At 70.7% G+C, this 56728-nt stretch carries 49 protein-coding genes and 1 pseudogene (2 of these 50 cut by a window edge); 31 read left to right on the top strand and 19 right to left on the bottom strand.

Annotated features, from left to right (window positions below):
* Together PKE85_RS15385 and lpxK are read left to right on the top strand one after the other, a co-directional pair.
* Positions 1-811: the 3' portion of a 3-deoxy-D-manno-octulosonic acid transferase gene (locus PKE85_RS15385; RefSeq protein ID WP_271205646.1), read on the top strand. It extends 494 nt beyond the left edge of the window; only the last 811 of its 1305 coding nucleotides appear in the window; its start codon lies off the left edge, out of view; the stop codon is at positions 809-811.
* A complete protein-coding gene (gene lpxK / locus PKE85_RS15380; protein WP_271205645.1) occupies positions 808-1806 on the top strand; it encodes a tetraacyldisaccharide 4'-kinase in 999 nt (332 codons plus the stop codon). Before PKE85_RS15385 ends, lpxK begins: the two co-directional genes overlap by 4 nt.
* Before the next feature lie 35 nt (positions 1807-1841).
* Here the strand turns inward: lpxK and PKE85_RS15375 are convergent, their stop codons facing one another.
* Positions 1842-2054, bottom strand: coding sequence for a DUF2093 domain-containing protein (locus PKE85_RS15375; protein ID WP_271205644.1), 213 nt, complete (start codon positions 2052-2054; stop codon positions 1842-1844).
* Between the two features lie 143 nt (positions 2055-2197).
* Between PKE85_RS15375 and PKE85_RS15370 the strand changes: the two genes are divergently transcribed.
* Positions 2198-3172 carry a bifunctional riboflavin kinase/FAD synthetase gene (locus PKE85_RS15370; protein WP_271205643.1) on the top strand — a complete coding sequence of 325 codons (975 nt, stop codon included), beginning with the start codon at positions 2198-2200 and terminating at the stop codon, positions 3170-3172.
* A gap of 120 nt (positions 3173-3292) precedes the next feature.
* On the opposite strand, the gene PKE85_RS15365 is transcribed toward PKE85_RS15370, so the two are convergent.
* Positions 3293-4336 (bottom strand): glycosyltransferase, encoded by a 1044-nt coding sequence (locus PKE85_RS15365; protein WP_271205642.1) that lies wholly within the window; start codon positions 4334-4336, stop codon positions 3293-3295.
* 564 nt (positions 4337-4900) lie between these two features.
* Between PKE85_RS15365 and ileS the strand changes: the two genes are divergently transcribed.
* The 8 genes from ileS to glyS all read left to right on the top strand — a co-directional run bounded on the left by ileS (position 4901) and on the right by glyS (position 15880).
* Positions 4901-7822, top strand: coding sequence for an isoleucine--tRNA ligase (gene ileS, locus PKE85_RS15360; protein WP_271205641.1), 2922 nt, complete (start codon positions 4901-4903; stop codon positions 7820-7822).
* Between the two features lie 4 nt (positions 7823-7826).
* A complete protein-coding gene (lspA, locus tag PKE85_RS15355; protein ID WP_271205640.1) occupies positions 7827-8324 on the top strand; it encodes a signal peptidase II in 498 nt (165 codons plus the stop codon).
* Between the two features lie 56 nt (positions 8325-8380).
* Positions 8381-9031, top strand: coding sequence for a hypothetical protein (locus PKE85_RS15350; protein WP_271205639.1), 651 nt, complete (start codon positions 8381-8383; stop codon positions 9029-9031).
* A 286-nt stretch (positions 9032-9317) separates the two neighbouring features.
* Positions 9318-10853 (top strand): flagellin N-terminal helical domain-containing protein, encoded by a 1536-nt coding sequence (locus PKE85_RS15345; RefSeq protein ID WP_271205638.1) that lies wholly within the window; start codon positions 9318-9320, stop codon positions 10851-10853.
* A gap of 176 nt (positions 10854-11029) precedes the next feature.
* The gene (locus tag PKE85_RS15340; protein WP_271205637.1) at positions 11030-12565 is read left to right on the top strand and encodes a flagellin N-terminal helical domain-containing protein; all 1536 of its coding nucleotides are present in this window, start codon (positions 11030-11032) and stop codon (positions 12563-12565) included.
* A 102-nt stretch (positions 12566-12667) separates the two neighbouring features.
* Positions 12668-13102: a flagellar biosynthesis repressor FlbT gene (locus PKE85_RS15335; RefSeq protein ID WP_271205636.1), complete on the top strand. Its 435-nt coding sequence runs from the start codon at positions 12668-12670 to the stop codon at positions 13100-13102.
* Positions 13074-13406 (top strand): flagellar biosynthesis regulator FlaF, encoded by a 333-nt coding sequence (locus PKE85_RS15330; RefSeq protein ID WP_271205635.1) that lies wholly within the window; start codon positions 13074-13076, stop codon positions 13404-13406. The genes PKE85_RS15335 and PKE85_RS15330 overlap by 29 nt, the downstream gene beginning before the upstream one ends.
* Positions 13407-13591: 185 nt before the next feature.
* The gene (gene glyS, locus PKE85_RS15325) at positions 13592-15880 is read left to right on the top strand and encodes a glycine--tRNA ligase subunit beta (RefSeq protein ID WP_271205634.1); all 2289 of its coding nucleotides are present in this window, start codon (positions 13592-13594) and stop codon (positions 15878-15880) included.
* 122 nt (positions 15881-16002) lie between these two features.
* Here the strand turns inward: glyS and PKE85_RS15320 are convergent, their stop codons facing one another.
* Positions 16003-16722, bottom strand: a complete 720-nt coding sequence (locus PKE85_RS15320) for an adenosylcobinamide amidohydrolase (protein WP_271205633.1) — start codon at positions 16720-16722, stop codon at positions 16003-16005.
* Positions 16723-16795: 73 nt separating this feature from the next.
* On the opposite strand from PKE85_RS15320, the gene PKE85_RS15315 reads away from it, so the two are divergent.
* The 7 genes from PKE85_RS15315 (at position 16796) to PKE85_RS15285 (ending at position 23180) form a co-directional block, all read left to right on the top strand.
* Positions 16796-17557 (top strand): DeoR/GlpR family DNA-binding transcription regulator, encoded by a 762-nt coding sequence (locus tag PKE85_RS15315; RefSeq protein WP_271205632.1) that lies wholly within the window; start codon positions 16796-16798, stop codon positions 17555-17557.
* A gap of 88 nt (positions 17558-17645) precedes the next feature.
* A complete protein-coding gene (locus tag PKE85_RS15310; RefSeq protein WP_271205631.1) occupies positions 17646-18632 on the top strand; it encodes a phosphotransferase enzyme family protein in 987 nt (328 codons plus the stop codon).
* Entirely contained in the window at positions 18629-19960 is a 1332-nt protein-coding gene (locus PKE85_RS15305; protein WP_271205630.1) for an aspartate aminotransferase family protein, read from the top strand. Before PKE85_RS15310 ends, PKE85_RS15305 begins: the two co-directional genes overlap by 4 nt.
* A gap of 58 nt (positions 19961-20018) precedes the next feature.
* Complete coding sequence (locus PKE85_RS15300; protein ID WP_271205629.1) at positions 20019-20378, top strand: hypothetical protein; 360 nt, start codon at positions 20019-20021, stop codon at positions 20376-20378.
* 96 nt (positions 20379-20474) lie between these two features.
* Entirely contained in the window at positions 20475-21926 is a 1452-nt protein-coding gene (locus PKE85_RS15295; protein ID WP_271205628.1) for an NAD-dependent succinate-semialdehyde dehydrogenase, read from the top strand.
* Positions 21927-21942: 16 nt separating this feature from the next.
* Positions 21943-22677 (top strand): ribose-5-phosphate isomerase RpiA, encoded by a 735-nt coding sequence (gene rpiA, locus PKE85_RS15290; RefSeq protein WP_271205627.1) that lies wholly within the window; start codon positions 21943-21945, stop codon positions 22675-22677.
* Entirely contained in the window at positions 22674-23180 is a 507-nt protein-coding gene (locus PKE85_RS15285) for a DUF2059 domain-containing protein (protein ID WP_271205626.1), read from the top strand. Before rpiA ends, PKE85_RS15285 begins: the two co-directional genes overlap by 4 nt.
* A 211-nt stretch (positions 23181-23391) precedes the next feature.
* Here PKE85_RS15285 and fabG read toward each other — a convergent pair whose 3' ends face one another.
* A complete protein-coding gene (gene fabG / locus PKE85_RS15280; RefSeq protein ID WP_428981364.1) occupies positions 23392-24165 on the bottom strand; it encodes a 3-oxoacyl-ACP reductase FabG in 774 nt (257 codons plus the stop codon).
* A 182-nt stretch (positions 24166-24347) separates the two neighbouring features.
* Between fabG and PKE85_RS15275 the strand changes: the two genes are divergently transcribed.
* The 4 genes from PKE85_RS15275 (at position 24348) to PKE85_RS15260 (ending at position 28433) form a co-directional block, all read left to right on the top strand.
* Positions 24348-25487 carry an ABC transporter substrate-binding protein gene (locus PKE85_RS15275; protein ID WP_271205625.1) on the top strand — a complete coding sequence of 380 codons (1140 nt, stop codon included), beginning with the start codon at positions 24348-24350 and terminating at the stop codon, positions 25485-25487.
* Positions 25488-25570: 83 nt separating this feature from the next.
* A complete protein-coding gene (locus PKE85_RS15270) occupies positions 25571-26695 on the top strand; it encodes an ABC transporter ATP-binding protein (protein ID WP_271205624.1) in 1125 nt (374 codons plus the stop codon).
* On the top strand, positions 26692-27609 hold the full coding sequence (locus PKE85_RS15265) for an ABC transporter permease (protein WP_271205622.1): 918 nt from the start codon (positions 26692-26694) through the stop codon (positions 27607-27609). The genes PKE85_RS15270 and PKE85_RS15265 overlap by 4 nt, the downstream gene beginning before the upstream one ends.
* A gap of 2 nt (positions 27610-27611) precedes the next feature.
* A complete protein-coding gene (locus PKE85_RS15260) occupies positions 27612-28433 on the top strand; it encodes an ABC transporter permease (RefSeq protein WP_271205621.1) in 822 nt (273 codons plus the stop codon).
* Positions 28434-28620: 187 nt separating this feature from the next.
* On the opposite strand, the gene PKE85_RS15255 is transcribed toward PKE85_RS15260, so the two are convergent.
* The 11 genes from PKE85_RS15255 to PKE85_RS15205 form a co-directional block, all read right to left on the bottom strand.
* Positions 28621-29058 (bottom strand): DUF4174 domain-containing protein, encoded by a 438-nt coding sequence (locus PKE85_RS15255; RefSeq protein WP_271205620.1) that lies wholly within the window; start codon positions 29056-29058, stop codon positions 28621-28623.
* Positions 29059-29099: 41 nt separating this feature from the next.
* The gene (leuB, locus tag PKE85_RS15250) at positions 29100-30215 is read right to left on the bottom strand and encodes a 3-isopropylmalate dehydrogenase (protein WP_271205619.1); all 1116 of its coding nucleotides are present in this window, start codon (positions 30213-30215) and stop codon (positions 29100-29102) included.
* An 82-nt stretch (positions 30216-30297) separates the two neighbouring features.
* Positions 30298-30777 carry a hypothetical protein gene (locus tag PKE85_RS15245; protein WP_271205618.1) on the bottom strand — a complete coding sequence of 160 codons (480 nt, stop codon included), beginning with the start codon at positions 30775-30777 and terminating at the stop codon, positions 30298-30300.
* Complete coding sequence (locus PKE85_RS15240) at positions 30774-33980, bottom strand: efflux RND transporter permease subunit (RefSeq protein ID WP_271206077.1); 3207 nt, start codon at positions 33978-33980, stop codon at positions 30774-30776. Before PKE85_RS15240 ends, PKE85_RS15245 begins: the two co-directional genes overlap by 4 nt.
* 25 nt (positions 33981-34005) lie before the next feature.
* Positions 34006-35244 (bottom strand): divalent metal ion exporter adaptor subunit IhpB, encoded by a 1239-nt coding sequence (ihpB, locus tag PKE85_RS15235; protein ID WP_271205617.1) that lies wholly within the window; start codon positions 35242-35244, stop codon positions 34006-34008.
* A complete protein-coding gene (locus PKE85_RS15230; RefSeq protein WP_271205616.1) occupies positions 35241-35519 on the bottom strand; it encodes a hypothetical protein in 279 nt (92 codons plus the stop codon). The genes ihpB and PKE85_RS15230 overlap by 4 nt, the downstream gene beginning before the upstream one ends.
* Positions 35516-36802 carry a TolC family protein gene (locus PKE85_RS15225; RefSeq protein ID WP_271205615.1) on the bottom strand — a complete coding sequence of 429 codons (1287 nt, stop codon included), beginning with the start codon at positions 36800-36802 and terminating at the stop codon, positions 35516-35518. The genes PKE85_RS15230 and PKE85_RS15225 overlap by 4 nt, the downstream gene beginning before the upstream one ends.
* A gap of 72 nt (positions 36803-36874) precedes the next feature.
* On the bottom strand, positions 36875-37273 hold the full coding sequence (locus tag PKE85_RS15220; protein ID WP_271205614.1) for a hypothetical protein: 399 nt from the start codon (positions 37271-37273) through the stop codon (positions 36875-36877).
* A gap of 189 nt (positions 37274-37462) precedes the next feature.
* Positions 37463-40669, bottom strand: a complete 3207-nt coding sequence (locus tag PKE85_RS15215) for an efflux RND transporter permease subunit (protein WP_271205613.1) — start codon at positions 40667-40669, stop codon at positions 37463-37465.
* Between the two features lie 12 nt (positions 40670-40681).
* Positions 40682-41836: an efflux RND transporter periplasmic adaptor subunit gene (locus tag PKE85_RS15210; protein WP_271205612.1), complete on the bottom strand. Its 1155-nt coding sequence runs from the start codon at positions 41834-41836 to the stop codon at positions 40682-40684.
* Positions 41837-42034: 198 nt separating this feature from the next.
* Positions 42035-43072 carry a LacI family DNA-binding transcriptional regulator gene (locus PKE85_RS15205; protein WP_271205611.1) on the bottom strand — a complete coding sequence of 346 codons (1038 nt, stop codon included), beginning with the start codon at positions 43070-43072 and terminating at the stop codon, positions 42035-42037.
* 411 nt (positions 43073-43483) lie between these two features.
* Here PKE85_RS15205 and cysG point away from each other — a divergent pair, with 411 nt between their 5' ends.
* The 6 genes and pseudogenes from cysG to PKE85_RS15175 form a co-directional block, all read left to right on the top strand.
* Entirely contained in the window at positions 43484-44902 is a 1419-nt protein-coding gene (cysG, locus tag PKE85_RS15200) for a siroheme synthase CysG (RefSeq protein WP_271205610.1), read from the top strand.
* An 18-nt stretch (positions 44903-44920) separates the two neighbouring features.
* The gene (locus PKE85_RS15195) at positions 44921-45256 is read left to right on the top strand and encodes a DUF2849 domain-containing protein (protein ID WP_271205609.1); all 336 of its coding nucleotides are present in this window, start codon (positions 44921-44923) and stop codon (positions 45254-45256) included.
* A gap of 13 nt (positions 45257-45269) precedes the next feature.
* Positions 45270-46931, top strand: coding sequence for a nitrite/sulfite reductase (locus tag PKE85_RS15190; RefSeq protein ID WP_271205608.1), 1662 nt, complete (start codon positions 45270-45272; stop codon positions 46929-46931).
* Positions 46918-47691, top strand: a complete 774-nt coding sequence (locus PKE85_RS15185) for a phosphoadenylyl-sulfate reductase (RefSeq protein ID WP_271205607.1) — start codon at positions 46918-46920, stop codon at positions 47689-47691. The genes PKE85_RS15190 and PKE85_RS15185 overlap by 14 nt, the downstream gene beginning before the upstream one ends.
* A 104-nt stretch (positions 47692-47795) precedes the next feature.
* On the top strand, positions 47796-48332 hold the full coding sequence (locus PKE85_RS15180) for a DUF934 domain-containing protein (RefSeq protein ID WP_271205606.1): 537 nt from the start codon (positions 47796-47798) through the stop codon (positions 48330-48332).
* Between the two features lie 133 nt (positions 48333-48465).
* Positions 48466-49857: pseudogene (locus PKE85_RS15175) on the top strand (MFS transporter); the annotation flags it as partial.
* A 9-nt stretch (positions 49858-49866) separates the two neighbouring features.
* Here PKE85_RS15175 and PKE85_RS15170 read toward each other — a convergent pair.
* The 4 genes from PKE85_RS15170 to PKE85_RS15155 all read right to left on the bottom strand — a co-directional run bounded on the left by PKE85_RS15170 (position 49867) and on the right by PKE85_RS15155 (position 53561).
* A complete protein-coding gene (locus PKE85_RS15170) occupies positions 49867-50187 on the bottom strand; it encodes a heavy metal-binding domain-containing protein (RefSeq protein WP_271205604.1) in 321 nt (106 codons plus the stop codon).
* Between the two features lie 83 nt (positions 50188-50270).
* A complete protein-coding gene (locus PKE85_RS15165) occupies positions 50271-51044 on the bottom strand; it encodes an SGNH/GDSL hydrolase family protein (protein WP_271205603.1) in 774 nt (257 codons plus the stop codon).
* Between the two features lie 150 nt (positions 51045-51194).
* On the bottom strand, positions 51195-52781 hold the full coding sequence (gene purH, locus PKE85_RS15160) for a bifunctional phosphoribosylaminoimidazolecarboxamide formyltransferase/IMP cyclohydrolase (RefSeq protein WP_271205601.1): 1587 nt from the start codon (positions 52779-52781) through the stop codon (positions 51195-51197).
* A 93-nt stretch (positions 52782-52874) separates the two neighbouring features.
* The gene (locus PKE85_RS15155) at positions 52875-53561 is read right to left on the bottom strand and encodes a GntR family transcriptional regulator (RefSeq protein ID WP_271205600.1); all 687 of its coding nucleotides are present in this window, start codon (positions 53559-53561) and stop codon (positions 52875-52877) included.
* Positions 53562-53778: 217 nt separating this feature from the next.
* Between PKE85_RS15155 and PKE85_RS15150 the strand changes: the two genes are divergently transcribed.
* The 3 genes from PKE85_RS15150 to PKE85_RS15140 form a co-directional block, all read left to right on the top strand.
* Positions 53779-55287, top strand: a complete 1509-nt coding sequence (locus PKE85_RS15150; RefSeq protein ID WP_271205598.1) for a tripartite tricarboxylate transporter permease — start codon at positions 53779-53781, stop codon at positions 55285-55287.
* 94 nt (positions 55288-55381) lie between these two features.
* Positions 55382-56401, top strand: a complete 1020-nt coding sequence (locus PKE85_RS15145) for a Bug family tripartite tricarboxylate transporter substrate binding protein (protein ID WP_428981363.1) — start codon at positions 55382-55384, stop codon at positions 56399-56401.
* A gap of 112 nt (positions 56402-56513) precedes the next feature.
* Positions 56514-56728, top strand: partial view of a tripartite tricarboxylate transporter TctB family protein gene (locus tag PKE85_RS15140; RefSeq protein ID WP_271205597.1) — the start only. The gene runs 319 nt beyond the window's last position; only the first 215 of its 534 coding nucleotides appear in the window; it begins with the start codon at positions 56514-56516; the stop codon falls past the right edge of the window.

Here is a 56728-nt window from a genome sequence, read left to right as displayed (position 1 = left end):
GGAGCGCTCCTTCGCGCGCTGGCGGCGGGCGCGGCGCACCATCGGCGCGCTGCTCGACCATTTCGACCTCTGCCTCGCCCAGTCGGACAGGGACGCCGCCCGCTTCGCCGATCTGGGCGCCGCGCGGGTGGAGTGCGTCGGCAACCTGAAGTTCGACGCCGAGCCGCCGCCCGCCGATCCGGCGGCGCTCGCGCGCATGACGCTCACGGTGAAGGGCCGCCCCGTGCTGGTGGCGGCGAGCACGCACCCCGGCGAGGAGGCCGGCGTCGCCCGCGCCCATGCGGTGGCCCGCGCCCATGCGCCGAACCTGCTCACCATCCTCGCGCCGCGCCATCCCGAGGCCGGCGCCGCCGCCATGGACGCGGCCGCGCTGCACGGCCTGTCGGCCGCCCGGCGCTCCGAGGGCGCGGAACTCGCCCGCGACACGGAATTCTATGTGGCCGACACCATCGGCGAGCTGGGCCTGTTCTACCGGCTGGCGGACGTGGCCTTCATCGGCGGCTCGCTCGCCCGTCACGGCGGCCAGAACCCCATCGAGCCGGCGCGGCTCGGCGCGCCGATCCTGCACGGGCCGCATGTGCACAACTTCGCCGACATCTACGCCGCGCTCGACCGGGCGGAGGGCGCGGCCACGGTGCGCGACGCCGACGCGCTGGGCGCGACCGCCGCCCGCATCCTGCTCGACGGCAAGGCGCGCGCGGCCATGGCGAAGGCGGCGACGGAAACCTGCGCGAGGCTCGGCGGCGCCGCCGACCGCACCATGGCGGCGATCGAGCCCTATCTGGTTCAGATGCGCCTCGGCGTGGCGTGAAGCGGACCCCGGCCTTCTGGACCCGCGACCGCAGCCTGCCGGGCTGGCTGCTCGGCCCGGTCGGGGCGCGGGTCGGCGCCATCACCGCCGCCCGCATGGGCCGGGAGGGCGAGCGCCTCGCCGTTCCCGTGCTCTGCGTCGGCAATTTCACCGCAGGCGGCGCGGGCAAGACCCCCACCGCCGTCTGGCTGGCCGGGGCGCTCGCCGCCCAGGGCCACGCCCCTTATCTCGTCTCCCGCGGCTATGGCGGCGCGGTGGAGACGCCGACGCTGGTCGATCCCGACCGCCACCGCGCGGCGGAGGTGGGGGACGAGCCGCTGCTGCTGGCCCGCGCCGCCCCCACGATCGTGGCCCGCGACCGCGTGGCCGGCGCGAGGCTCGCCGTCGCCTCGGGCGCCGACGTGATCGTGCTGGACGACGGGCTCCAGAACCCGGCGCTCGCAAAGACCGCCACGCTCGCGGTGGTGGACGGCGCGAGCGGCGCCGGCAACGGCCGCTGCGTGCCCGCCGGGCCGCTGCGGGCGCCGCTCGCCGAACAGATGCCTTATGTGGACGCGGCGCTGGTGATCGGCGCGGGCGCGCGCGGAGAACGGGTGGCGGACGCGGCGCGGGCCGCGGGCAAGCCGGTGTTCCGGGCGCGCCTTGCGCCGGACGCGGCCGTCGCCGCCCGGCTGAAGGGCGCGAAGGCGATCGGGGTCGCGGGGCTCGGCCGGCCGGAGAAGCTCCGGGACAGCCTGATCGACCTCGGCGCGGAGGTCGCGGGCTTCCATCCGCTCGCCGACCATGCCCTGCCGAGCGAGGAGCAGGCCCGCGCCATCGTCGCCGAAGCCGCGCGCCTCGGGGCGCGGATCGTGGCGACGGAAAAAGACATGGTGAAGTGGCGCCACGAGCGGCCGGCGCTGTTCGCCGCGTCCGAGGCGCTGCCGGTGACGCTCGCGCCCGAGGACGCCGCCGGACTGCTCGCCGTCATGACGGAAGGCCTGAAGAGCGGCTGAACGGCCGCTGGCCGGTTCGCTTCAGCAGCGTGGCGTCAGCCCTTGCCGAGCGCGCGGGTCAGCGCCTCGTCCGGGCCGGCGTAGGCCTCCTGCCGCTCCACGCTCCAGTAGCGCAGTTCGTCGAGGGGGATGGGCTGGCCGGTGACGGCGCAGCGCACATAGGCGCCGGGCTTCACCACGCGCATGTCGGCGTCGAGATAACGCACCTCGGCCTCGCCGCCGGCGCTGGGGCGTTCGTATCGGTTCATGACGGCGCTGATGCCTCCCGCGATCCTGACCGCATATAGGCGAGCGGGCGCGCGCCCGCAAATCGAAGGCGCGCCGCCGCTTGACGAGGCCCGCCCCCCGCGCCATCCCTGCCCTCCCCGCTGAACAGCCGCAGAACGAGGCGATGCCCCACGCCCCGCGCCCTCCCCGCCTGCTGATCGACCCCGACGCGCTGCCGGCCGACCTGCGCGGCGGCCATGTGGCGGTGGGCAATTTCGACGGCGTGCATCGCGGCCATCAGGCGGTGATCGCGCTCGCCGCCGCGAACGCCCGCGCCGCGGGGCGGCCGGTGATCGCGCTCACCTTCGAGCCGCATCCGCGCACCTTCTTCCAGCCGGAGACGCCGCTGTTCCGCCTGACCGAGCGCGACGAGAAGGCCCGCATGCTGGGCCGCGCCGGCGCCGACGCCACCGTCTCGCTCACCTTCGACGGAGCGCTGTCGCGGATCGAGGCGGAGGATTTCGTGGCCGGCATCCTGGCGCGGCGGCTCGGGGCGCACACGGTGGTGGTGGGCTGGGACTTCCATTTCGGGCAGGGGCGGCGCGGCTCGCCGGCCTTTCTCGCCGAAGCCGGCCCGAAGAACGGCCTGTTCGTGGAGGTGGCCCCGCCCTTCGGCGAGGGCGCGCCGGTGTCCTCCTCCGCCATCCGCGACCATCTGGCGTCGGGCGAGGTCGCGCCCGCGAACCGCCTGCTCGGCCGGCGCTGGACCGTGGAGGCCGAAGTGGCCCATGGCGACAAGCGCGGCCGGGAGCTGGGCTTTCCCACCGCCAACATGATCCTGCCGCCGGAGACCCGGCTCGCCCACGGCATCTACGCCGTGCGCGCGCTGGCGGACGGCCGCGTGGTCGACGGCGTGGCGAGCTTCGGCCGCCGGCCCCAGTTCGACGACGGCGCGCCGCGGCTGGAGACCTTCCTGTTCGACTTCTCGGGCGATCTCTACGGCCGGCGGCTCCGGATCGAGTTCGTGGACTGGCTGCGCGCGGAGGCGAAGTTCGAGAGCGTGGACGCGCTGCTGGCGCAGATCGCCCGCGACGTGGAGGACGCGAAGCGCATCCTCGCCGCGCCGGAGGACGCCAGCGCCCCGAGCGCGCTCATCTGACGGCCGTCTCGAACGTCACCGTCATCGTCACGCTCGTCTCCCCTCGCTCATGACCGGGGATGGATCGGGATGAAGGCGGGGGCCGTCAGACAGACGGTCCCGCCGCCCGAAAAACACGCCTCAGGCGTCCAGGCTCTCATGTCGCGCATCCTCGGCGGCGAAACGCATCTCCTGCGCCGCCGCACGGTACGCCTCGCCCAGCGCCCTGCTGATCCGGCTCGGATGCAGCGCCTCCGCGACGCCCAGGCCCTCGAGCCGGACGGCGCGCGACTCCTCCGGCGACAGCGCCGCAACCTCGGACACCACGTCCCTCAAGGAGGCCGGATCGTCCGGTTCGTAGAGGAAGCGCCGCAGGCCGGGCGGCAGCAGCTCGACGAAGGCGGGAAACCGGGGCGCGACGATCACGCCGCCGAGCGTCAGCCCCAGCAGGGCCACGCCGGACGTGGCCACCCGCCGATAGGGCAGAACGAGGCAGGCGGCGGAGCGGAACAGCGCCGGAACCTCGTCCTGCGGCACGTAATCGAGCCGCCAGTCGATGTCGGTCCGATGCGCATGGGCCAGCTGCAGCGCCGCGCCCTCCTCGCCCTTGCCGGACAGGCGCAGACGGAGCCCATGCCGGGCTGCGAACGGCGCGTCGAGCGCGTCCAGCATGAAGTCGAAACCCTTCTGCCGCCGCATCGCGCCGAAGCCCAGCACGAACGGCGGCTCCGCCGCGCCGGTCTGCGCGCGAAGCTCCGCGGCGGCCCGGCCCTCCGGCTCGTACATGCCCGCATAGGACGGGTGGGGGATCACCGTCAGCCGGCGATCGTCGCCCGACAGGCCGGTCTGCGCCGTGAGCATGTCGATGGATGCGGCGTTGTGGACGACGATGCGGCTCGCCACCTCCGCCAGAGCGGACCGGATCCGTAGAAACGCGTCGTTGAAAGGGACCTTGTGCGGCAGCTGGTTGTGGACCGTCCAGACGATCGCGCCCGACAGCTGCTTCACCTTGCGCAACTCAGCGATCACCTGCTCCGCCATCCGTTTCGCGCCCTGCTCGGTTCTGGCGGAGTTCAGATGGAACTCTTCCCACTGCACATGGACGATCACCGGCTCCGAGGCTTCCAGACAGGCGATCGCCTCGGCGAGACCGCCGCCCTTCCGGAACAGACGCGTGTAATTCACACCCAGATCGCGATGGATGAGCTGGACATAGAGACTGTCATTCGAGACAGGGCAGATGAAAAGCTTCACGAAAGACGACCGTCTTTTATTATAATTTCAATTCAAAATCGTCTCATATCAGCATAAAACAGTCGTCGTCCATGACGCCGCTCTTTGCATTCGGCAAGCCGTCGCCCCAAAGCCACGTCATCGCACGTCGAGGGCGCGAACGCGGAAAAGATCAGGTCAGCGCCGAATCTCGAACGCCTGCGCGACGCTTTCCGCGGGACGCCGAGACAGGACCTCGAGGACGGCGCGAGACGGCGAAAGGAGCGGAGGCGACCGCTCCCCGCCGCGCCGCGCGCGAGCGCCCGAGGCGCCGCGCTCCAGCCCCTGCGTTTGCCAGACGGTTTCCGCCTGCTAAAAGGCCGGATTGTTTGGTTCCGGCCTCGGGTTCGCATGACCGTCCGTCCGCTCACAGCGCTGCGAATTACCGGCCCGGCTTTCGCGTGACGCCTCACGCGACGGCCGGGAGACCCGCGCACGCCTGACCCTTAGTCCTCGAGACACCGGACGCCGCTTCCCATGTCCTCCGACGCTTCGTCGCCCCGCGATTATTCCGAAACCCTGTTCCTGCCGCAGACGGATTTTCCCATGCGCGCCGGCCTGCCCCAGCGCGAGCCCGAGTTCCTGGCCCGCTGGCGCGGGATCGACCTCTACGGCCGCCTGCGCGCCCAGAGCGCCGGCCGGCGCAAATACGTGCTGCACGACGGCCCGCCCTACGCCAACGGCGACCTGCACATCGGCCACGCGCTGAACAAGATCCTCAAGGACGTGGTCGTCCGCACCAAGCAGATGGACGGCTTCGACTCCAACTACGTGCCCGGCTGGGACTGCCACGGCCTGCCGATCGAGTGGAAGGTGGAGGAGGGCTACCGCGCAAGGGGCCTCAACAAGGACGAGGTTCCGGTCAACGAGTTCCGGCAGGAGTGCCGCGCCTACGCCGAGCACTGGATCGGCGTGCAGTCGGCCCAGTTCCAGCGCCTCGGCGTCACCGGCGACTGGGACGATCCCTACACCACCATGAAGTTCGCCTCCGAGGCGCAGATCGCCCGCGAGATCATGACCTTCGCCCGCACCGGCCAGCTCTATCGCGGCTCCAAGCCGGTGATGTGGTCGGTGGTGGAGAAGACCGCGCTCGCCGAAGCCGAGATCGAATACGCCGAGTTCCTGAGCGACACCGTGTTCGTGGCGTTTCCGCTGGAGGCGCTGGACGGCGCCTCCGTCGTCATCTGGACCACCACGCCCTGGACCCTGCCGGGCAACCGCGCCGTCGCCTATTCCGACCGCATCGCTTACGGCCTCTATGAGGTGACGGAGGCGCCGGAGGACAACTGGGCCAAGGTCGGCGCGCGCTACCTGCTGGCGGACGCGCTGGCCGAAGGCGTGTTCAAGGCCGCCAAGGTGACCGGCTTCGCCAAGGTCCGGGACGTGCCCGCGGCCGATCTGGAAGGGCTGGTCGCCGCTCACCCGCTGGCCCATCTCGGCTACGACTTCGCCGTGCCGCTGCTCGCCGGCGACCATGTCACCGACGACGCCGGCACGGGCTTCGTCCACACCGCCCCCGGCCACGGCCGGGAGGACTTCGAGCTGTGGATGGACCACCGCTTTGATCTGGAGACGCGCGGGATCAGCTCGAAGATCCCCTACACGGTGGACGCCGACGGCTTCCTGACCAAGGACGCGCCGGGCTTCACCGGCCGCTCGGTCATCACCGACAAGGGCGAGAAGGGCGACGCCAACGCCGCCGTCATCGAGGCGCTGGTGGCGGCCGGCCGGCTGGTGGCGCGCGGCAAGCTGCGGCACCAGTATCCGCACTCCTGGCGCTCCAAGAAGCCGGTCATCTTCCGCAACACGCCGCAGTGGTTCATCCATATGGACCGCGACATCGACGGCCCGGCCGACACGCTGCGTTCCCGGGCGCTCGCGGCCATCGAGGCCACCGCCTTCTACCCGCCCCAGGGCAAGAACCGGCTCAGGGGCATGATCGAGGCCAGGCCGGACTGGGTGGTGTCGCGCCAGCGCGCCTGGGGCGTGCCGATCACCGTGTTCACGCACAAGGAGACCGGCGAGGTCCTGAACGACCCGGCGGTGGACCGGCGCATCGCCGACGCCTTCGAGGCCGAGGGCGCCGACGCCTGGTTCGCGGACGACGGCTCGCGCTTCCTCGGCAACGACCATGCGCTGAGCGACTACGACAAGGTCCGCGACATCCTCGACGTCTGGTTCGACAGCGGCTCGACCCACGCCTACGTGCTCGACCAGCGCTCCGACCTGAGCCCCAAGCGCGCCGTGGACGGCGGCGAGGACACGGTGCTGTATCTGGAAGGCTCGGACCAGCATCGCGGCTGGTTCCACTCCTCGCTGCTGGAGAGCTGCGGAACCCGTGGCCGCGCGCCCTACGACGCGCTGCTGACCCACGGCTTCGTGCTGGACGAGCAGGGCCGCAAGATGTCCAAGTCGCTCGGCAACATCGTCGCGCCCCAGAAGGTGATCGAGCAGTCGGGCGCCGACATCCTGCGGCTCTGGGTGGTCACCTCCGACTACGCCGACGACCTGCGCATCGGGCCGGAGATCCTGAAGACCGCCACCGACGCCTACCGCAAGCTGCGCAACACCCTGCGCTGGATGCTGGGCGCGCTCGCCCATTTCGACGGCGCGGCGGTTCAGCGCGCGGAGCTGCCGGAGCTGGAGCGCTACATGCTGCACCGGCTGGCGGAGGTGGACGCCGAGGTGACGGCGGCCTACGATGCCTTCGACTTCAAGCGCGGCTTCGCGGCGCTGTTCACCTTCCTGACCAACGACCTGTCGGCGTTCTATTTCGACGTGCGCAAGGACGCGCTCTATTGCGATCCGGCGTCCTCCGTCACCCGCCGGGCCTGCCTGACGGTGATCGACCGCCTGTTCGCGACCCTCGTCACCCGGCTCGCCCCGCTGCTGCCCTTCACCGCGGAAGAGGCGTGGCTGTCGCGCCATCCGTCCGAGGACGGCTCGGTGCATCTGGAGCTCTACGCCCTCGCGGACGCGAGCTTCGTAGACCCGGCGCTGGCGGCCAAATGGGACGGGGTGCGCAAGGTGCGCCGGGCGGTCACCGGCGCGCTGGAGATCGAGCGGGCGGCCAAGCGCATCGGCTCGTCGCTGGAGGCGGCTCCGGTGGTCCATGTGACCGATCCCGAGCTCGCGGCGGCGCTGAAGGGCGTCGACCTCGCGGAGGTGGCGATCACCTCTGCGGTGACGCTCACCTCCGACGAAGCCCCGGCGGACGCCTTCCGCCTCCCCGACGTGGCCGGGGTCGCGGTGGTTCCGGCGAAGGCGGCGGGCCGCAAATGCGCCCGCTCGTGGAAGATCTCGCCCGAGGTCGGCTCGGACCCGGCCTATCCGGACGTCACCCCCCGCGACGCGCGGGCGCTGCGGGAATGGGACGCCGCCCACGGCCGCGCGGCGTGATCGCATGAGCCTCGCGCCCCTTACCCGCCGCGCCTTCGGCCTCGCCTTCGCCGTGTTCGCGCTCGATCAGGCGCTCAAGCTCTGGGCGCTGTTCGTGTTCGATCTGGCGGACAAGGGGCGCGTGGCGGTGGCCCCGCTGTTCGATCTGGTGCTGGTCTGGAACACCGGCGTCTCCTACGGCCTGCTGCAGCAGGACAGCGAATTCGGCCGCTGGGCGCTGGTGGCGCTGCATGTGGTCGCGTCGATCGCGATCACGTTCTGGCTGGCGCGGGAGAAGGACCGCCCCTCCGCCATGGGGCTGGCGCTGATCCTCGGCGGCGCGGTCGGCAACGGCGTCGACCGCATCGCTTACGGCGCGGTGGTGGACTACGCCCTGCTGCACTGGGGCGAGGTCACCTGGTACGTGTTCAATCTGGCCGACGCGGCCATCGTTGCGGGCGTGGTCCTGCTTCTGTATGGTTCGCTCCGCAGCTCGAAGAGCGCGACGGGGGTATCCTCGTAACGCGAGACCGGCGCGCCCCATGCGCGACGGCGCCGCGCCTGAAGGACCAGTCGATGATGCGTCACCTCACCTCTCGCCTCGCCCTCGCCGCGCTGATCGCGGCCTCCGGCGGCCTCGCCCGGCCGGCGCTCGCCGCCGACGACATGGGCTCCAATCCGATCACCGAGCTTTTCGACGCCTTCGGCATGGGCGACAAGGAGAAGCCGGACATCGAGTACAAGGAGCGGCCGGCGCTGGTGCCGCCGTCCTCCACCTCCCAGCTCCCGCCCCCGCAGCCCAAGGGCGCGGTCGGCCAGGCGACCGGGCAGTGGCCGTCCGATCCGGACGAGGCGCGCCGCGCCCGGGATCGGGAACTCGCCAATCTGCCGCGCACCGAGCAGAACAGCTACAAGATGAGCGACCGGGACTCCCGGCTGCTGCCGAGCGAGCTCGGCGGCCGCCGGCTGGCGCCCGGCGAAGGCGGCGTCGCCGGCTACACCCCGCCGACCCAGGGCGACAACGCCGTCACCCGCATGTCGCCGAGCGAACTGCGGGCGCAGAAGGCGCATCCGGCCGCGACGCCTGGGGTGGAAAGCCAGCGCAAGCGCCTGACCGATCCGCCCCCCGGCTACCAGACCCCGGCTCCCGGCGCCGCCTATCCGGGCGAGCAGGCGGCCGCGGAGGGGCGGCCCTGGTACAAGAAGATCAACCCCTTCTCCAGCAACTGAGCGCCACGCCGGAACGCTGTGGCATCGAGGTTCCAAACGGCCGTCGGGGCGACCCGGCGGCCGTTTCGCGTTCGCGCCGCCCGAACCACGGAAAACCGGTCGAACGATCATCAAACCGCTTTCGATTCAACGCCTTAAGCCGGCGCTAACCATAAGCGCGCGGAAGCCCGGATCGGGCCCGGTTTCACCGATGGCATTAACTCCTGCTTAGGCCGGCGGGGCCGACTGTCGCCTCGCGCTTCAGGACGAAGCGCTTGCACAGCCTCCCAGAACAGGAGCCTCCGTAATGTCCGACATCACCCTCAACTCCGCCGTCCGCTCCAACCTGCGCACCCTGCAGTCCACCACGGAACTCATGGGCCGCACCGAAGAGCGCCTGTCGACGGGCAAGAAGGTCAACTCGGCTCTCGACAACCCGTCGAGCTTCTTCACCGCCCAGTCCCTCGACCGCCGCGCGAGCGATCTGTCCAACCTGCTCGACAGCGTGTCGAACTCGGTGAAGACGATCGAAGCCGCGGACAACGGAATCTCCGCCATCAGCGATCTGGTGACGCAGATGAAGTCGGTGGCCCGCTCCGCCCAGCAGTCCACCTCGGCCGTGTCCGAGAAGGCCAGCTTCACCTCCGCCGCCGTGACCGGCGCCACCGCTGAGAACCTGCTCGGCACGGGCGCCGGCGGCTCCGCCGCCACCGCCACCACGCTGTCCGGCGTCGGCGCGGTCGCCGCCACCTACACCGGCGGCACGCTGTCCATCAACGGCACCAACGTCACCATCGCCGACAACTCCGACGCCGACGCGGTGAAGACCGCCATCGACGCCGCCGGCATCACGGGCCTGACCGTCACCAACACCGCCGGCACGCTCAGCTTCTCGCTGGCGAGCGGCGATGACCTGACGCTGACCTCCAGCACCGCGGCCCTCGCCGACAACCTCGGCCTCAGCGCCGCGGGCGGCACCGACACCGCCGTGACGTCCACCAACGGCACGCCGGCCACCCCGGCCACGAACGACCTCACCGGCAAGACCCTGACGGTCACGGTCGGCGACGGCGAGACCAGCACGATCACCTTCGGCACGGGCGCGGGCCAGATCTCCACGCTCGCCGGCCTGAACGACGCTCTGGCGGGCTCCAACGCCAAGGCTTCGATCTCGTCCGACGGCAAGCTGACGATCGAGACCACCAACGAGTACGGCTCGGCCGACCTCGCCATCGGCGGCACCGCCGTCAGCACGGACGGCACCCCGGCCGCCGGCGAGATCTTCGGCGTCGCCACTCCCGCCGCGGCCACCAAGACGGCCGTGCTCGAGGGCGACGGCAAGTCCCGCCGCACCGACTACATGAACGACTACAACGACCTGCGCCAGCAGATCGCGGAACTCGCCAAGGACGCCTCCTACAACGGCGTCAACCTGCTCGCCGGCGACGACCTCTCGGTGGTGTTCAACGAGGACGGCTCCTCCAAGCTCGACGTCTCCGGCGTCGACGTCATGGACGTGCTCGGCCTCAGCGACATCTCCTTCGAGGACTTCGCCGACAGCTCCAAGATCGAGGACGTGGTCTCCAAGCTGAACGACGCCCTCGGCTCGCTGGACAGCCTGTCCTCGCGCCTCGGTTCGCAGCTCTCGGTCGTCGAGACCCGCCAGTCCTTCACCAAGGACATGGTCGGCACCCTCGAGGACGGCTCGCTGGCCCTGACCGGCGCCGACACCAACGAAGAGGCCGCGAACCTCGCGACCCTGCAGACGCGCCAGTCGCTGATCGTGTCCTCGCTGTCGATCTCGACCAGCCAGGAGCAGAACGTCCTTCAGCTCCTCCGCTGATCGACGCGCAAGCGACGGACGTCACCGGAACGGCGGGAGCGCAAGCTCCCGCCGTTTTCGTTTGAACGAAATGAAACAGAGCCCAAAGCTTCGTTAACCATTAACTTCCGATTAAGGTTAACAGACTACGTTGCTTGCACGCATCGAAACTGACGCGTCGCAACGGAGCCGCCGAGATGGCCGACATCACGCTCAATTCCGCAGTTCGGTCCAACCTGCGGACCATGCAATCCACCACCGAACTGCTCAACCGCACGGAAGAGCGCCTCTCGACCGGCAAGAAGGTCAACTCGGCGCTCGACAACCCGGGCAACTTCTTCACCTCCCAGGCGCTCGACCGCCGCGCCACCGACCTCGGCGTGCTGCTGACCAACGTCTCCAACTCGGTCAAGACGCTGGAGGCCGCCGACAACGGCGTCAAGGCGATCACCGACATCGTGGAGTCCCTGAAGGCCACCGCGCGCTCGGCGCAGCAGTCGCCGCTCGCGGTGTCCTCCAAAGCCAACCTCACCTCGGTGGCGATGGACGGCCTGCAGGGCGACAACCTCCTGTCCAGCAACGCCGTGACCGCGGCGACGCCCACCACCTTCGACGGGCTCGAGGACGTGGACGCGACCCATTCCGGCGGCGCGCTGACCGTGAACGGCGCCACCGTCAACATCCCCGCCAACGCCACCGCGGCGCAGGTCAAGACCGCGATCGACTCGCTGAACATCACCGGGCTCGACGTGGTCGACAACGGCGGCACGCTTGAGTTCGAACTGTCCAGCGGCGCCGACCTGACGATCGGCGGCTCCTCCACCCTGCTCGACTCGCTCGGCCTGATCGCCGACGGCTCCACCGCCACCAGCGCCGGCTCCACCAACGGCACCCCGTCGGTGAAATCCAGCGTCGACAGCGCGCTCAAGGACACCACCCTCACCTTCGCCGACAAGTACGGCTCGCTGAAGACGGTCACCTTCGCCTCGTCCCCCGGCGCCAACAACGTCGACACCATCGACGAACTGAACTCCTGGCTGACCAAGAACGAGGTCCAGCTCCAGGCCTCCATCGACGACGAGGGCGACAGCGACGCCAAGCTGGTGTTCCGCACCACCAACGCCATCGCCAACGCCATCCCGGAGGCGGCCAGCGGCTCGGCCATCGGCGCCACCGCGGCCTTCGCCACCGGCGGCTTCGCGGCCCCGGTGCTGGACCAGGACGCCGCGCTGAAGCGCGCCAACTACGCCAACGACTTCAACGACTTCCTGAGCGAGATCGGCAAGATCGCCAAGGATTCGACCTACAACGGCGCGAACCTGCTCAACGGCGACGATCTCGACATCGTGTTCAACGAGGACGGCAGCTCCCGGCTCGAGGTGAAGGGGGTGCAGTTCGACGCCGAAGGCCTCGGCCTTTCGGACATCTCGGCGGACGACTTCTACGATTCCAGCTCGATCGAGAAGATCATCGACAAGCTGGAGACCGCGTTCGCCACCATCGAGTCCCAGTCGGCGAAGTTCGGCTCACAGCTCGCGATCGTGCAGACCCGCGAGACCTTCACCAAGGACATGGTCGGCACGCTGGAGGACGGCGCCCACGGTCTGACCGCAGCCGACACCAACGAAGAGGCGGCGAACCTCGCCACCCTCCAGACCCGCCAGCAGCTCATCGTCTCCTCGCTGTCGATCTCGACCCAGCAGGAGCAGTCGGTGCTGCAGCTTCTGCAGTAACGTCACGCTTCCGAGCGACACTCGCAAAATATCCGATGCGGCGCCCGGTGCGCCGCATCGTCGTTTCAGGAACGCCGCAAGCCCACGCTCAAGGAACGCGCCATGACGCTGAAGGTGGAGTTGAAGCCCGGAGAGCGGATCGTCATCGGCCGCTCGGTCGTGACCAACGGCGCCACGCGCACGCAGCTTCTGATCGACGGTTCGGATCCGGTCCTGCGCGAGCGCGATATCTTGCAGGAAAAGGACGCCGACACGCCCGCGAAGCGCATCTATTACGCGGTGCAGATGATGTATATTTCAGGCTCGATTGACAAGGTCAGTAAAATTTACACCAAATTAACCCGCGACGCGGCAACCGCGGCGCCAAGCATGCTTCCGATCATTGATAGGATCAATAACCACGTTTTAACGGGAGCGCTTTACAAGGCTTTTCGAGAGGCGCGTAATCTCGTGGCCCACGAAAAGGGAATCTTTGAGCATGCAGAGCGGAGCGCACGCCTACGCGAGGATGGCTCAACAGACGGCGAACCCGCGTGAGCGGGAGGCCCAGCTGCTGTTGAGGGCGGCCGCCCGGTTCGCCGCGGTGCAGGCCGCCGAGAGCTTCGACCGCTCCGCCGCCCGCGAGGCCGCGCTGTTCAACCGCAAGCTCTGGACGGTGTTCCTGAGCTCGGTGCTGCGCAAGGAAAACCCGCTCGACGCGGACACCAAGACCAACATCAAGAAGATCGCCATGTTCGTGCTGGACCGCTGCGCCGCCATCGAGCTGCGCCCGGCGCCCGAGCAGATGACGGCGCTGATCCGCATCAACCGCAATCTGGCCGAAGGCCTGCGCGGCGGCTGAGGCCCCAACGCCCCCTTCCCCACGTTCCGCGCCCGCCCTCACCGGCGGGCGTTTCCGCATCCGGGACCCGGCCCCCGCGCCTCCCCCGCTGGCGTCGGGGCGCGCTTTGGACTATCGACGGCCGGACGTTCCGAACCCACGGACCGCGCCGCTCTTTCCGGCGCGGCACAGACCTGCGGCGCCTCATGCCTGATCTTCTGCTCGAGCTGTTCTCCGAAGAAATCCCGGCCCGGATGCAGGGGCGCGCCGCCGACGACCTGAAGGCGCTCGTCACCAACGCGCTGGTGGAGCGCGGCCTGACCTACGAGAGCGCCAAGGCCTTCGTCACCCCGCGCCGCCTGACGCTGGCCGTCGGCGGCCTCGCCGCCCGCCAGCCCGACCGGCGCGAGGAGCGCAAGGGGCCGCGCGTGGGCGCGCCGGCCAAGGCGCTCGAAGGCTTCCTGAAGGCCGCCGGCCTCGCCTCCATCGACGAGGCCACGGTGCAGTCCGACCCCAAGGGCGATTTCTACGTCGCCCGCATCCACAGGCACGGCGCCCCCACCACCGAGGTGATCGCCGAGATCGTGCCCGCCGTCATCCGCGCCTTCCCATGGCCGAAGTCCATGCGCTGGGGCGCAGGCTCCCTGCGCTGGGTGCGGCCGCTGCACGCCATCGTCGCCACCTTCGGAACGCCGCAGGACGAGCCCGAGGTGATCCGCTTCGAGGTGGACGGGATCGCCTCCGGCGACGTCACCCGCGGCCACCGGGTGCATGCGCCGGGCGAGATCCGCGTCAAGCGCTTCGACGACTACGTGACGAGCCTCGAAAAGGCCCATGTGGTGCTGGACGCCGAACGCCGCCGGGACATCATCCGCGCCGACGCCCGCACCCTCGCCAACGCCCAGAACCTCGAGCTGGTCGAGGACGAGGCGCTGGTGGAGGAGGTGGCCGGCCTCGTGGAATGGCCGGTGACGCTGATGGGCCAGTTCGAGGCCGAGTTCCTCGAGGTGCCGGACGAGGTGATCCGCGCCACCATCCGCGCCAACCAGAAGTGCTTCGTGCTGAAGGACCCGGCCACGGGCCGGCTGACCAACCGCTTCATCCTGGTGGCCAATCTGGACGCGACCGACGGCGGCGCCGCCATCGTCCACGGCAACGAGCGCGTGGTGCGGGCGCGGCTCTCCGACGCCCGCTTCTTCTGGGAGACCGACAAGAAGACCAGGCTCGAAGACCGGCTGGAGAAGCTGAAGGCCATCACCTTCCACGCCAAGCTCGGCACCCAGTATGAGCGGGTGGAGCGCATCGCCCGGCTGGCGAAGGAGCTCGCCCCGCTGGTGGGCGCCGATCCGGCCAAGGCCGAGACCGCCGCCCGCCTCGCCAAGGCCGACCTCGTCACCGAGATGGTGGGCGAGTTCCCCGAGCTTCAGGGCCTGATGGGCCGCTACTACGCCACGGCCGAAGGCCTCGACCCGGAGATCGCCGCGGCGCTGGAGGAGCACTACAAGCCCCAGGGCCCGTCCGACCGCTTGCCCGTAGCCCCGGTCTCGATCGCGGTGGCGCTCGCCGACAAGATCGACACGCTCGTGGGCTTCTGGGCCATCGACGAGAAGCCCACCGGCAGCAAGGACCCCTACGCGCTGAGGCGGGCGGCGCTCGGCGTGGTGCGGATCATTCTGGAGAACGGGCGGCGGGTTGGGCTTGGCAAGCTTGTACGCTTCGCGCTTCAAGGCTTAGCTGATCCACAAGAGCCTGACGAGATTATCATTTCTCGCAACAACAATCACAGAACCTTACAGGCCTTCGATCTTGTCGCTGACGCAGTGCAGCCCGACCTCCTCGCCTTCCTCGCGGATCGCCTGAAGGTCCAGCTTCGCGAGCAGGGCAAGCGGCCCGATCTGGTCGACGCCGTGTTCGCAGCGAGCGCCGTTTCACCTCTCCCCGGCGGGGAGAGGTCGACCGGCGAAGCCGGGCGGGTGAGGGGGCTTGAGCCCTCTCCGGACGCCGTTCAGCCCCCTCGCCCGGCCCTGCGGGCCGACCTCTCCCCGGCGGGGAGAGGTGAAGGGGAGAACGACGACCTCGTGCTGATCGTGCGCCGGGTGGAGGCGCTGGAGACGCTGCTCGCCACCGACGACGGGAAGAACCTGCTGGCGGGCTATCGCCGCGCGGCCAACATCCTGAAGGCCGAGGAGAAGAAGGACGGCGCCGGCGCCTTCGAGGCCGCGCCCGACCCGGCGCTGTTCGCGGAACCGGCCGAGGCCGCGCTGTCCGCCGCACTGGATGCGGCGGAGCCGGCGGCGGCCGCGGCGCTCGCGGCGGAAGACTTCCCCGCCGCCACCGCCGCGCTGGCGAAGCTGCGGCCGGAGGTGGACGCCTTCTTCGACGGCATCATGGTCAACGCGCCGGAGCCGAGCTTACGCGCCAACCGTCTGGCGCTGCTCGCCCGCCTGCGCCGCGCCACCCGCGCCGTCGCCGACTTCGACCGCATCGCGGGCTGAACGCGGGCAAGACGTCATGCCCGAGCTTGTCTCGAGCATCCACGACTTGAACCTCGCAGCGGCTTGACCTCCGAAGCCGTCATGCCCGGCATGCGCCGGGCATGACGGCTTGCGCCGGAACCTCACCACGGCGTGGTCGGAACGCCCCGGTCGCCGCGCTCTGCGATCCAGTCGCGGGCGCCCTTGAGCACGGCGGCGTGGACCGCAGCGCCCAGCGCCTGCCCCACCTCGGTGTGCAGACCCGCGAAACTCTCCTCCCCTTCGGGCCGATCCGGCGCCGCCACCACCACGCAGTCGGTGCCGGTGCCGGTGGCGAGGCCCGTGGGCAGCCGCCAGCCGGCCTCCATCACCGCGGCGGTGCGGGCTTCGCTGGCGATCGACAGCGCCTCGATGCGGGCGGCGGGCGACAGCGGCGCGGAGACCGCGGCGAGCAGGTTGATGGTGCCGTAGCCGGACGCCCGTCCCCCCGCCGCCCGACCCACATGGACCGCGTTGCCGAGCCCGACCGTCGCCACGCAGTCCGCCGTCACGGCTCCAAACCGGACGGCCGCGCGCCGCCAGCAGGCGATGTCGCGCGAGGTCATCATCGCCACCGCCTCGGACAGGCCCTCCGCCTGAAGCCGCGCGGCGAGCAGCGCCAGCGGATCGACCTCCGGCGGCAGGTCGGCGTTGCGCACCTCGAGCCAGGCCACGCGGGTTCCGGTCTGGAAGCCGGGCCGCGCCGGCGCCCAGCTCAGGAACGACTGCGGCGTGGGGAAGTCGAGCGTCAGCCACGGCGGCGCGCAGCGCAGCGCGAACAGTTCGCCCGCGTCGTCGCAGACCGGAGCCCCGGCCTCAGCCACGGCGCGCCGCCGTGCTATCGTGACGCCCTGCCCTCACGCCGCGCTCTCCCGCCGCGCCATCGAAACGGCCCGCATGAAATCCTCCAAGTCCGCCCGCCACGCCGACATTCTCGCTCAGATCACGGAACAGCCCAGCCTTCGCGTGGCCGATCTGGCGGAGCGGATGGGCGTCTCCACCGAAACCATCCGCCGCGATCTCGACGAGCTGACCCGGCGGCGGCTGATCAATCGCACCTATGGCGGCGCGGTGCGAGCCCCGGGCGCCGAGCCGGCGATCGGCCAGCGCCACGGCCTGTTCGTGGCCGAGCGCGAACGCATCGCCCGCACCGCCTCCGCGCGGGTGACGCCGGGCGCGCTGCTGATGATCGGCTCGGGCGCCACCACCACCCATGTGGCGCGCCGCATCGCCGCCGAGCACAAGGGGCTGACCGTGCTGACCCACTCCTTCGCGGTGGCGACCGTGCTCGCCATCAACCCCACCATCACCGTGATCATGGCGCCGGGCGCCTATCTCGCCAGCGAAGGCGCCACGGTCGGCGCGCTGACCACGCGCTTCTTCAACGAGTTCTCCGCCGATCTCGCCATCGTCGGCGCCAGCGGCCTGACCGAGGAGGGCGCCACCGACGCGCTGCTGGAGCCGGCGGCCGTCTACGGCGCCATCGCCTCCCGCGCGGCCACGACCATGGTGGTCGCCGACCGCTCCAAGTTCGATCAGATGTTCCCGGCCCGCTACGCCACATGGCGGGAGCTTGGCGTGCTCGTCACAGACGCGCCCCCCAGCGGCGCGCTCGCCGCCGCGCTGGAGCGCCGGCAGGTGGAGGTGGCGCTGGCCTGACGCGCATCTGTTGGAAGTCGCACATTGAAATGTTGCATCTTCCACAAACGCATGGGATGCTCGCGCCTCCACGCATCGGGGGCGGCGCATGTATGACGACAGCTTTCTGAACCGGCTCGAGGCGCGGCTCAGCGCGTCGCTGCCGCTGTGGGACCTGTCGCCCGAGACGCCGCTCAAGCTGCTCACCATCTCCGAGAACGCCACCTTCCTCGCCGACACGCCGGGCGCGCCCACCGTGTTCCGGGTCCACCGCCCGGACTACCACACCCGCTACGAGATCGCCTCCGAGCTCGACTGGCTGGAGGCGCTGCGCGCCCACGGCGTGGCGGAGACGCCGGCCCCGCTTCGGCTCGCCAACGGCGACCTGCTGGGCGCCTTCGACGACGACGGCGCCACCCGCCATGTGGTGGGCTTCTCCTTCGTGAAGGGCCGGGAGCCGGAGCCGGGGGCGGACCTCGCCGGGCAGTACCGCACGCTCGGCGCCGTCACCGCCCGGCTGCACGGCCATGCGAAGCGCTGGACGCGCCCGGAGGGCTTCGCGCGCAAGACCTGGGACTTCGACGCCCTGATCGGAACGCGGCCGTTCTGGGGCGACTGGCGGGCGGCGCTCGGCCTCGACGCCGAAGGCCTCGCCACGCTGGAAAAGACGGAGACGCTCCTGCGCGACGAGGTCGCGGCCTATGGCGCGACGCCGGAGACCTTCGGCCTGATCCATGCGGACCTGCGCCCCGCCAACCTGCTGGTGGACGGCGAGAACCTGGCGGTGATCGACTTCGACGACTGCGGCTTCTGCTGGTTCTTCTACGATTTCGCGGCGGCGGTCAGCTTCATGGAGCACGAGCCGTTCATTCCCGAGCTGCAGGCGGCCTGGCTCGAGGGCTACGCCTCGGTCGCCCCCGTGGATCCGGCGGCGGTCGCCATGCTGCCCAGCTTCCTGATGCTGCGCCGGATGCAGCTCACCGCGTGGATCGCGAGCCACGCCGAGACCCCCACCGCCCAGGCCATGGGCGTTCCCTACACCCATGGCACGGTGGCGCTCGCCGAGCGCCACCTCGCCCGGAGCGCCGCCCTATGACCGCCGCCGCGAGCCGCAAGATCCTCGCCCTCAACGCCTTCGGCGACGGCGACGCCGCCCGGCTCGACCCCGAGACCGCGGCGCTGGTGGCGCGCCGGCGGCGCACCTTCGGCCCCACCTCCGTGCTGTTCTACGAGCGCCCCCTGCATGTGGCGCGCGGCGAGGGCGTGTGGCTGGAGACCGCCGACGGGACCCGCTACCTCGACGTCTACAACAACGTGCCCTCGGTGGGGCACTGCAACCCGCGCGTGGTGCGGGCCGTGGCCGAACAGGCGGCGACGCTGAACATCCACACCCGCTACCTCTACGACGTGGTCCACACCTACGCCGAGCGCCTGCTCGCCACCTTCCCCGAGCGGGACGACTACCGCGCGGTGTTCACCTGCACCGGCAGCGAGAGCAACGACGTGGCGCTCAGGCTCGCCGCCATCGCCACCGGCCGGTCGGGCTTCGTGGTGACGGAGGGCGCCTACCACGGCAACACCACGGCGGTGGCGGAGGTGTCGCCCTCCTCCCGGCCGGGCAAGCCGCTCGCCCCTCATGTGCGGGCGATCCCGGCGCCCCTCGCGGGCGACGCGGCGGCGGCCGAACGCTTCACCGCCGACCTCGAGGCCGCGATCGCCAGCCTCAAGGCGAGCGGCCACGGCTTCGCGGGCCTGCTGGTGGACACGATCTTCTCCAGCGACGGCGTGGCGGCGGAGCCCGCCGGCTTCCTGAAGCCTGCGGCGGACGCCGCCCATGCGGCGGGCGGCCTCGTGATCGCCGACGAGGTGCAGCCGGGCTTCGGCCGGACGGGCGCCCACATGTGGGGCTTCCAACGCCACGGGATCACGCCGGACGTGGTCACCATGGGCAAGCCCATGGGCAACGGCATCCCCGTCGGCGGCGTGGTGGCGCGGGAGGCGCTGCTGCAGGGCTTCGCCGACAGCGTGGGCTACTTCAACACCTTCGGCGGCAACCCGGTCGCCTCCGCCGCGGCGCTCGCGGTGCTGGACGAGATCGAGGAGCGCGGGCTGACGGCGCAGGCCGGCGCGGTCGGGCGCCATCTGCTCGCCGGGCTGGAGAGCCTGAAGTCCCGCCATCCCGCCATCCGGGCCGCGCGCGGCGCGGGGCTTTATCTCGGCGTGGAGTTCGCCGACGACGCCGGCCGCCCGGACGCCGGCCTGACCAGCCGCGTCATCAACGGCCTGCGCGACCGGCGCATCCTGATCGGCGCGGCGGGGATCTATGGCGCCGTGCTGAAGATCCGCCCGCCGCTGGTGTTCGAGACGTCCCACGCCGACCGGCTGCTGGAGGCGCTCGACGAGACCCTCGCCGCCGAGGGGTGACGCGGCCGCCGGGAACGCTAGGCTGACCGGCGATTCGCCTCTTCGCCGGAGACGCCCCATGCCCGCCGCCCGACTGCTCGCTCCGTTCGCGCTCCTGCTCGTGGCCGTCCCGGCCGCGGCGGAGGAGTTCGCCTTCCTCGCCGCGCCCCATCACGACCTGAACCGGGTGTTCCGCGTCAACCGGGAGACCGGCGAGGTGGGCGCCTGCCAGTACGCCGTGAAGGACGGCTCGGTGGGCGTGACGCTGTGCTTCCCCGCCGGCGAGGGCGCGGGCGCGCAGGAGGCCGGCGCCTATGATCTGGTCGCCACCAACCACGCCAAGGAGGCGGGCGTCTACCGCGTCGACCGACGCTCCGGCGCCATGAGCGTGTGCTACGTGCTGGGCGAACAGACGGTCTGCACCCCGCCGGCGCGGTGACGCCTCCGGCGCCGGGGTCTTAACGCCCCGCCCGTCGCCGTGTTAGACCGCCTGTGTTTTAAGCGGTTCAAAACGCTCAACAGGAGGTCCATCGCCATGGACGGCCTCAAGGACCCGTCGCTTCTCGTCGCCCGCGCCTATGTGGACGGACGCTGGATCGGCGACGGCGACGTCGCGGTCACGGATCCCGCCACCGGCGAGACCCTGGCCCATGTGCCGAACCTCGGCGCGGACGCCGCGACCGCGGCGGTGGAGGCGGCCGCCCGCGCGTTCAAGCCCTGGGCGGCGAAGCTCGCCAAGGAGCGCTCGGCGCTTCTGCGCCGCTGGTTCGACCTCATCCTCGCCAACAGGGACGACCTCGCCCGCATCATGTCGCGGGAGCAGGGCAAGCCGCTGGCGGAGGCCAGGGGCGAAATCGACTACGCCGCCTCCTTCGTGGAGTTCTTCGCGGAGGAGGCCAAGCGCATCAACGGCGACACGCTGCCGAGCCACCGGGCGGACGCCCGCGTGCTGGTGCTGCGCCAGCCGGTGGGCGTGGTGGCGGCCATCACGCCGTGGAACTTCCCCGCGGCCATGATCACCCGCAAATGCGCCCCGGCGCTCGCCGCCGGCTGCACGGTGGCGGTGAAGCCCGCCATGGAGACGCCGCTCACCGCGCTGGCGCTGGCGAAGCTCGCCGAGCAGGCGGGCTTCCCCGCGGGCGTGATCAACATCGTCACCGGCGACGCCAAGCCCATCGGCGCGGTGTTCACCTCCCATCCGGCGGTGCGGGTGGTGTCCTTCACCGGCTCCACTCCGGTCGGCAAGGAGCTGATGCGCCAGTCCGCCGGCACGGTGAAGCGCGTGGCGCTGGAGCTTGGCGGCAACGCCCCCTTCATCGTGTTCGACGACGCCGATCTGGACGCGGCGGTCGAGGGCGCGATGGTCTCCAAGTACCGCAACATGGGCCAGACCTGCGTCTGCGCGAACCGCATCTACGTGCAGTCCGGCGTCTACGACGCCTTCGCGGAGAAGCTGGTGGCCGCGGTCGCCAAGCTGAAGGTCGGCCACGGCGTCGACGACGGCGTGACCCAGGGGCCGCTGATCACGGACAAGGCGGTGGACAAGGTGGAGCGCCTGATCGCCGACGCCACGGACAAGGGCGCGACGGCGCTCACCGGCGGCAAGCGCCACGCCCTCGGCGGCACCTTCTTCGAGCCCACGGTGCTCGCCGGCCTGACCCAGGACATGGCGATCGCCCGGGAAGAAATCTTCGGCCCGGTGGCGCCGCTGTTCCGCTTCGACACCGAAGACGAAGCGGTGGCTTACGCCAACGCCACCGAGTACGGCCTCGCCGCCTACTTCTATGCGCGCGACGTGGGGCGGATATTCCGCGTGGGCGAAGCGCTTGAATACGGCATGGTCGGCATCAATTCAGGACTCATCTCGTCGGAAATCGCGCCGTTCGGCGGCGTCAAGGAAAGCGGCCAGGGGCGCGAAGGCTCCCAGCGCGGCGTGGACGAGTTCGTGGACATCAAATATCTCCTCGTGGCCGGCCTCGCCGGCTGACAAAGGCAGGATCATCTTGAGCACCGACGACTACAAACGCGCCGCGGCCGAAGCCGCGCTCGCGCATGTGCAACCCGGCATGAAGCTCGGCCTCGGCACCGGCTCCACCGCCGCCCTGTTCGTGGAGCTGCTGGGCGCGCGGGTGGCGGAGGGCCTCGACGTGGTGGGCGTGCCCACCTCCGAGGCGACCCGGGAGCTGGCGGAGCGGGTCGGCGTGCCGCTGACCACGCTGAAGGACACGCCCGAGCTCGACCTCACCGTCGACGGCGCGGACGAGGTGGACCCGGAGCTGCGCCTGATCAAGGGCGGCGGCGCGGCGCTGCTGCGCGAGAAAATCGTGGCCTTCGCCAGCCGCCGCATGATCGTGATCGCCGACGCCAAGAAGCAGGTTCCGACGCTGGGCGCCTTCCCGCTGCCGATCGAAGTGGTGCCCTTCGGCAAGGAGGCCACCCGCCGCGCCGTGGAGCGCGCCGCCGCCCGGCTCGGCCTCTCCGGCAAGATCGAGATCCGCCGCGCCGAGGACGAGTGCCCCATCGTCACCGACAGCGGGCACACCATCCTCGACGGCCATTTCGGCCGCATCGACCGCCCGGAGGAGCTGGCGGCCGCGCTGTCCGCCATCCCCGGCGTGGTGGAGCATGGCCTGTTCATCGGCCTCGCCGACCTCGCCCTGATCGCCGGCCCCGACGGGGTCACGACGCTGGAGGCGAGCCCCGCCTCGGCCGCCGCCAACGCCCGGAGATTCGCATGACCCTCGCCGTGACCCTGCGCCGCGCCGCCGCCGCGGCGGGCCTCGCGCTCGCCCTCGTTCCCGCCGCGGGCTTCGCCCAGCAGGCGGGCGACCCGAAGGTGGCGCTCGCCCGCGAGGTGATCGCCGCCTCCGGCGCCGCGGCGAGCTTCGACGGCATCGCCCCGATCTTCCTGGACGAGGCCAAGCGCACCTTCCTGCGCACCCGGCCCGAGCTGTCCAAGGACTTCGACGAGGTGATCAAGACGCTGCTGCCCGAGTTCGAGCAGCGCCGGGACAAGCTGCTCGACGACGTGGCCTCGGTCTACGCCGCCCGCTTCAGCGAGGACGAGCTGAAGGAGATCAAAGCGTTCTACGAGACGCCCACCGGCAAGAAGCTCGTCACCACGCTGCCGAGCGTGCTGCAGGAGAGCTACGAGAAGACCAACGCCTGGAGCCGGCAGATGAGCCAGGACGTGATCAAGCGCCTGCGCGAGGAGATGCGCAAGCGCGGGCACGAGATCTGAGGGTCCGTCCGAAACTCCGTCGCGTCGTCATGCCCGAGCTTGGTCATCGGACCTCCACGACTTGAACGCTCAAGCGTCTGAGACCGCCACAGTCATGGATGCCCGGCATGCGCCGGCATGACGGCTTGCTTGCCCTGAGCGCTTCTGCGCTTTCCAGAAAGGCGCCGCGCCCCTCCCCGCAAGGGGAAGGGCGAGGCGCCGAGCGCTCCGCTCAGCCCTCCATCGCCTCCAGCGCGCCGAGGCTTTCGGGCAGCACCTGGCCGCCGTCCACCACGAGGGTCTGGCCGGTGACGTAGGCCGCCGCGTCGCTGGCGAAGTAGAGCGCGGCGCCGGCGATGTCGTCCACGGAGCCGAGGCGCTTCATGGGGATCGAGGCCGCCATCTTGTCCAGATAGTCCTGGCCCATGCCGTCGAGGCCCTCGGTCATGATGTTGCCGGGCATGACGGCGTTGACGGTGATCCCGAACGGCGCCAGCTCGATCGCGGCGGTGCGCATGAAGCCGAGCTGGCCGGCCTTGCTCGCCCCGTAATGGGACCAGCCCGGATAGCCGGTGATCGGCCCGGTGATGGACGAGGTCAGCACCACGCGGCCCCGGCCCGAAGCCTTCAGCGCCGGTAGGCACGCCTGCACCGACAGGAACGTGCTCTTGAGGTTGGTGGTCATGACGGAGTCGAAATCGGCCTCGGTCATGTCGGCGAGCTTCGCCGCCGGGAAGGCGCCGGCGTTGGCGCAGAGCGCGTCGATGGCCCCGTAACGCTCCAGCGCCGCGGCCGCCATGGCCTTTGTCCCCTCCCCGGTCGCCACGTCGGCCGCGAGGCCCGACGCCCCGCCGCCGATCTCGGCCGCGACCGCCTCGGCCTCCGCGAGGTTGCGCGACACCACCAGCACGCTGTAGCCGGCCGTGGCGAAGCCGCGCGCGATGCCCTTGCCGATGCCCTTGCTGCCGCCCGTCACGATGGCGACGCGCCGCTGTTCCAACGCCATGCCGATCCCCTGTTGTTCTCGGACGCAAGCCTGCGGCCTGCATGCTTCCAAAGCAAGCATGCCTAAAAAACGGATGTTGTAAACCCAACAAAGTCGGCGATAATCCCCTCAGATAATGACCGACTTGCAACGTCGGCGTTCATATGGGCCGCCGCGCGCGGCGCCGTTCGAGGGGATTTCGCATGACCATGATGACCCGTCGCAACGCCTTGAAGCTCATGGGCGCGACCGCCGCCGCCGCGCCCTTCGCGGGCGCGCTTCCCGCGCTCGCCGCGAGGGACAAGGAGCTGAACATCCTGTGCTGGGAGGGCTACAACTCGGCCCAGGTGCTGGACCCGTTCCGCAGCGCCCGCGGCGCCACCGTGAAGGCCGAGAGCCTCACCAACGACCCCACCATGATCAACCGGCTGCGGGCCGGCGAGACCAAGGTGTGGGACCTGATCAACGTCAACAACCCGTGGGCCCGCAAGGCCATGTATCCGGAGGGCCTGATCCGGCCGCTGGCGAAGGACGAGTTCGAGCCTTTCTTCGCGACCATGGCGCCTGAATTCAAGGCGCCCTACCGCTGGGCCATGAGCGACGACGGCAAGGACCTGCTGGGCATGCCCCAGCGCTACGGCCCCTACAGCTTCGTGGTGAACACCGACAAGATCAGCCTCAAGACCGCGGAGGAGCAGGGCTGGGACCTGTTCAACGATCCCGCGGTCAAGGGCAAATACGGCATCCTCGAATCCGACGACTGGAACGTGTTCGACGTGTTTCTCGTCGCCGGCATCAACCCGTTCAAGGCCCACAGCGACGCGGACATGGAGAAGTTCGCCGCCGCCGCCAGGATGATCTTCTCGGGCGCCAAGCTGGTCGGCGACATCGCCGCCATGAACCAGGCCCTGGTCTCGGGCGAGATCGACTTCCACTTCACCGGCGGCGTCTACTCGGTCTCCCCCGCCCGCGCCGACGGCCATCCGAACCTGCGGGCGGTGACGCCGCTCAAGGGCCCGATCGACGGCAAGGGCGGCGTGGCCTGGATCGAGATCACCTCGACCGTGAACAACCCCGCGCTGTCGCCGCTGGCGGTCGACTTCCTGAAATACGTGCAGGACCCGAAGGTGGCGCACACGGTGGCCTTCGCCGAGGGCACCTTCAACCCCGTGGCGCAGATGGGGAACAAGGCCTGCTTCGACCTCTTCACCAAGGAGGAGCTCGACGCCATCCAGTACGACACGCTGGAGGCCGACATGGCCCGCTGCGCCGAATACGACATCGTGCCGGATTACGACAAGGCGCTGGAGCTGATGACCGCCGCCAAGCGCGCCAAGGGCTGACGCGCGCCCGCGCGACGCATCCGGCCCGCTCCGTCCGGGCGCGGGCCGGAGAACGATGGCTTTTCCAGCATGAGGGTCACGCCATGACGGCGACCGCCACCGCGCTTCCCGCCGCGCCCGCGACGCCTGCGCCCGTTCCGCCCGCCGCCGACGCGAAGCCGATCCTGCAGCTCGTGGGCGTGCGCAAGACCTTCGGGAGCTTCGCCGCCGTGGACGGGATCGACCTCGACATCCGCGAGGGCGAGTTCCTCACCCTCGTCGGGCCGTCCGGCTCCGGCAAGACCACGCTGCTGCGCATGCTCGCCGGCATGGAGGCGCCGAGCGAGGGCGTGCTGTCGCTGCGGGGCGTGCGCATCAACGACACGCCCTCGAGCGAGCGCCCCACCTGCCTCGTGTTCCAGTCGCTGGCGCTGTTCCCGCACATGACGGTCGGCGCCAACATCGAGTTTCCGCTGAAAGCCAAGGGCGTGGCGGCCGGCGCCCGCAAGGAGCGCGCGCTGGCGCTGCTCGATCTGGTGCGCCTGCCCCGCAGCTACTACGGCAAGAACGTCATGCAGTGCTCCGGCGGCGAGCGGCAGCGGGTCGCGATCGCCCGGGCGCTGTCGCACGATCCGGAGATCCTGTTCTTCGACGAGCCGCTCTCGGCCCTCGACTACAAGCTCCGCAAGGTGATGGAGAAGGAGCTGAAGGACCTGCACCGGGCGAGCGGGAAGACCTTCGTCTACATCACCCACAGCCTGGAGGAGGCCATGGTGATGTCGGACCGCATCGGGGTGATGCAGGCCGGCCGGCTGGTGCAGGTGGGCGCGCCGGAGGAGATCTATTCCCGCCCCGCCACCCGCTTCGTCGCCGAGTTCATGGGCGAGGTGAACGTGATCGAGGCCCGGCGCGCAGGCGGCGTCTGGCGGGCGGAGGGCATTGGCGAACTCAAGCTCATTCCGCCGCCGGAGCTTGAAGGCGCCGACGCCGTGGCCGTGGTGGTGCGGCCCGAATTCCTGCGCTTCGTGGACGGCGACGCCGACAACCGGCTGACGGGGGAGGTGTTCAACGAATACGCCCTCGGCTCCCGCATCCAGTACCAAGTGCGGGCCGGCGCGAAGACCTATCTGCTGGAGCTGTCCCGCGCCAAGGCCTGGCGCGGCGAGCCGGGGCAGGCCGCGACCATCGGCTGGGACGCCCGCGACGCCATCGTGGCGCCTCTGGCATGAGCGACGTCGCGATGCGCTCCTCCGCCGCGGCCGGGACGGAGGCTTCGGCCGCCGCGCCGCGAAAACCCTTCCGCCTGTCCCGCGGGGCGCTGGCCGCCCTGCCGGTGGGCGTCACGCTGGCGCTCGGCTTTCTGGCGCCGCTCGCCACCGTCGCGGCCTACGCCTTCGCGACGCCCAAGACCTTCGACGTGTTCCGGTCGTTCACCTTCGCGAATTTCGCGGCGGTGTTCGACCCGTCGAACACGGTGTGGACCTCCTTCGTCTGGTCGATCGGCCTCGCCGCCGCCACCGCCGCCCTGCTCGCGGTGATCGCCTATCCCATCGCCTGGGGGCTGACGCGGGTGTTCGGCCGCTACGCCGGCTTCGTCAGCGTGCTGTTCGTGTTCCCGCTGTTCGTGTCCGAGAACGTGCGGCTTTACGGCTGGACGCTGTTCTTCCTCAAGAACGGCGTGCTGGACGGGACGCTGAAGCTGATCGGGCTGAGCGGCCCCGAGGTGCTCTACACGCCGGGCATGATCCTGTTCGGCATGCTCTACGTCTACCTGCCGTTCATGCTGTTTCCCATGACGCTCGGCCTCGCCATGGTGCCGCGCGATCTGGTGGAGGCGGCGCGCGACCTGGGCGCCTCGCGGCTGATGATCTGGCGCGAGGTGGAGCTGCCGCTCGCCATGCCCGGCATCCTGATCGGGCTGCTGCTGACCTTCGTGCTGGCGGTGGGGGCGGTGGCGGAGTCCAAGGTGCTCGGCGGCCAGTCGGTGATCGTCATCACCCACGACATCGAGATCGCCTTCACCTTCGCCCAGAACTGGCCGCTCGGCTCGGCGCTGGCGCTGCTGCTGACCGCCATCGTCAGCGCGCTGTCGCTGGTGGCGCTGTCGAAGCTCGACCTCGACCGCATCCTCGGGAGGCGCTGACCATGGAGCAGTCCGTCCGCCGCGCCAATTTCCTCGTCTGGGCCTGGACGCTTTTCGTCCTGGTCGTGGTCTATCTGCCCATCGCCTGCGGCGCGCTCGCGGGGCTGTCGAAGAGCCGCTATTTCGGCTTCCCCGTCGCCGCCTGGTCCACCGACTGGTGGACCCGCGCCATGGCCTCGATCGAGGTGAAGACCATCGTCGAGACCTCGCTCGCGGTCGCGGGCGTGGTGACCCTGGTCTCGGTGGTGGTGGCCTTCTTCGGCGCGCTCGCCTTCGCCCGCTACGACTGGAAAGGCCGCAGGCTCTACCAGAAGCTGGTGCTGCTGCCGATCTTCTTCCCCCAGCCGGTGCTGGGGCTCGCGCTGCTGCTGTGGTTCAACGCCGTCGGCGTGCAGCCGAGCTGGACCACCGCCATCTTCGCCCATCTGGTCTGGATCGTGCCGGTGGTGACGCTGGTGATCGCGATCCGGGTCTACGGCTTCGATCCGGCGCTGGAGGAGGCGGCCGCCGATCTCGGCGCCTCGCGGCTGTTCATCCTGCGCGAGGTGACGCTGCCGATCCTGTGGCCCGGCGTGTGGTCGGGCGCGCTGTTCGCCTTCCTGCTGTCCTGGGGCAACTTTCCACTGTCGCTCTACACCACCGGCGCGGACTCCACCGTGCCCGAATGGCTCTACGCCAAGATGGTGGCGGGCTACACGCCCATGGTGCCGGCGATCGGGACCATGAGCACGCTCGCCGCGGCCTCGGTGCTGCTCGTCGGCGGCGCGATCGCCCTGCTGCTCCGCCGCCGGGCGGCGCTCAACGCCGCGCCCGCGGAAGGGTGAGCGGGAGCCGGAGCGGCTTGAGCTGCGGGCCCGTTTGAAATGGGCGGAAGCGTGCGATTCCCCGCGCCGCCATGTCCGCGCGATCCGCGGGCGTCCACGACTTTGGGCCGTGTGAGGCGCTGGCGGTTCAGGTCGTGAAGGCCCGAGGCAAGCTCGGGCATGACGAACGCGAACCACACCGCAGGGATCAGCGCGTCTCGTTCTTCCGCATGGGCATCTGGTCGACGCGCTCGGTCAGCGCGTCGGGCGACACCGGCTCGGCGGAGCGGAACTTCTCGCCGCCGTCCTTGCCAATCAGCACCACGGCGAAGGCGTCGTCGGCGACGCCATAGTCCTTGCGCAGCTCCGCCGCCGTCAGCGCCGAGGGCGCGCGGCCGCCCGAAAGCGTGGTGACGGCGCGGGGGCTGACCACGAACACGCTCATCTCGCGGTCGTCCAGCGCCGCGCGGGCGCGCTTCAGCCGGTCGAGCTGATCGCGGGCGGCGGGCGCGTCCGCATCGGGGACGAACACCACCACCGGCCGGGCGCGGTCGCGGAAGGCGTCCATCGCGCCGGCGAACCCGGCGGAGGGCGCGAGCGCCGCAAGCGCGCAGGCCAGCGGCAGAAGGGCGTTCGGGCGGCTCATGACGTGAGCACATGGGCCGCCCGAACGTCGCGTCAAGCGGATCAGGCCGCGAGCAGCGCCTCGAACTTGGACAGCACCGCGGCGCCCATCTCGGAGGTGCCGACCCGGGTCGCGCCCTCCACATAGATGTCGCCGGTGCGCACGCCGCTCTCCAGCACGCCGGCGATGGCGCGGTCGAGCGTGTCGGCGAGGTCGGGCTTGCCCAGCGAGTACTTCAGCGCCATGGCGAGGCTCGCGATCATGGCGAGCGGGTTGGCGACGCCCTTGCCGGCGATGTCCGGCGCGGAGCCGTGCACGGGCTCGTACAGCGCCTTACGCTTGCCGGTGGCCGGGTCTTCGGCGCCGAGCGAGGCCGAGGGCAGCATGCCGAGCGAGCCGGTGAGCATGGAGGCGACGTCGGAGAGGATGTCGCCGAACAGGTTGTCGGTGACGATGACGTCGAACTGCTTCGGCGCGCGCACAAGCTGCATGCCCAGCGCATCGGCCAGCATGTGGTCGAGCTTCACGTCCTCGTAGCCCTGCTTGTGGGTGGCGGTGACCACCTGGTTCCACAGCAGGCCGGACTTCATGACGTTGCGCTTCTCGGCGGAGGTGACGCGGCCGGAGCGCACCCGCGCCAGCTCGAACGCCACCTTGGCGATGCGCTCGATCTCGTAGGTCTCGTAGACCTGGGTGTCCACGGCGCGCTTCTGGCCGTTGGGCAGGTCCGTGATCTCCTTCGGCTCGCCGAAATAGACGCCGCCGGTGAGCTCGCGCACGATCATCAGGTCGAGCCCGTCCACCAGCTCCCGCTTCAGGGCGGAGGCGTCGGCCAGCGCCGGGTAGCAGATCGCCGGGCGGAGGTTGGCGAACAGCTCCAGGTCCTTGCGCAGGCGCAGCAGGCCGGCTTCCGGGCGATGCTCATACGCCACGCCGTCCCACTTCGGACCGCCGACCGCGCCGAGCAGCACCGCGTCGGCCTTGTGGGCCTTGGCCACCGCCTCGTCGCTGATGGCCTTGCCATGGACGTCGTAAGCCGAGCCGCCGACCAGATCCTCGTCGATCTCGACCGCGAGCGCGCCCTTGTCGTTGAGGAAGCCGAGGATGCGCTTCACCTCGCCCATGACCTCCGGGCCGATGCCGTCGCCGGGCAGGAGCAGGATGTTGTGGGCGGCCATGATGTCCTCGCGTTTTCCGCTTTTGCGTCGCCCCGGTCTTTAGAAGGGCCGCGGCCGGCTTGGCAAGAGCGTCACCGCCCCGTCAGCCATGGCGCGCGTCCTTCAGCATCTGCTCGAAGAACTCGTGCCGCTCGTCGTGATTGTCGACCACGCCCTTGACGAAGGGCCGCGCGGTCTCGGCGCAGAGTCTCCGCATCCGGGTCTCCTGCGCCTCGACCGTTCCGCCGGCGAGCGCCCGGATCAGGCCGAGGCCGATGGCGCGGGCGGCGCCGGCGGCGCTCGTCACGATCGGCGCGGCCTCGTCCCGGGTCATGGTGGCGAGGATCTCGTCCTTCATATGGGCGAGGACCCGGCCGGCGTCGCCGTCCCGGCCGCCGGCCGCGCGGGCGAAGCCGGCGTCGAACCGCCCGCAGACCGCGGCCAGATTCTCGGCGAGCAGCACCGGCGACAGGATGTTGCGCATGACGTCCTCGTTCAGCGCCCGCGCCGGGGAGACGGCCCCCGGCGCGGCGATGGCTCCCGCAAGCAGCGCGAGCGCGACCCCGCGCCGGGCCGGGCTCATTCCGCCGCCGCCGGCAGCGCGCCCGGAGCCGGCAGCGGATCGGGCGTCCGCCTCCGCGTGAACAGCACGTAGAGCGCGGGCAGCACCAGCAGCGTCAGGATCGTGGACGACACGATCCCGCCGATCACAACGGTCGCGAGCGGGCGCTGCACCTCGGCGCCCGGCCCGGTGGCGATCGCCATCGGCACGAAGCCGAGCGAGGCCACCATCGCCGTCATCAGCACCGGCCGGAGCCGGGTCAGCGCCCCCTCCTTCACCGCCTCGACCAGATCCCTCCCCTGGGCGCGCAGCTTCTGGATGAAGGCGATGATGACGAGGCCGTTCAGCACCGCCACGCCCGACAGCGCGATGAAGCCGATGCCCGCCGAGATCGACAGCGGGATGTCGCGGATCAGCAGCGCCGCCACGCCGCCGGTCAGCGCCAGCGGCACGCCGGAGAACACCAGCGCGGCGTCCTTGAACGAACCGAGGCTCATGAACAGCAGCACGAAGATCAGCGCCAGCGCGATCGGCGTCACGATGGTCAGCCGCCGGGTGGCGGAGACGAGCTGCTCGAACTGCCCGCCCCACCCGATCCAGTAGCCGGCGGGCAGCTTCACCTGCCCGGCGATCGCCCGCTGGGCGTCGCCCACGAACGAGCCCAGGTCCCGGTCGCGGACGTTGGCCGACACCACGATGCGGCGCTTGCCGTTCTCGCGGCTGATCTGGTTCGGCCCCGGCGCCACCTCGAGCGCCGCCAGCGACCCCAGCGGCACGTAGCGGGTGCGGGACTGCCCCGCTCCCGACGCCGCGCCGACCGCCGGCTCGTTTCCGTCCGGCGCCGGCAGCGGCACGGGCAGGTCCTTCAGCGCCTCGATGTCGGTGCGCAGCCGCTCGGGCAGCCGCACCACGATGTCGAAGCGGCGGTCGCCCTCGAAGATCTGGCCGGCCTCCTTGCCGCCGACCGCGATCTCCACGATCTCCTGCACGTCGCCGACGCTGACGCCGTAGCGGGACAGCGCCGCCCGGTCGAGCCTGACGGTGAGGATCGGCAGGCCCGTGACCTGCTCGGTCTTCACGTCCGCGGCGCCGGGGACCTTCTGCAGCGCGGTCTGCACGTCGCCGGCCACCTTCAGCAGCGTGTCGAGATCGTCGCCGAAGATCTTCACGCCCACGTCCGAGCGCACGCCCGAGATCAGCTCGTTGAAGCGGAGCTGGATCGGCTGGGACAGCTCGTAGTTGGAGCCGGGAATCTCCTCGGCCGCCTTCTCCACGTCCTCCATCAGCTCGGCCTTGGTCTTGCTCGGGTCGGGCCATTCGGAGCGTGGCTTGAGCATCAGATAGCCGTCCGAGATCGAGGGCGGCATGGCGTCGGTGGCCACCTCGGCGACGCCGGTGCGGGCGAACACCTCCTTCACCTCGGGAAGCTGCATCAGCCGCTTCTCCAGCGCGGTCTGCATCTCCAGCGACTGGGTCAGGCTCGTGCCCGGCACGCGCAGCGCCTGCACCGCCGCGTCGCCCTCGTCGAGGCTCGGGATGAACTCCCCGCCCATCCGCGACGCCGCGACGCCCGCGACCACCACGAGCGCCGCCGCGGCCGGCGCCACGATCCAGCGCAGCCGGATCGTCAGCGACAGCAGCGGCTGGTAGGTCACGCGCGCCGCCCGCATGAACCCGTTCTCCTTCTCCTTCACGCGCCCCGTCACGAAGATCGCGATCGCGGCCGGCACGAAGGTCATGGAGAACAGCGAGGCGCCGAGCAGAGCCATCAGCACCGTCACCGCCATGGGCGTGAACATCTTGCCCTCGACGCCCGTAAGCGTCAGCACCGGCAGGTAGACCACCGCGATGATCATGGTTCCGAACAGGCTCGGCCGGATGACCTCGCTGGCTCCGGCGAGGATGGTCTGGAACCGCTCCTCCATGGTCAGCAACCGTCCGCGGCGCTCCTGCTCGTGGGCGAGCAGGCGCAGGCAGTTCTCCACGATGATGACGGCGCCGTCGATGATGATGCCGAAGTCGATCGCGCCGAGGCTCATCAGGTTGGCCGAGACCTTGTTCTCGACCATGCCGGTGATGGTGAACAGCATCGCGAGCGGGATGACGAGGGCGGTGACGATGGCCGCCCGGATGTTGCCGAGCAGCAGGAACAGCACCGCGATGACGAACAGCGCGCCCTCGACGAGGTTCTTCTCCACCGTGGCGATGGTGGCCTCGACCAGCGTGGAGCGGTCGTAGACGGCCCGCGCCTCGACGCCCTCGGGCAGCGACGCCTGCACCTCGCCGAGCCTCGCCGCGACCCGCTCGGCCACCGTGCGGCTGTTCTCGCCGATCAGCAGCATGGCGGTGCCGAGCACCACCTCGTGGCCGTTCAGCGTGGCCGCGCCGTTGCGGAGCTCTCGCCCGTCCCGCACCTCGGCCACGTCCGACACCCGCACCGGCGTGCCCCCGTGGGAGGCGATGACGATGGCGCCCACGTCCTCGGCGGTCAGCGCCTGACCGGGGGTGCGGACGAGATACTGCTCGCCGTTCCGCTCGATGTAGCCGGCGCCCACATTGGCGTTGTTGGCGGCCAGCGCCGTCATCACGTCGCGGAAGGTGACGCCGTAGGCCATCAGCCGGGCGGGGTTGGGCAGCACGTGCAGCTGGCGCTCGTAGCCGCCGATGGTGTTGACCTCCACCACGCCCGGCACGGTGCGGAGCTGCGGCGTGATGATCCAGTCCTGGATGGTGCGCAGGTCGGCGGGCGTGTAGGCGGTCCCGTCCGGCTTCCTCGCGCCCGGCCTGGCGTCGACCACGTAGTTGTAGATCTCGCCGAGGCCGGTGGAGATCGGCCCCATGGCGGTCTCGGTTCCGGCGGGAAGCTGGTCCTTGGCGAGCCCCAGCCGCTCGTTCACCAGCTGGCGGGCGAAGTAGATGTCGGTCCCGTCCTTGAACACCACCGTGACCTGGGACAGGCCGTAGCGGGACAGCGAGCGGGTGTAGTCCAGGCCCGGCAGCCCGCCCATGCTGGTCTCCAGCGGGAAGGTGATGCGCTGCTCCACCTCCAGCGGCGAGAAGCCGGGCGCGGTGGAGTTGATCTGGACCTGGACGTTCGTGATGTCCGGCACCGCGTCGATGGGCAGGCGCAGGAAGTTCCACGCGCCGAGCGCTGCGACGCCGAGGCAGGCGAACACCACCAGCCAGCGCTGGGCGATGGCGACGGCGAGGATGCGCTCGATCAGGCCGTTGGGGGTGTGGCCGCCCGTCTCAATGCTCATGGCTCGCGCTCCCCTTGGCGAGCTCGGCCTTGACCACGAAGCTGTTGCGGGCGGCGTAGGTCTCGCCGGTCTTGAGGCCGGACAGCACCTCGACGACGCGGGCGTCGCGGCGGCCGAGCCGCACGTCGCGGGCCTCGAAGCGGTCGCCTTCGCGCACGAACACCACCTCGCGCCCCTCCAGCGACTGGATGGCGTCGAGCGACACCGCGAGCGGCGCCTGCTGCTCGGCGGTCGCCACCGCGCCGGTGGCGAACAGGCCCGGGCGGAAGCGGCCGTCGTTGGGGATGACGGCGCGGGCCACCGCGCTCTGGGTGTCCACCGCGCCCATGGGCGAGAGATAGGAGATCTTCGCCTCGATCGGTTCGCCGCCGTCCTCCGGGTCGATCCGCACCGTGCCGCCGACCGCGACCTTGCCTAGGTCCCGGCGGTAGACGGAGAAGTCCACCCACAGCGTCGACAGGTCGGTCACCACGAAGGCGGGCTTCTGCTCGGAGACGTATTCGCCGAGCGAGGCCTGCCGCTCGGTGACCACGCCCGAGATCGGCGCCTTGAGATCGTAGGCGGTGAGGCTCTGGTTGCTCTCCACCACGGCGAGCAGGTCGCCCTTCCTCACCTCGTCGCCGAGGCGTCGGCTGAGCGTGCGCACGACGCCGGGGAAGCGGGGCGTCACCTGCACCGTGGCCTCCTGGTTCGCCTGCACCACGCCGTTGAGCTGCAGCTCCTCGCGCAGGGCGGCGGGCCCCGCGGCGGCGAGGGAGACGCCCGCCGCCTTCACCTTGGCGTCGCTCAGCTCGACCACGCCCTCCGGCAGCTCGGCGCTGTGGCCGTGGCCGTCCTCCCCGCCGTCGCCATGGCCATGGCCGTCGTCCCCTGCGCGGCCCGCCTTCGGCGCGTCATGGCCGTGGCCGTCGTCGTCCTCCTCGTCGAGGCCGTCGTCCTCCTCGGCGCCGTGGTCGTGGCCGCTCTCGCCATGGCCGTCCTCCTTCGGAGCCGCGGCCCTGGGCTTATCGTGATCGTGGCCGTCGCCGTCCGTGTGGTCATCGGCCGCGGCGGCGGCCTTGGGCGCCTCCGCATGGGCGTGGCCGTCCCCGCCCGTCAGCCCGGCGTAGAGCGCCAGCGCCCGGGTCGGCAGCGCGGATGGGCCTTCCTGCGCGGCGTAGAGGCCGCCGGCGCCGACGAGGCCGCCCAGGAGCAGGACGGCGGCGTCGCGAAGACCGGAGCGGCTCACGGGCGATCGCTCCGGTCGGAGGGAGCGCGGACGGGCTTCAGAGCCGCGGGCGCGGCGTCGCAGCGCGGCTTCAGGGCGTAGCCCTTGTGGTTGCGGGTCACTTCGCCATGGCCGTGGCCGGCGTGCTCCGGGCCCATGGCGTGGTCGTGGCCGTCCCGGTCGGTGTGGCGGGCGACGCCGGCGCGGTCGTCGCAGCGCGGCGCGGCGGCCACGGGGCCGACGGCGAGCAGGGCGAGGACGGCGGCGGCGGCGAAAGCGGTCGAACGCAGGATCACTGGTCTCTCCTGGACAGAACGAGGGCGGTTCCCGTCAGGCCTTCGAGACTGGCGAGCGATGCGTGGAAGGAGACGAGGGCGTCGATCTCCTTGAGGGAGGCGTCCGAGAGCGCGGCCCGGGCCTCCAGCAGTTCGAGCAGGCTGTAGCGGCCTTCGGCGTAGCCGGAGCGCACCTCCGCGTAAGCCTCCCGCGCGATCGGAATGACGTTGGCGCGGGTCAGCCGCGCCTCGTCATAGGCGCCGCGGAGACCTTCGTAGGCGGCGCCGACCATCACGGTCAGCGCGCGCTCGGCCGCGGCGCGCTCGGCCTCGGTCTTGGCCAGCGTCTCGCCGGCCTCGATCACCCCGCCGTCGTTGCGGTCGAACAGCGGCAGCGGCACGCTGAGCGAGGCCATGGCGGCGTTGGAGCGGTCCTCCCGGTAGTGGCGCCAGCCGGCGCCCACCGTGATGTCCGGAACCGCCTTGGCCTGGGCCTGGGCCAGCAGCGCCCGGCGCTGGGCCCGGACAGCCGTGAAGCGCGTGAGCTGCGGCGTCCGGCGGGCGCGGGCCATCAGCCCGTCGAAGGACGGCGGCGCGCCGATGCGCTTCAGGTCGCCGCCGACGGCCGCGAAGGACGGCGTCCGGTCGCCGATCAGCACGGACAGCTCCCGCCGCGCGGCCTGGAACGCGGCGCGGGCCTTCGCAAGCTCGACGCGCGCGGTCTCGGTCGCCACCCGGCCGCGGGCGATCTCCGCGCCCGACGAGGCGCCGGCCTCCACCCGCTTCTGCAGCAGCGGCGTCAGCCGGTCGAGGTCCGCGACCTGGTCCTCGAGCTCCGCGACGCGGGACTGCGCCCCGAGCGCCTTCGCGAACGCCTCCGTGGTCTCCGCGAGCACCTGCAGGCGCGTGGCGGCCCGATCCCAGCGCGCGGCGTCGATCTCGGCGGCGGCGACCGCGAGCCGGGCGTCGCGCTTGCCGCCGAGTTCGAACAGCTGGCTGATCTGCAGCGTGGTTTCCGCCGCCTTCAGCCCGCGGCGGGCCTTGGAGCCGAAGGCGCTGTCGAGCTCGAACGACAGTTCCGGATTGGGAAAGACGCCGGCCTGCAGACGCCGGCCGCCCGCCGCCGCGATCTCACGGTCCGCCGCGGCGAGCCCGGGATTGGCGGCGACGGCGCGCGACAGCGCCTGGGACAGCGTGAGGGTCCGCGCCGAGTGCGGCGGAGCCTTGGGCGCGGCGTGCGTCGTCAGCGCGGGAAGCAGCGCGAGCGCCGCCCCGAGCGCGAACGCGCGGATTCGGAAAGACATGATGGGACCTGATGAACGGACGAGAGGAGGCGAGCGCGCCGTCAGGCGCGCGCCGACACGGACGTCGTCGGATCAGGCTCGGGGCGGGGGAAGGTCGACCAGCGGCGCGCGGCCCGAGGTCGAGGGCACGGAGGCCCAGGCGAGGGCCGCGCCCAGAACCGCGGGGGCGGTCACGGCGTTCTGCGCGCGCTCGGGCAGCGCCGCGCAGCCGTGGCAGCCATGGCCGACGGCCGCGCCGCCCATATGAGCGCCCTCGCCCGAGGCGTCGTCCACATGGACGCCGGCATGATCGGCTGCGGCGGACGGCGCGGCGGCGACCGCGTAAAGCAGCGCCGCGTCGAGGCTGGCATGTTCGGCGAGACCGCGCTCCACGGCGTCGCCGAGGCCGAAGACGATCAGGCAAAAGGCGACCGCAAGCCGGGCGCACAAGCGCCAGACGCACGATGACTTCGCCTTCGACAGACCGTCCATGCCGCAACGCATCCGGGATATCGGGGTCCGGGTCAAGCCTTTTGGAGCAAGCGCCCGGCCGGGCGAGGATGCGGGCGCGCCGTCGACGGTCCGTGAACCTCAGCCCGGACGGGGCGGCGCGGGCCGCTCTCTCTCTAAAAAAAACGCCGCCCCGAGGGACGGCGTTTTCATGCGGCGCGGAAGCGCGCCTTAGGCCGGATGGGCCGCGGGCGGCGCGCCCGGCGCCGGCGTCTCGCCATGCCCGTCGCCGCCGTCCTTGGGCGTCTTGCCCCCGCGCATGCGGTCCACCAGCGTGCGGATCGTCACGTAGAACACCGGGGTCAGGAACAGGCCGAGGATGGTGACGCCCACCATGCCGGAGAGCACCGCCACGCCGATCGCCTGCCGCAGCTCGGAGGCCGCGCCGGTGGCGAAGGCCAGCGGCACCACGCCGAGCGAGAAGGCGAGCGAGGTCATGATGATCGGCCGCAGGCGGTCCTTACAGGCGTCGATCGCCGCCTGGATGATGCTCTCGCCGTCGTCCTCGCGCTGGCGGGCGAACTCCACGATCAGGATGGCGTTCTTGGCCGCGAGGCCGATCAGCACGATGAAGCCGATCTGGGTCAGGATGTTGTTGTCCGTTCCCTTCGCCCACACGCCGAGCAGCGCCGCCAGCAGCGACAGCGGCGTGATCAGGATGATGGCGAGCGGCAGCGCCCAGCTCTCGTACTGCGCCGCGAGGAACAGGAACACGAACAGGATCGCCAGCGCGAACACGAGGGTCGCGGTGTTGCCGGCGAGCTTCTCCTGATAGGCGAGATCCACCCATTCGAACTGCACGCCGGGCGGCAGGGTCTCGGCCGCGAGCTTCTCCATCAGCGCGATCGCCTGTCCGGTGGAGACGCCGGGCGCGGCGTCGCCCTGCAGGGCGATGGCGTTGTAGATGTTCTGCCGCTCCACCGTGTAGGGGCCGGTCTGGTTGCGCTCGGTGATCAGCGTGCCGAGCGGCACCAGCGCGCCGTTGGTGGACCGCACCTTGAACTGGTAGACGTCCGACAGCTTGACGCGGAATTGCGCGTCCGCTTGGGCGTTGACCTGGAAGGTGCGGCCGAGCGCCGTGAAGTCGTTCACATAGGCCGTGCCGAGCAGCGTCTGCAGCGCGTCGAAGATGTTCTGCACCGGCACGTTGAGCTGCTGCGCCTTGACGCGGTCGATGTCGAGATAAACCTGCGGCGCCCGCGTGTTGAAGCTGGTGAACACGCGCGTGACCTGCCCCGAGGCGTTGGCCTTGGCGATCAGCTCGGTCACGGAGCCTTCCAGCGCGGGGAATCCGAGGTTGGAGCGGTCCTGCACGTACATCTTGAAGCCGCCGCCCTGGCCGATGCCGCGCACCGTCGGCGGCAGGATGGCGAGCACGAAGGCTTCCTCGATGGCGAACAGCCGCTTCTGCGCCTCCGCCAGGATCATCGGCGCCGTCTGGCTCGCCCCGTGCTTGGTGCGCTCCTCGAACGGCTCGAAGATGATGAAGCTGGTGGCGGCGTTGGCGGCGGCGGAGAAGGTGGCGCCCGAGAAGCCCGCGATGGTGACCGCGTTCTTCACGCCCGGCACCTTGCGCACGATGTCGGCCGCCCGGCGGGCCACCTCGTCGGTGCGCTGCAGGTTCGCGCCCTCGGGCAGCTGCGCGATCAGGATGGCGTAGCCCTGGTCCGCCTGCGGGATGAAGCCGCGCGGCACCACCGAGAACATGTAGACCGCGCCGCCGATCAGGCCGGCGTAGATCAGCAGGAACAGCGACTTGTGCCGCACCATCCAGCCCACGGAGCGGCTGTAGCCGTGCGCGCCCCGGTCGAAGTTGCGGTTGAACAGGTCCGCCGCCTTCTGGGCCAGGTTGCGCCGGCCGCCGCCATGGGCGTGGGGCCTGAGCAGGATGGCGCAGAGCGCCGGCGACAGGGTGAGCGACACCAGCGCCGACAGCACGGTGGAGGCGGCGATGGTCAGCGCGAACTGCTGGTAGAAGATGCCGGAGATGCCGGGGATGAAGGCGGTGGGCACGAACACGGCGCACAGCACCAGCGCGATGGCGATGACGGCGGTGCCGACCTCGTCCATCGTGACGTGCGCCGCATCCTTCGGGTCTTTGCCGAGCGCGATGTTGCGCTCCACGTTCTCCACCACGACGATGGCGTCGTCCACCACGATGCCGATGGCGAGGATCAGGCCGAACAGCGTCAGCATGTTCAGCGAGAAACCGAAGGCGGCCATGACGGCGAAGGTGGCGATGAGCGAGACCGGGATCGCCGCCACGGGGATGATGGCCGCGCGCCAGGACTGCAGGAAGACGAACACCACCAGCACCACGAGCGCGACCGCCTCGTAGATGGTGTGCTCGACCGCCGTGATCGACTCCTCGATGAACACGGTCGGGTTGTACTCGATGCGGTATTCGAGCCCCTGCGGGAAGCCGCGCTTCAGCGTCTCCATGGCCGCCTGAATCTGCGCCGCCGCGTCGGTGGCGTTGGTGCCGGGGCGCTGGAAGATGCCCATGCCCACGGTGGGGTCGGCGCCGAGATAGGAGTTGGACGAGTAGCTGCGGGCCGCGAGCTCGACCCGCGCCACGTCGCCCACCCGCAGCAGGCGCCCGTCCGGGGTGGCCCGGACGATGATCTGCTTGAACTGCTCAGGGTCCTGGAAGCGCCCCTGCGTCGTCACCGTGATCTGGTTGACGGTGCCTTCCGGCGCGGGCGGCGCGCCGAGCGAGCCGCCCGACACCTGCACGTTCTGCTGGGAGATGGCCGTGACGACGTCGCCGGAGGCGAGGCCGTAGGCTGCGAGCCGGTTCGGGTCGAGCCAGACGCGCAGGGAGAGCTCGCGCTCGCCGAAGATCGTGATGTCGCCGACGCCCTCGATGCGCTTGAGCGCGTCGACCACGTTCACCGACGCGTAGTTCGACATGTAAACGGTGTCGAGCGACTTGTCGGGCGAGATCAGGTTCACGACCATCAGGAAGTCCGACGACCGCTTGTTCACCTGCACGCCGTTGCGGCGCACCGCTTCCGGCAGGCGCGGGTCCGCCTGGGCCACGCGGTTCTGCACCTGAACCTGCGCGATGTCCTGATCCGTGCCCGGCTGGAACGTGACGGTGAGCTGCAGCCGGCCGTCGCCGGTGGCGAGCGAGTTCATGTAGATCATGCCCTCGACGCCGTTGATCTGCTGCTCCAGCGGCGCGGCCACGGTCTCGGCGATGGTCTCGGCGTTCGCGCCCGGATACTGCGCCGTCACCGAAATGGTCGGCGGCGCGATCTCCGGATACTGCGCGATCGGCAGGTTGAGCAGCGCGACGCCGCCCACGATCATGAGAAGGATCGAGACGACCGACGCGAAGATCGGCCGGTCGACGAAAAAGTGCCCGATGCCCATGCCAGCGGCCTCTTACTTGGGCTGCTGGGCGGCGGCGCCCGGCTGCTGGTCCTTGGGCTTCGTGAAGTCGACGGGCTCGGGTTTCACCGCCGCGCCCGGCCGGGCGCGCATCAGGCCGTTGACGATGACCCGATCCTCCACCGTCACGCCGCTGCGGATGACGCGCAACGGCCCGTGCAGCTGGCCGAGCTCCACCACCTTCGGAACCACCTTGTCCTCGGGGCCCACCGTCATGACCACCTTGCGGGTCTGGTCGGAAAGGATCGCCTCCTCCGGCAGCAGCACCGCCTCGTATTCCGGGCTCGCCTGAATGCGGATGCGCCCGAACACGCCCGAGGTGAGGAATCCGTTCTCGTTCGGCACCGACGCGCGCAGGCGCAGCGTGCCGGTCTGCTGGTCGAGCTGGTTGTCCGCGAAGTCGATCCGGCCCTTGATGTTGAACTCGGACGTGTCCGGCAGCGCGATCTCGACCTGGGCGCCGCCGTTGTCCTCCTGGATCTTGCCGTCGCGGACGTTGCGCAGGTAGCGGAGGTAGCTCTGCTCGTCGATGTCGAAGTAAAAGTAGATCGGCTGGACGTTGACGATGGTCGTGAGGGCCGACGAGCCCGCGCCGGCGGCGATGAGGTTGCCCTCGGTCACCAGCTTGCGGCCGATGCGGCCGTCGATCGGCGCGCGCACGTCGGTCCATTCCAGATTGAGTCTGGCGGTCTGGACCTGCGCCTCGGCGGACTTCAGGCTCGCCTGCGCCTCGCCATAGGCCTGGTTGCGCTGCTGGGCGAGCTGGTCGGTGATGTTGCCGGTGCGCAGCAGGTCCTTGGCGCGGTCCACGTCCGACTTGGTGAGGTCGACGCGGGTCTTCGCCGTGATCACGGCCGATTCCGCCTGGGTCAGCGCCGCCTCGTAAGGGCGCGGGTCGATCTTGAACAGCAGGTCGCCCTTCTTGACGAGCGAGCCGTCCTTGAACGCCACCTGCATCAGCTGGCCGCTGACCTGGGCGCGCACTTCCACCAGTTCGGAGGCCTCGAACCGGCCGGTGAACTCGGCGGTGTCGGTCACGGCGCGCTTGATCGGGTGCGCGACGGAGACCGGCAGCGGACCGGGCGCGCCCTGGGCGCGCGCCGGAGCCGCCTGAAGCGACGCCGCGACGGCGAGAACCCCGACGACCAAGAAAGCCTTCGAGGCGACGGCCCGGCGAACGGGCGCAGCGATGCGGGGCATGGGGTCACCTGCGCGAAAACGGCATGCGCGCGGTCGCGCATGCGCCTGAAAAGTCGGACGTCCCCGCGCCTGTTTAAGGTGCGGCGCCGCATACGGCAACCGTCCCGATCGCCATGTCCCCGGCGGCGTGGCGCCGGCGCCACGCCGTCAGGCGCTGTCGCGCCCCACAAGCTCCACGCCGATCGACAGCCTGTAAGGCTTGATCTCGTCGCCCGCGCGGACGGCCTCGAAAGCCGACAGCAGCACCTTGCCGACCTCGACGCCGAGCGAAGGCGCGTTGAAGCCAATGGTGGTCAGAGCCGGATCCAGGTGACGGCCGACTTCATGATCGCCGAAACCGATCACCGCCACATCGTCGGGAACCCGGCGGCCATGCCGGCGCAGACCCGCGATCACCCCGATCGCCACGCCGTCATTGCCGCAGACCACCCCGTCGACGTCCGGCCGCCGCGCCAGCATCTCGCCCACGATGTGCGCGCCGAAATCGATCGGCGCGACCGCGCCGGCTCCGTACAGCGCGGTCGGCTCGCGAAAACCCTTCTCGGCCGCCGCCTCCCGAGCGCCGATCGCCCGCTCCTGCGCCGCGATGTCGAGGCCGTCGCTTTCCCCGATCACCACGAGCGAGCGACGCCCCCCGGCGGCGAGGCGCTCCACGGCGAGGCGTCCGGCCGCGCGCAGGTCGACCGCGACCACATGATGCGCCGGCGACACCGGCGCGCAGAAGAATTCGACCACCGGCACAGAAGCGTTGGCCAACATCCGCATCGCTTTGGGCGTGTGACGTCCGCCGCTGAGCACCACCGCCTCGGGCCTGCGGCGCAGCAGCGCCTCAAGCGCCTGCTCCTCGCGCTCCTCCTGAAAGTCGGCGAAGCCAAGGAAAAGCTGCAGCCCCGCCTTCGTGAGGGTGGCGTCCAGCCCGCGGGCCACGGCCCCATACATCGCGCTGGTGAAGGACGGCGCGATCATGCCTACGAGCTTGGAGCGCCCGGAGGACAAGGCGCCGGCGGCCTGATCCGGCACGTAGCCGAGGTCGTCGATCACCTCAAGCACCCGCGCCCGCGTCGCTTTCGACACCGACGCGTCTTCGCGCAGGGCGCGGGACACCGTCATCGCCGAAACGCCGGCGACCTTGGCCACGTCCGCCATGGTCGGCGCGGGCCTGGGTTTGGAGATCGAAGAATCCACGCGAACCATCTCAAGCCGATTGTTTCAAGGAGCTAGCTTCAGCAAGGCTCGTCCGCCCCCGCGTGACGTCCAGGATCCAGATCAACTAGACCATCTCGCCATGGCGACAAGAACCGGCGGGGAGCCTGAGGCCACCCAAGCCCCGAGGACGGTCGACGACCCGGCCGGCCGCCGCCAAAGCGCAACGCCGCCGCCCCCTCAAGTCTGTGAAGAAGACAGAATCGCCCGCCACCAAAGTAAGGAATATCTAAGGCGCGCTCCGCCATCCCCAAACTAAGGGATTAATCGAACTTGACAATCCGCCGCCTCGCCTTCTCACGCCATAAAATACTAATTTATAATGTATAAATAGTAACTCTTGCATTTTCCTCTGTACAATATCATTGTCCCGGCGCGCTCAAGGGATCCCATATGCCGCGCCTCACATCGTTCCCCGCCTTCTTCCGCGTCTCCGGGCGCGACGTGCTCGTCGTCGGCTCCGGCGCGGCCGCGGCCGCCAAGACGCGCCTGCTGGCCGAAACCGACGCCCGCATCGTCGTGGTGGCCGCGCATCCGGAAGAGGAGCTGGCGGCCGACGTCGCCCGGACCGGGGCGACGCTGAAGCGCGAAACCTTCTCTCCCGCCCATCTTTCCGGCGCGACGCTGGTGTTCGCCGCGACCGAGGACGAGGCCCAGGATCGGGCGATCGCCGACGCGGCCCGGGCCGCGCGCATCCCCGTGAACGTGGTGGACCGGCCGGAGCTCTGCGACTTCACCACCCCCGCCATCGTCAACCGCGCCCCGCTCGCGGTCGCCATCGGCACCGAGGGCGCGGCGCCCGTGCTCGCCCGTCATGTGCGCGCCCGGATCGAGGCGCTGCTCGCGCCGGAGGTCGGCGCGCTGGCGAGCCTGGCGGAGTCTCTGCGCGAGACCGTCGCCCGGCTCGTGCCGGCGGGCGAGGCCCGCCGCCGCTTCTGGGCCCGGCTGTTCGACGGCCCCGTGGCCGCCCGCGCGCTCGCCGGCGACGCCGCCGGCGCCCGGTCTCTCGCCATGCGCGAGATCGCGGCCGAACCGGACCTCGCCGGCTTCGTGTGGCTGGTGGGCGCCGGACCCGGCTCCGTGGACCTGCTGACGTTGCGCGCCCAGCGGGTGCTGCAGGAGGCGGACGTGATCGTGCACGACGCGCTGGTGCCGTCCGAGGTGATCGCCATGGGCCGCCGCGACGCGGAGCGCATCTTCGTCGGCAAGCGCAAGGGCCATCACGAGGCCACCCAGTCCGAAATCGAGGCGCTGCTGGTGCGCGAGGCCAGGGCCGGTCGCCGCGTGGTGCGGCTCAAGAGCGGCGACCCCATGATCTTCGGCCGCGCCGGCGAGGAGATGGCGGCGCTCAAGGCCGCCGGCGTCGCCTACGAGGTGGTGCCGGGCGTCACCGCGGCGCTGGCCGCGGCCAGCTCGGCGCGCGTCCCCCTCACCCTGCGGCGGGTGGCCTCCAGCCTCGTCTTCGCCACGGGGCACGATCTCGACGGCCGCACCCTGCCCGACTGGGGCGGACTGGCGCTGTCCGGCGCCACCGTCGCCGTCTATATGGGCCGCACGGTCGCGGGGCTCGTGGCCGGCCGCCTGCTCGAGGCGGGGCTTTCGCCGGACACGCCCGCCATCGCGGTGGAGAACGCCGAGCGGGCGGACGAGCGCGTCTTCGCCGGCCGCCTGCGCGATCTCGCCGGCCTCGCCGAGCGCGACGACGTGGACGGCCCCGCCCTCATCCTGATCGGCCCTTCGCTCGCGGAGGCCGATCTCGCCGACGCCATCCCTTTCGCTGAGGCGGCCGGCGCCGCCGTCGCCGCCGCCTGAAGGCTCGTTTCAAGACCCATGTCCGCGCCCATCCAGAAGTCGGCGGCCAAGACCAAGGCCGCCACCCAGATCGTCACCGCCAACCGTCTCGACGACGGGCTCGTGGTCTATCTCGCCCCCGGCGGCGGATGGACCGAGAAGCTCAACGAGGCCGACGTGCTCGCCACGCCCGAGACGCTCGCCGCGGCGGTGGAGGCCGGCAAGGCGGCCGAGGCGGCGCGGGTGGTGGTGGAATCCTATCCGATCGACGTGGAGCGCGGCCCCTCCGGCCTGCGCCCCTTGCGCCTGCGCGAGGAGATCCGCGCCGCAGGCCCCACGGTGCGTCCGGACCTCGCCCGTCCGCTCGGCGCCTGAGGAGTTCGTCTCAATGTACCGCTATGACGAGTTCGACCACGGCTTCGTCGCCGCCCGCACCGCCCAGTTCCGCGACCAGGTGGAGCGCCGCCTGTCGGGCGAGCTGACCGAGGACCAGTTCAAGCCGCTGCGGCTGATGAACGGCGTCTATCTGCAGCTTCACGCCTACATGCTCAGGATCGCCATTCCCTACGGCACCCTGTCGGCGCGCCAGCTGCGCAAGCTCGCCCACATCGGCCGGGTCTACGACAAGGGCTACGGCCACTTCACCACCCGCCAGAACATCCAGTTCAACTGGCCGGCGCTGAAGGACATCCCGGCGATCCTCGACGAACTGGCCTCGGTGGAGATGCACGCGCTGCAGACCAGCGGCAACTGCATCCGCAACGTCACCACCGACCACTTCGCCGGCGCCGCGGCGGACGAGATCGCCGATCCGCGCCCCTACGCCGAAATCCTGCGGCAGTGGTCGTCGATCCACCCGGAGTTCTCGTACCTGCCGCGCAAGTTCAAGATCGCGGTCACCGGCGCGCCGAGCGACCGGGCGGCGATCCAGCTGCACGACATCGGGCTGGAGCTGAAGCGCGGGCCGGACGGCGCGACGGGCTTTGCGGTCTATGTGGGCGGCGGCCAGGGCCGCACCCCCATGATCGCCCACAAGGTGCGCGACTACCTGCCCGAGGAGGAGCTGCTCACCTACATCGAGGCGGTGATGCGGGTCTACAACCTGCACGGGCGTCGCGACAACAAGTACAAGGCGCGCATCAAGATCCTCGTCCACGAGACCGGTGCGGCGGAGATCACCCGCCAGATCGAGGCCGAATACGAGGAGGTGCGCAAGACCGACCTGCTGCGCCTGCCCGAAAGCGAGATCCAGCGCATCGCCGCCTATTTCGCGCCGCCGGACCTTCCCGAGAAGCCGGCCCGCTCCGGCGCGCTGGAGGCGGCCAAGGCCGACAGCCGCGAGTTCGCGACCTTCGTGGAGAACAACGTCACCCCCCACAAGGCGGCGGGCTACGGCGTGGTCACCGTGTCGCTGAAGCCGATCGGCGGCATTCCGGGCGACGCCACCGACCGGCAGATGGAGGTCGTGGCCGATCTCGCCGAGCGCTACTCCCAGTCCGAGATCCGCGTCAGCCACGAACAGAACCTGGTGCTGCCGCATGTGGCTCTGGACGACCTGCCGGCGCTCTACGCCTCGCTGAAGGCGCAAGGGCTCGCCACCGGCAACGCCGGGCTCGTGACCGACATCATCGCCTGCCCCGGCCTCGACTACTGCGCCCTCGCCAACGCCCGCTCGATCCCGCTGGCGCAGGATCTCTCCACCCGCTTCGGCTCGCCGGAGCGGCAGAAGGAGATCGGCGAGCTGAAGATCAAGATCTCCGGCTGCATCAACGCCTGCGGCCACCACCATGTGGGCCACATCGGCCTGCTCGGCGTGGATAAGCGCGGCGAGGAGGTCTACCAGATCACCCTCGGCGGCTCCGGCGACGAGACCGCCTCGGTCGGAGCGCTGGTCGGCCCCGGCTTCAAGACCGAAGAGGTGGTCGACGCGGTGGAGACCGTGGTCGACACCTACCTGCGCCTGCGCGAAAGCCCGGACGAGACCTTCCTCGCCGCCGTGCGCCGCCTCGGGCAGCAACCCTTCAAGGAGGCGCTCTATGGAGCAGCCTAAACTCCCGCTCGCGCCGGTCGCCCAGGCCCGCGCCGCCGAGCGCGCCACCTCGCTCGCCGACCATCTCGACCGCCGCCACCGCGGCCAGACCGCGCTGGAGCTGATCGACGCCTCGGTGCGGCATCTGTTCCGCAACCGGATCGCCATGGTGTCGAGCTTCGGCGCGGACTCCTCGGTGCTGCTGCACCTCGTGGCGCAGGTGGATCCCTCGACGCCGGTGATCTTCATCGACACCGAGCAGCTGTTCGAGGAGACGCTCGCCTATCGCGACGACCTCGTGGCGCGGCTGGGGCTGACCGACGTGCGCAGCCACAGGCCGAGGCCCGAGCGGCTGAAGCGGCTCGATCCCGAGAACTTCCTGTGGCAGTCCGACCCCGATCTCTGCTGCCGCATCCGCAAGGTGGAGCCGCTGGCCGACGCGCTGAGGGACTTCCCGGCCTGGGTCTCCGGCCGCAAGCGGTTCCAGAACGCGGTGCGCGCCGCCCTGCCCGCCTTCGAGGCGGACGGCCCGCGCATCAAGGTCAACCCGCTCGCCGACTGGACCGCCAAGGACATCGAGGCCTACCGGATCGAGCACGGCCTGCCCGAGCATCCGCTGGTGAAGTTCGGCTATCTGTCGGTGGGCTGCGCGCCCTGCACCAGCCGGGTGAAGCCGGGCGAGGACCCCCGCGCCGGGCGCTGGCGCGGCCGCGAGAAGACCGAATGCGGCATCCACCTGCCGGGCCTGATGACCACGGAAAGCCACGGCAGCGGCATCTGAGCCGCGGCCCTTCGGGCTTGACGCCGGTCGAAACGGCCCTTTCCTGACAGCATGACCTTCCCGAACCGGCGCCTCCGCGCCGTCCGGGCCGACTGAGGCTTCGCATGACCACCGAACAGACCGCCGCCGACCTGCCCATCTGGCGCGACGGCCGCTTCCAGGCGGACGAATGGGCGCTCGCGGGCGAAGGCGAGGCGGTCTCCGAAGGCCCGGCGCTGCTGCCGCTCGCCCGCTTCCTCGCCGAGCGCGAGGCGCTCGCCGCCCGCAACGCCCCCCTCGGCGTGCTGGTGGAGCCCAACGAGGCGATCGAGGAGCTGGCGCCCCATCTGGACCGGGTGGCGCTGGTGGCGCTGAACTTCCCCAAATACGCCGACGGCCGCGCCATGTCCTCCGCCCGGCTGCTGCGGGAGCGCTACGGCTATCGCGGCGAGGTGCGGGCGGTGGGCGACGTGCTGATCGACCAGATGCCGCTGATGCGCCGCTGCGGCTTCGACGCCTTCGCGGTCGCCAACGAGCCGACCCGCCGCCAGCTCGCCGCCGGAAAATGGCCGGACGTGCCGTTCTACCTGCAGCCGACGGGCGCCACGACCCAGCACGAGATTCCCGCCGGCACCCGCCCCTGGGCGCGCCGCCCGGACTGACGCCGGCGCCGGCCCACGGCGCGACGCGACGGGAAAAGACCGGCGCGGCGGGCCGGGCGCCGCGGGCGTTCCCTCCGGCGTTCACGCGCTCTAAAACAGCGGCGGGACACCAACCCGGCGGCGGCGCCGGAGCGAGGCGCGGCCTGTGAGTTCAGGGCGAGAGACGGTCGACCGGCGGGCGGTGTGGAGCTGGGCGCTGTTCGACGTGGCGACCCAGCCGGTGTTCACGCTGATCGCCACCTTCGTGTTCGCGCCCTATTTCGCGGCCCAGCTCGCCGAAAGCCCGGCGGACGGGCAGGCGATGTGGGGCTTCGCCGCGGGCGCCGCCGGGCTCGCGGTGGGCCTGCTGTCGCCGCCGCTCGGCGCCATCGCCGACCGCACCGGCCGGCGCAAGCGCTGGATCGCGGTCTTCTCGGCCCTGATCGTGGCCGGGGCCTCGCTGCTCTGGTTCACGCCGCCGGACGCGCCGAACGCGGTGGCCTACGCGCTTGCGGGTTTCGCGCTCGCCACCATCGGCGCCGAATGCGCCACCGCCTTCACCAACGCCATGATGCCCTCGCTCGCCCCTCCCGAGGCGCTCGGCCGCCTGTCCGGGCTCGGCTGGGCGCTGGGCTATGTGGGCGGCCTCGTGGCGCTCGGGTTCGCGCTGTGCTTCCTCTCCGCCGACCCCGGCGACGGCAAGACGCTGATCGGGGTCGATCCGCTGTTCGGCCTCGATCCGAAGACGTTCGAGGGCGACCGGGCGGTCGGGCCGCTGACGGCGCTGTGGTACGTGGCGTTCGTGACGCCGCTGTTCCTGTTCGCGCCCGACCAGCGCGGCGGGCTGAAGGCCGGCGCCGCCGTGCGCGCGGGCCTTCGCGACCTGCGCCGGACGCTGGTGGGGCTGAAAGGCTCCCGCGACCTCACGCTCTTCCTGCTCGCCCACATGCTCTATGTGGACGGCCTCAGCGCCCTGTTCGCCTTCGGCGGCATCTACGGCGCGGGCGCCCTTGGCTGGGGCACGATCGAGATCGGCGTGTTCGGCATTCTGGTGATCGTCGCGGGCGTGGTGGGCGCGCTGATCGGCGGCTGGCTCGACGACCGCATCGGCCCCCAGCGGGTGATCGCGGGCTCGCTCGTGCTGCTGGTGGTGTCGGCGGTGGTGATCGTCTCGATCGAGCGGGCGCGGGTGCTGTTCGTGGTGCCGGTGAACCCCAAGGTGGTGGACGACGCGCTGTTCGCCTCCACGCCGGAGCGGCTGTTCATCGCGGTGGCGCTGGTGCTGGGGGCGGCGGCGGGGCCGCTGCAGTCGGCCTCGCGCACGCTGCTGGTGCGGCTCGCGCCTCCGGGCAAGCTGACCCAGAGCTTCGGCCTGTTCGCCCTGTCGGGAAAGGTGACGTCCTTCCTCGGACCGACCGCGGTCGCGATCGTGACCGCGCTCACCGACAGCCAGCGGGTCGGCGTGGCGGTGCTGATGGGCTTCTTCCTCGGCGGAGGCGCGCTGCTGACGCTGGTGCGGGAGCCGGAAGCCCCCGCGCCCCGCTGACCGGGCGCCTCAGCCCAGCGTGACCGCGGTGCCGGCGGCGGTGACCATGAGCATGGAGGCCTCGCGCCCCACCGTCTCGTAGTCGAGATCGACGCCGATCACGGCGTTTGCGCCGCGGGCGCGGGCCTCCGCGGTCATCTCCTCCAGCGCGATGTCGCGGGCGTTCTTGAGCTCCTTCTCGTAAGCGCCCGAGCGGCCGCCCACGATGTCCCGCACCGCCGCGAACAGGTCGCGGAAGATGTTGGCGCCAAGAATGGCCTCGCCGGAGACGAGGCCGTGATACTCGACGATGCGCCGGCCTTCGACGGTGGGGGTGGTGGTGATCAGCATGGCGCGCGGCGTCTCCTGGCGAGCGGATGGGCGGCAGGATGGACCGCCCTCCGTTCGGGGGGAAGCGCGGCTTTCCGCCGGGGTCAGGACCTCTTGGTCGCTTCCGCCACCGCCGGCAGCGGCGCGAGCTTGCGGCCCAGCGCCTCGGCGAGGAGCGAGCCGACGCAGGCGTGGCCGATGTCGTTCATGTGCAGCCGGTCCCGGGACAGCATGTCGGCGCCGCCGGCCTGGGTCAGCGCCCGCATGGCGGCGTAGCGGTGGACGACCGGCGCCCCCGCCGCGGCCGAGACCTGCTCGATGGCGGCCAGATAAGGCGCGTAGGCCGCCTCGTCCTGGGGCACGAACTGGGGGTCGAGCAGCGCCACGTCCACGCCGGCCTTGGCGATCTGGGCGAGCCCCTTCAGCGTGGTCTCCCGGAAGACGTCCACGGCGATGCGGCGGGCGGCGTCGTTGGTGCCGATCTGCCAGACCACCAGATCGGGCTTCGCCGCCGCGATCTCCCGCGCCATGCGGCTTTCCGCGCCCGCGGCGGTCTCGCCGCCGATCCCCCGGGCGATCACCTCCACGGGGACGCCGGCGAGGCGGCGGGACAGATCCTGCTCCAGCCGCTCGGTGTAGGCCTTGTCCGGCGCGGTGGCGCCGACGCCGGCGGTGGAGGACGAGCCGATCACCAGCACCCGGAAGGCGTCCTCGCCCTTCAGGCTCAGGGTGGCGCGGTCGAGCCGACCCTGCATGGCGAGCAGGTTGTCGGCGACCCGGCAGGAGATCTTGGCGGGTTCAGCGACGCCGGTGGCGACGCCGATGAGCGCGAAGCCGGCCAGCAGGCCGGCGCGGAGCAGAGTGACCACAGGCGTCATCGGTCGAACAACCTCGATGCGGATGCGAAGGCCGGAGCAGTGAGAGGTATCCCCCTATGGCTCAGCCTTTAGCATGACGATCGTGGCGAAGTCAGGTCCGGACAAACCCGAATGTTGAACTCGGCGTGAACGGCGCGCCGCGGCCCCGCCTCAGTGGCGGAAATGCCGCACGCCGGTGAAGGCCATGGCGAGCCCGGCCTCGTCGGCGCGGGCGATCACCTCGGCGTCGCGCATGGAGCCGCCGGGCTGGATCACCGCGGTGGCGCCGGCCTCGATCGCGGCGTCAAGCCCGTCCGCGAAGGGGAAGAAGGCGTCGGAGGCCACCACCGCGCCCCGGGTCAGCGGCTCGGCGGCGCCTGCGGCCTCGGCGGCGTCCACGGCCTTGCGGGCGGCGATGCGGGCCGAGTCCACCCGGCTCATCTGGCCGGCGCCGACGCCGACCGTGGCGCCGTCGCGGGCGTAGACGATGGCGTTGGACTTCACATGCTTCGCCACCCGGAAGGCGAAGCGCAGGTCGGCGAGCTCGGCTTCCGTGGGCGCGCGCCTGGTCACCACCTGAAGCTCCAGGTCGTCGACCACGGCGCTGTCGCGGGTCTGGGCCAGGAAGCCGCCGGCGATGGTCTTGACGGACAGGCCGGGCGCGCGCGGATCGGGCAGCGCGCCGGCCACCAGCAGGCGCAGGTTCTTCTTCGCCGCCACGATGGCGCGGGCCTCGTCGGTGGCGTCGGGCGCGATGATCACCTCGGTGAAGATCTTCACGATCTCGGCCGCGGCCTCCGCGTCGAGGGTGCGGTTCAGCGCCACGATGCCGCCGAAGGCGGACACGGGATCGCAGGCCAGCGCCCGCTCGTACGCCTCCTTCAGCGAGCCGCCTTCCGCCACGCCGCAGGGGTTGGCGTGCTTGACGATCACGCAGGCGGCGGTGCGGGCGGGGTCGAACTCGCCCACCAGCTCATAGGCCGCGTCGGTGTCGTTGAGGTTGTTGTAGGACAGCTCCTTGCCCTGGAGCTGGGTGGCGGTGGCGACGCCCGGCCGGCTGTCGGCCGTGCGGTAGAAGGCGGCCTGCTGGTGCGGGTTCTCGCCGTAGCGCAGGCCCTGCGCCAGCGCGCCGCCCAGCGCCCGGAACGCCGGCGCCGTCTCGCCGGCGTGCGCCGAAAGCCAGGTCCCGATCGCCGCGTCATAGGCGGCGGTGCGGGAGAAGGCCTTGGCGGCGAGGCGCGTGCGGAAGGCGAGCGAGGTGGCGCCCGCATGGGCGTCCATGTCCGCCAGCACCGCGGCGTAGTCGGCCACGTCCACCACCACCGCCACATGGGCGTGGTTCTTGGAGGCGCCGCGGATCATGGCCGGACCGCCGATGTCGATGTTCTCGACCATGTCGTCGTAGTCCGCGTTGCGGGCGAGCGCGGCCTCGAACGGGTAGAGGTTCACCACCAGCAGGTCGATGGGCAGGATGCCGTGCTCGGCCATGGAGGCCTCGTGACCCGCGTCGCCGCGGATGGCGAGCAGGCCGCCATGGACGTTCGGATGCAGCGTCTTGACGCGGCCGTCCATCATCTCGGGAAAGCCGGTGAGGTCGGAGACGTCCCGGACCGGCAGCCCGGCCTCGGCGATGGCCTTCGAGGTGCCGCCGGTGGACACCAGCGCCACGCCCCGCTCGTGCAGCGCGCGGGCGAATTCGATCAGCCCGGTCTTGTCGGAGACGGAGAGCAGCGCGCGGGCGACGGGGCGTTCGGTCATCGGATCGGCTTTCGGATCGTGCGGGGCCTCAGGGGCTCGCGCGGCCGGTAGCATTTTTTCGTCCCCGGGAGAACCGGCCGCCGCGGGAGGCGCTCAGTCGATGGTGACGTAGCGCTCCACATGGTCGCGGAGCTTCAGCGTGTGCTCCCGCACCAGCCGCTCGGCGCGCTCGGCGTTGCGGGCCTCGAGCGCGGCCACGATCTCCTTGTGGTCCATGATCGAGCGCTGGGCCCGGTCCGCCTCCACGATGGTGCGGCGGCGGATGGCGCGCACGTGCAGGAACAGGCCGTTGGCGATGTCGGCGATCAGCCGGCAGCGCGACAGGCGGATGATGGCGGCGTGAAACCGGATGTTGGCGTCGGAATATTCGCCCATGTGCGCGGTCACGTCGTCGCCGGAGAACACGTCCGTCAGCTCGTGCAGGCTGGCGATCTCCGCGTCGGTGGCGACCTCGGTGGCGAGCCGCGCCGCCATGCTCTCCAGCGCGGCCCAGACGGTGATGGCCTCGAGGATCTCCGCCTTGGAGCGCCGCACGATGAACACGCCGCGCCGGGGCTCGGTGCGCACCAGCCCCTCCTGCTCCAGCTGGGCCAGCGCCTCGCGCAAGGGGGTGCGGCTGACGCCGAAGCTCGCGGCCAGCGCCCGCTCGTCCAGCTTCAGCGGCGCCGCGGCGTCGTAGATGTTCATCTCCGAGATCGCAGCCTTCAGCGCGTCATAGGTGCGCGCCTTCAGGCTCTGAAGCCCGTCGATCGGTTGCAGCTCCAGTCCGTCCTGCGCCATGTCCCGCCCCGCGCCCGTCTTTGAATGAGGAATACCACGGGGCCTGTCATTACCTGTCACAAACGGCGTCTAATCACTTCGAATATTAGCCTAGAGCTTATCCTAATGGAATATTGCATGCCATGTGGGGCCACGTTTAGCTCTCCTGAACCGTGACGACGGGGCAGGCCCATCCGCCTGAACCGGGGTCGACGTTCGGGGTTCGGGGGAGGACGGCATGGAGGAGTTGAGCGCGCTCGCCGAGGGATTCGGCCACGCGTTGACCTGGTACAACGTGGCGCTGATGGTTCTCGGCATCACGCTTGGCGTGGTCATCGGCGTGCTGCCGGGACTGGGCGGCGCCAACGGCGTCGCGATCCTGCTGCCGCTGACCTTCTCGATGAACCCGACCTCGGCGATCATCATGCTCACCAGCATCTACTGGGGAGCGCTGTTCGGCGGGGCGATCACCGCCATCCTGTTCAACATCCCGGGCGAGCCGTGGTCGGTGGCCACCACCTTCGACGGCCATCCCATGGCCCAGAGGGGCCGGGCCGACGAGGCGCTTGTGGGCGCCTTCACCTCGTCCTTCGTGGGCGCGATCTTCGCCGTGGCGCTCATCACCTTCCTGGCGCCGGCGGTCGCCAAGTTCGCGCTCAAGTTCGGCCCGGCGGAGTTCTTCGCGGTCCAGTTCCTGACCTTCGCCAGCTTCCTCGGCATGGGGAGGGGCACGCCCTGGAAAACGCTCGCCTCCATGTGCCTCGGCTTCGCGCTCGCCTCCGTCGGCCTCGACGGCGTCACCGGCTCGCTGCGCATGACCTTCGGCTATGACGAGCTGCTGAACGGCTTCAAGTTCCTGGTGGCGGTCATCGGCCTGTTCGGCATCGGCGAGATCCTGACCTCCATGGAGGACGGGCTGAAGTTCTCCGGCGCCGACGCCAAGCTGCGCATGGACGCGGTCATCCGCACCTGGAAGCAGCTGCCGCGCATGTTCGGCACCTTCATCCGAAGCTGCATCGTCGGCTGCTGGATGGGCATCACGCCGGGCGGCGCCACGCCCGCCTCCTTCATGGGCTACGGCCTCGCCAAACGGTTCTCGAAGCGCGGCCACAACTTCGGCAAGGGCGAGCTCGAGGGCGTGGTGGCGCCCGAAACCGCGGCCCACGCCGCCGGCACCTCGGCGCTGCTGCCCATGCTGACGCTCGGCATTCCGGGCTCGCCCACCGCGGCGGTGCTGCTGGGCGGCCTGCTGATCTGGGGCCTCCAGCCCGGCCCGCTGCTGTTCGTGGAGCAGAAGGAGTTCGTCTGGGGCCTGATCGCGTCCATGTATCTCGGCAACGTGGTCGGCCTGATCATGGTGCTGACCTGCGTGCCGCTGTTCGCCGCCATCCTCAGGGTGCCGTTCTCGATCGTGGCCCCGGTGATCGTGGTGATCTGCGCCATCGGCGCCTACACCGTGAACAACTCCATGTTCGACGTGTGGATGATGCTGGCGTTCGGCGTCATGGGCTACCTGTTCTCCAAGCTCGGCTATCCGCTGCCGCCGCTGGTGCTGGCGCTGGTGCTGGGCGATCAGGCCGAGAGCTCGTTCCGCCAGGCCATGCTGGTCAGCCAGGGCGACGTGACCGTGTTCTGGTCCAACTGGCTGTCGGGCTCGATCATGACGCTCGGCGTCATCCTGGCCTTCTGGCCGCTGGCGCAGGGGCTGATGAACCGCTTCGGCAGATCCCGCCCCGCGGCCGCCTGAGTTTCGGGGGCGCGCGGCGCGCGCCCCGCCCTTCGCTCGTTCCTTCGCGTTCAAGAGGCCGCGGCCAAAGCGGCTCGTCATGGGAGAAGTCGTCATGCGCATGAAGTCGTGGAAGACGATCGCCAAGCGCCTCGGCCTCGCGGCCGGCCTCGGCGTCCTCGCCTCCGCCCCGGCCCTCGCCTGGGAGCCCACCAAGCCCGTCACGCTGATCATCCCCGCCGGCACCGGCGGCGGCGCGGACCAGATGGCGCGCTTCATCCAGGGCGTGATCCAGAAGCACGAGCTGATGTCGAAGCCCCTGATCGTGGTGAACAAGGGCGGCGGCGCGGGCGCCGAGGGCTTCCTGGAGATGAAGGCCAGCGCGAACGATCCGCACAAGATCGTCATCACGCTGTCGAACCTGTTCACCACCCCGCTCGGCACCGGCACGCCCTTCAACTGGAAGGACATGAAGCCGGTGAAGATGATGGCGCTCGACCAGTTCATCCTGTGGGTGAACGCCAGCGAGCCCTACAAGACCGCCGGCGACTACATCTCCGCCGTGAAGGCAGGCGAGGACCGGGCCTTCAAGATGGGCGGCACCGGCTCCAAGCAAGAAGACCAGATCATCACCGTCGCGATCGAGAAGGAGACCGGCGGCAAGAAGTTCACCTACGTGCCCTACGACGGCGGCGGCAAGGTCGCGGTGCAGCTCGTGGGCGGCCACATCACCTCGTCGGTGAACAACCCGATCGAGGCGGTGGCCCAGTGGCGCGGCGGCCAGCTTCGCCCGCTCTGCATCTTCGACAAGGCGCGCTCGACCTACACGGCCAAGGTGACCGAGGCCCAGGCCTGGGGCGACATTCCCACCTGCGCGGAATCCGGCCTGCCGATCGAGTACCAGATGCTGCGCGGCATCTTCACCACCAAGAACGCCACCCCGGATCAGGTCGCCTACTACGAGGGCGTGCTGAAGAAGGTCATGGAGACTCCGGAGTGGAAGGAGTTCATGGAGAAGGGCGCCTTCAACCAGACCACCATGACCGGCTCCGAGTTCGAGGCCTGGCTCACCGCCGCCGAGGCCAGGCATCGCGAGCTGATGACCGGCGCCGGCTTCGTCGCCGGGGCCAAGTAAGGTCCGGGCGAGCATCGGGCGACGCCCTCGCGGCCGCCTTCGCGTGAACGCGCTCCGGCCGGGGAGAACCCCCGGCCGGAGAGACGTCCTTCCCTCAAGGAGCGCCTGACTGATGAGCGCGATCGATCCGGATCAGGTCCACGACGTCGAGGCCGAGAAGCCTCTCGTCAGCCTCCGCGCCGCCGACATCGCCGTCGCCCTGCTGTTCCTCGCCACGAGCGCGATCGTCATCGTGGACAGCGTGCGCCTGGGCTTCGCCTGGCTGCCGAACGAGGGCCCCGCGCCGGGCTACTTCCCGTTCTACATCGCGGTGACCATGGGAATCGC

The sequence above is a fragment of the Methylopila jiangsuensis genome (assembly GCF_027922305.1).
Classification (GTDB): domain Bacteria; phylum Pseudomonadota; class Alphaproteobacteria; order Rhizobiales; family Methylopilaceae; genus Methylopila; species Methylopila jiangsuensis.
Note: the sequence above shows the minus strand (reverse complement) of the source record. Positions and strands in the feature narration are given on the sequence as shown.

What these genes read in the sequence shown, in the direction of transcription:
- PKE85_RS15375 (WP_271205644.1), bottom strand. Translation starts at nt 2,054, where the DNA reads ATGAACCGATACGAACGCCCCAGCGCCGGCGGCGAGGCCGAGGTGCGT.
- PKE85_RS15370 (WP_271205643.1), top strand. Translation starts at nt 2,198, where the DNA reads ATGCCCCACGCCCCGCGCCCTCCCCGCCTGCTGATCGACCCCGACGCG.
- ileS (WP_271205641.1), top strand. Translation starts at nt 4,901, where the DNA reads ATGTCCTCCGACGCTTCGTCGCCCCGCGATTATTCCGAAACCCTGTTC.
- lspA (WP_271205640.1), top strand. Translation starts at nt 7,827, where the DNA reads ATGAGCCTCGCGCCCCTTACCCGCCGCGCCTTCGGCCTCGCCTTCGCC.
- PKE85_RS15350 (WP_271205639.1), top strand. Translation starts at nt 8,381, where the DNA reads ATGCGTCACCTCACCTCTCGCCTCGCCCTCGCCGCGCTGATCGCGGCC.
- PKE85_RS15345 (WP_271205638.1), top strand. Translation starts at nt 9,318, where the DNA reads ATGTCCGACATCACCCTCAACTCCGCCGTCCGCTCCAACCTGCGCACC.
- PKE85_RS15340 (WP_271205637.1), top strand. Translation starts at nt 11,030, where the DNA reads ATGGCCGACATCACGCTCAATTCCGCAGTTCGGTCCAACCTGCGGACC.
- PKE85_RS15335 (WP_271205636.1), top strand. Translation starts at nt 12,668, where the DNA reads ATGACGCTGAAGGTGGAGTTGAAGCCCGGAGAGCGGATCGTCATCGGC.
- PKE85_RS15330 (WP_271205635.1), top strand. Translation starts at nt 13,074, where the DNA reads ATGGCTCAACAGACGGCGAACCCGCGTGAGCGGGAGGCCCAGCTGCTG.
- glyS (WP_271205634.1), top strand. Translation starts at nt 13,592, where the DNA reads ATGCCTGATCTTCTGCTCGAGCTGTTCTCCGAAGAAATCCCGGCCCGG.
- PKE85_RS15315 (WP_271205632.1), top strand. Translation starts at nt 16,796, where the DNA reads ATGAAATCCTCCAAGTCCGCCCGCCACGCCGACATTCTCGCTCAGATC.
- PKE85_RS15310 (WP_271205631.1), top strand. Translation starts at nt 17,646, where the DNA reads ATGTATGACGACAGCTTTCTGAACCGGCTCGAGGCGCGGCTCAGCGCG.
- PKE85_RS15305 (WP_271205630.1), top strand. Translation starts at nt 18,629, where the DNA reads ATGACCGCCGCCGCGAGCCGCAAGATCCTCGCCCTCAACGCCTTCGGC.
- PKE85_RS15300 (WP_271205629.1), top strand. Translation starts at nt 20,019, where the DNA reads ATGCCCGCCGCCCGACTGCTCGCTCCGTTCGCGCTCCTGCTCGTGGCC.
- PKE85_RS15295 (WP_271205628.1), top strand. Translation starts at nt 20,475, where the DNA reads ATGGACGGCCTCAAGGACCCGTCGCTTCTCGTCGCCCGCGCCTATGTG.
- PKE85_RS15285 (WP_271205626.1), top strand. Translation starts at nt 22,674, where the DNA reads ATGACCCTCGCCGTGACCCTGCGCCGCGCCGCCGCCGCGGCGGGCCTC.
- fabG (WP_428981364.1), bottom strand. Translation starts at nt 24,165, where the DNA reads ATGGCGTTGGAACAGCGGCGCGTCGCCATCGTGACGGGCGGCAGCAAG.
- PKE85_RS15275 (WP_271205625.1), top strand. Translation starts at nt 24,348, where the DNA reads ATGACCATGATGACCCGTCGCAACGCCTTGAAGCTCATGGGCGCGACC.
- PKE85_RS15270 (WP_271205624.1), top strand. Translation starts at nt 25,571, where the DNA reads ATGACGGCGACCGCCACCGCGCTTCCCGCCGCGCCCGCGACGCCTGCG.
- PKE85_RS15265 (WP_271205622.1), top strand. Translation starts at nt 26,692, where the DNA reads ATGAGCGACGTCGCGATGCGCTCCTCCGCCGCGGCCGGGACGGAGGCT.
- PKE85_RS15260 (WP_271205621.1), top strand. Translation starts at nt 27,612, where the DNA reads ATGGAGCAGTCCGTCCGCCGCGCCAATTTCCTCGTCTGGGCCTGGACG.
- PKE85_RS15255 (WP_271205620.1), bottom strand. Translation starts at nt 29,058, where the DNA reads ATGAGCCGCCCGAACGCCCTTCTGCCGCTGGCCTGCGCGCTTGCGGCG.
- leuB (WP_271205619.1), bottom strand. Translation starts at nt 30,215, where the DNA reads ATGGCCGCCCACAACATCCTGCTCCTGCCCGGCGACGGCATCGGCCCG.
- PKE85_RS15245 (WP_271205618.1), bottom strand. Translation starts at nt 30,777, where the DNA reads ATGAGCCCGGCCCGGCGCGGGGTCGCGCTCGCGCTGCTTGCGGGAGCC.
- PKE85_RS15225 (WP_271205615.1), bottom strand. Translation starts at nt 36,802, where the DNA reads ATGTCTTTCCGAATCCGCGCGTTCGCGCTCGGGGCGGCGCTCGCGCTG.
- PKE85_RS15220 (WP_271205614.1), bottom strand. Translation starts at nt 37,273, where the DNA reads ATGGACGGTCTGTCGAAGGCGAAGTCATCGTGCGTCTGGCGCTTGTGC.
- PKE85_RS15215 (WP_271205613.1), bottom strand. Translation starts at nt 40,669, where the DNA reads ATGGGCATCGGGCACTTTTTCGTCGACCGGCCGATCTTCGCGTCGGTC.
- cysG (WP_271205610.1), top strand. Translation starts at nt 43,484, where the DNA reads ATGCCGCGCCTCACATCGTTCCCCGCCTTCTTCCGCGTCTCCGGGCGC.
- PKE85_RS15195 (WP_271205609.1), top strand. Translation starts at nt 44,921, where the DNA reads ATGTCCGCGCCCATCCAGAAGTCGGCGGCCAAGACCAAGGCCGCCACC.
- PKE85_RS15190 (WP_271205608.1), top strand. Translation starts at nt 45,270, where the DNA reads ATGTACCGCTATGACGAGTTCGACCACGGCTTCGTCGCCGCCCGCACC.
- PKE85_RS15185 (WP_271205607.1), top strand. Translation starts at nt 46,918, where the DNA reads ATGGAGCAGCCTAAACTCCCGCTCGCGCCGGTCGCCCAGGCCCGCGCC.
- PKE85_RS15180 (WP_271205606.1), top strand. Translation starts at nt 47,796, where the DNA reads ATGACCACCGAACAGACCGCCGCCGACCTGCCCATCTGGCGCGACGGC.
- PKE85_RS15170 (WP_271205604.1), bottom strand. Translation starts at nt 50,187, where the DNA reads ATGCTGATCACCACCACCCCCACCGTCGAAGGCCGGCGCATCGTCGAG.
- PKE85_RS15165 (WP_271205603.1), bottom strand. Translation starts at nt 51,044, where the DNA reads ATGACGCCTGTGGTCACTCTGCTCCGCGCCGGCCTGCTGGCCGGCTTC.
- purH (WP_271205601.1), bottom strand. Translation starts at nt 52,781, where the DNA reads ATGACCGAACGCCCCGTCGCCCGCGCGCTGCTCTCCGTCTCCGACAAG.
- PKE85_RS15155 (WP_271205600.1), bottom strand. Translation starts at nt 53,561, where the DNA reads ATGGCGCAGGACGGACTGGAGCTGCAACCGATCGACGGGCTTCAGAGC.
- PKE85_RS15150 (WP_271205598.1), top strand. Translation starts at nt 53,779, where the DNA reads ATGGAGGAGTTGAGCGCGCTCGCCGAGGGATTCGGCCACGCGTTGACC.
- PKE85_RS15145 (WP_428981363.1), top strand. Translation starts at nt 55,382, where the DNA reads ATGCGCATGAAGTCGTGGAAGACGATCGCCAAGCGCCTCGGCCTCGCG.